Source organism: Mastigocladopsis repens PCC 10914 (genome assembly GCF_000315565.1).
Classification (GTDB): Bacteria; Cyanobacteriota; Cyanobacteriia; order Cyanobacteriales; family Nostocaceae; genus Mastigocladopsis; species Mastigocladopsis repens.
In genome coordinates this window covers 1,959,525-2,006,239 of record NZ_JH992901.1, presented here as the reverse complement: position 1 = coordinate 2,006,239, position 46,715 = coordinate 1,959,525, and the positions used below count along the sequence as shown (strand labels likewise).

Below are 46,715 nucleotides of genomic sequence, written 5' to 3'. Positions count from 1 at the left end.
AAGCAATATGCCTTTTTGTTTGCTAAATCTACTGAAATGAGAAAGCAATTAGGCATTTTGAGAAAGCATTTAAGCATAATGAGAAAGCAATATGCTTAAATGCTTATTGAAATCGACTTGATCTATTTTCCTGATGCAGTGAGCAGTTATGGCGATCGTCTGCGCCAACTCACTCAGAATCAGCGAACTCGTTTATGGTTACAATTCTTTAGAAACAGCTTTAAGCTCCTCCTAAAATGATTTTGGGTCAGCTTGAAAGCAGTTTTTGCATCTGCTCTTTCAAATCCCGAATTTTGTCATCATTTGGGGCGATATCTAATGACCGGTTAAATGACACCAATGCTGCTTGGTAACACTGGAGGGCTTGATCATCATGAGATAAGTCTTTAAGTAAGTTACCCAACTTCCGTAGCGCAACCCCCTTGTTGTTGTGAGCATAGACGTAATTGGGAGCAAGTGTCAGAGCAGTATCGTAGGATGCAATCGCTTGCTCGTACGTAGTCAGTGCTTGTGTGTGCTGCGATAAGCTCGAGTGTAGGTCTGCCAATCTTTGTAGCGCAAGCCCTTTGTTGTTGTGAGCATACACGTAATTGGGAGCAAGTGTCAGAGCAGTATCGTAGGATGCAATGGCTTGCTCGTACCTAGAGAGTGCTTGTGTGTGCTGCGATAAGCTCGAGTGTAGGTCTGCCAATCTTTGTAGCGCATTCCCTTTGTTGTTGTGAGCATCCACGTAATTGAGAGCATATGTCAGAGCAGTATCGTAGGATGCAATCGCTTGCTCGTACCTAGAGAGTGCTTGTGTGTGCTGCGATAAGCTCGACTGTAGGTTTGCCAAACTTTCTAGCGCAAGCCCCTTGTTGTTGTGAGTTACAGTATCATCGGGAGTCAGGCGCAGTTGTAGATCGTAAGCAGCGATCGCTTCCAAATATTCCTGTTCTGCTTCCTGATATAGAGATAATGTGACAAAGTAATCACCTTCAGCATATGAAACTCTTCCTAACTGAAAAATGCTTTGAATTATTAACTCGTTTCTAACTTCTAATAAACTGCGACATTGCTCATAGCGACTCTGCTTTAAAGCTTCCTCAAACTTTTCTACCCACTCATTCACACCCCGTTGCCAATCTAAGCGATTAGCATGATAAATCGCTTCTGCCACTTCTCCAAGCTGGCGGTAGTACGTTTCTAACTCTGTATGTGCCTGCTGATGAATTGTTTTAATTTCTTCCTGATTTGATTCGTAATCTAAGCGTCGAACCAAATCATGGATACGATACCAATTCTGACCCCGTTGCTGCGCCTCCCAAACAAAGGAAAACTCTGTAAGAATATCAAACGCGGGCTTGACAGTGTCAAAGCGTAATTTCTGACCTAAGTATTCATAAATTGAAAAATTGAATGCCCGACAAGCACTCAGGGCGTGAACGGCATAAGCAATTTTTCGATCTACGTAACTCAGCAAGCGGTTAATGAGTTGAGACGCTTTCTCCTCAAAGCTGGTTGTTAAATCAAACGTAGGAAGCACTTGAGATGGTGCAGAAAGCAGTACGACATCGGCACACAAACCCAGTAAAAAGGGATGTACCTGACCTGAAGCATCTAGCGAGTAGTTAATAATACTTTGTTTTTGAGTTGCATCCTCAATTCCTGCTAATTGTAAATACTTATTAGCGTCAGTCGGTGAAAGATGATAAACAGACTGAGCATCAAGGCAATCTTGAGGAATGGGAAATTTATGAGATTTATCCCATTTCGGTAATTCTCTTCCGGCAACGACTGTTACTATGCCAGATGAGAGTTCCAACTCTGTAAGAAAATGCCGTAACCATTCATCTTCAGCAAAATAGCGCTCACCTTGAAGAACACCTCGTTCCTCCACACCCCAAAATGCCTCATGAGTATCAAAAACCAGGACTATTCTTTCTGGTGCATTTGGTTGGGACATTGCCGCATTTAAATCTTGTGCCAGCAGTTGTGGTAATTCAAAAATTAACTCCCTGTCTACATCCATCTCTTGAATTGCTTGGACATCTTCCTGCTTCAGTCCTCGCTGTTGTAAGAACAAGAGAAATTTTTCACCCAAATGTTTAGAAAAAAGACCTAAGACTGCTTTACCAATAGCACCCCACGAGGTGTCACTCAAAGCATTAGCAATTTCAACTAAAAAGTCGATTTCTTCTTGAGGAAACAGTTCTTTGAGCTTTTCTGCTGAAAGCTTATCTGCGTGGTAAGTTAATCACGGGATTGATTACTGATGAAGCGGCTGCCTAAGCAATTCTTGCCAAAATCTGAATTGGCAAAACAGTCTTTATGTGAAAATATTTCTCGGTTAAGTGTTAAGCGTAATACTGCCACAATTGTAATTAGGGGCGCGGTGTTGATAACAATCTTCTCAGTTTTGCAGCATAATTTGTCTAATTTGTTTGAGAACACGCATGATGTCATAAAGTTGATTGCGGTGGGGGAGAAGTAGGGAGAAAATATTAGATAAGTCGTATTGAGGGTTATGTTGAATCAAGAGTTTAATAAATTGGAATTCATCGCCATTTGTGATTAATCCATAGACGGCGCGTTCTGGGTTGGGGTTTCCCATCATGTAGGTGAGGGCTTGGGGTAAGGCGATGGAGAAAGCGATGGTTGATTTGGATTCGACAACTAATACCCAGAGTTGCTGTTGAATAATTAGGGTGTCGATGCGTCCTCGCAGCAATTCGTCTCTGTTTTCTAGGAGAATTTCGACTTCGGGTTCTGCGGTGATGAAGAAGGGTTCGTCGTATAAACTGGCTAGGGTTAATAAGGGGGAGATGACTAAATGATTGATTGTTCCTTCGGCTAAGGAACCGCGTTCTCTATGGCGCAGAAATCGGTTTCTGATTTGGTTTAACGTGGCTATTTCAGAGTCGGTTAGTTCGGGTAAGTCTTGCGTAAACTCTGAGGAGAATTGCTCATTGGTTGTTGGAGTCAGATTAAATCTTTCTCGGAGGTCAAGTAAGCTGGTGATTGTTTTTGATATAGGTTTTGTCTGAACCATAATTGCTCTCAGTTTGTGAGTGTTGGCAATTGGTAGAGACGTTCCGCCGGAAAGTCTCTACAATGTATGGGATTAGTTAGTGATAAACTCAACCTGTTGTTTGCTAAAATCCCAATGGACGTGGTCAACCTGACGATAAATATGCCGCGCATCAATAAATAACACCCTTGTCCTGGCTCTTACAAAATTATAGATGGAACCAAACCAGCATAATGCTTGCTTGAGTAACCTGCGTAATAACCCGGAGGCCTAACGCTGTGCGTGTCGTTCTTCCAGTAAATATTCTTATCAGAAAGCGATCGCCCTTTGGGCGGCTCCCTTTGGGAGCATCGCCCTTTGGGCGGCTCCCTTTGGGAGCATCGCCCTTTGGGCGGCTCCCTTTGGGAGCATCGCCCTTTGGGCGGCTCCCTTTGGGAGCATCGCCTCTGGCGGGCACTCCGTGCCATCGCCCCTCTTGCAGCAAGTTTCAGTTTGAGGCTAGCGATTGCTTAAACATAACTCCAAATCCTCAAGACTGGTTAGGGCTAGCGATCATGCCAACACGGGAGAACTGTAAGCTAAAGCTGACAGACAAGCTACTGCCAGATTATGCTTTAGAAAGCATTGTTGCTGACAAATCTTATGAAAACCTTCACTGCGATCGTTGAGCGAGATTCCGAGACCAAACTCTATGTAGGCTATGTTCCTGGTTTTCCTGGAGCACATTCTCAGGGAGAAACTTTGGATGAGTTACAGGAAAATCTGCGTGAAGTGATTGAGATGCTTTTGGAAGATGAAGAACTTGTATTCGAGACAGAATTTGTAGGTACACAACAGATTGTGGTTCAATAGAGCATGAGTAATGTTCCTATTCTCAAACCGCAAGAAGTTGTACGAATATTGGAAAAACTTGGGTTTGTGGAAGTGCGTCAGAAAGGTTCACACAAACAATTTCGTCACGAAGATGGGCGAGGAACAACAGTCCCTTTTCACAAAGGTCGAGACATATCACCAAGGTTACTACGACAGATTGCAGGTGACATTAGTTTGACGGTTGAAGAAATGCTGGATTGGCGGTGAAGTATAGGAGGTTAGTCATTCATAGCGATCGCATCCCTCCTGTAAGGTGTGTTGCGCTTTGCGACAACGCACCATAATCTCTTGTTCAGCAAAAAGAGTACGATCACAAGTGTATAACTATATTAATTTTAATCTGTGTCTGCAAAAGACATCTTTCACGAAGCAGTTAAGCAAGCTTTACAAAAAGAACAGTGGATAATTACAGATGATCCACTCAAATTTAAATTTGGTAACGTCAACTTTCAGGTTGACTTGGGTGCAGAAAGACTGGTTGCAGCCGAGAGAGCAGGTGAAAAAATTGCAGTCGAGATTAAGAGCTTTCTGAATCCTTCTGCAATTACAGATTTCTACGCTGCTTTAGGTCAATTCCTCAGCTATCGCCTAGCATTGGAAGCGACGGAGTCAGAGCGAGTATTATATTTGGCAGTTCCAGTAGATACTTATCGAACTTTCTTTCAATTTGAGTTTACGCAGACAGCAGTAAAAAAATATCAAGTTTTGTTAGTTGTCTACGACCCAGTGAATGAGGTGATTGTGCAATGGATAAAATAGCTAAATATCGAGAGTACATTCAGACCTTGCTTACTCGTTATGCTAATGACGATGTTTCAGATGATGTGGAGAATCAACTCATCTTTGATACAGAGCGAGATCATTATCAGTGGATGAATGTAGGTTGGCAACAATTTGATCGCGTTTATCGATGTGTGATTCATTTTGACATTAAAAACGGAAAAATATGGCTTCAACAGAACTTAACAGATCAAAATCCTGCTGAGGAGTTAGTTAAGATGGGTGTTCCAAAAGATGACATTGTTTTGGGATTGCAGCCTCCATATAAAAGGCAGTATACGGATTATGGCGTTGCATGAGGGGTTAGCCATATAAGTGGTTATGCAAAATTAACGATGAATAATCGAAAAAGCTGATCACTTTTTTCAGCCAAAACTATTTTACTTAAAAACAACACCGCGATAAATTTCCGCCATTGGCAATTCCATCCCAACTGACTCTAGGGAAATAGCTCCCTCCAAGCCGTTAAATTCACTGAGTAACCAACCTTGGGTTTGCTTGCTATAACGTTCGACAAAAGGTTCATCTTGCTCAACTAATAAATATTCCCTAAAACTAGGAATTGATCGATATATCCGAAATTTATTCTGTCGGTCGTAATCTGCGGTGGAAGGAGATAGTACTTCAACAATTAAAATAGGATTCAATACTTCATCTAAGCGCTCATTATTCAGTTGCGGTTCGCCATCAAAAACCATCACGTCTGGATATACTCCGCGTTGATGTTCAGGAATCCACAGCCGCAAATCGCTGTTGATTGGCTCAAATTGAGTATCGCGCAGCACAGAGGTAAGATAAGTCAAAATGTTCCGACCGATGCGGCTGTGTTTAAGCGTTCCTCCGGGCATGGGTATAATTTCTCCATCTCGATATTCGCTGCGTCCTTCCGCTTTTTCTTCGAGCGCGCGATATTCATCCAAACTGTAGCGGCGCTTGATGGTAGAAATCATAGGTCGTAGCCGATCGCATTGGCTATAGGACAATAAGATTATTTTGTCACAGATTTTAGTTGTGATCAGTCGAGTTTACACCTCAAAAACCAGGAGAATATCAATTTACGTGTGGAATAAATATGTTTCGTGGTGTGGTGGAAGCTCAATAACTTATGTAGAGACGCGCCATGGCGCGTCTCTACAAGCATGAAATTGTCACAAATAAACCTTTGCATTTAATGCAACCATGGAATTGACAAAAGCTAGGCTTAAAACTCTACCTATGCTACAGAGTCAGAAGGATTGAGGGTAGAACGATGATTTAATGACAGCATCACGCGGGAAATACCGGTGAAGAGAATGCTGACACCAACCAATGTTCCAATCACCCAAGGAGCATTGAAGGGCCACTGGAACCAAATCATTGCGCCCAAAAGCAGGGTAGTAACACCATTACCCAACGCCCAAGTCCAGTTTTGTTGTGGACGTAACCGGAATGCCAGAATAAGCTCAAATACACCTTCTGTCAGCAGAAAGCTACCTAACAATAGAGTCAGTGTGATAACTCCTGTAAAAGGATTCACAAATAGCATGACGCCCGTTGCAAAATAGAGAATACTCAGCAGGAGTTTCCAAATAAAGCCTCCCTGCTCGCGAGTTTGAAACGCGTAGCCCGCTTTAGCAGCTCCAGCAGAAATCAGCATCAAAGCAATCCAAGTTTCAGCGAAGATTGTTGTGACTCTAGGCACAGCAACTGCTGCAACACCCAGGACAGTGAGGAGAACGCCAATCCAGAGCGAGTTATTGCTACCCTTGTTGATATCACCTTTGTTGATATCACCAGAAACGTTGGTTGTCATAAAAATCTTTTCCCTGTAGTTAATTGAACTCTACAATTTAGGTTAGAAAATTTCTTAAGAACTTTATAGAACCCTAAGATATAAGCTGTACGAGACTCTACCCCCCTAAAAATAGATGTATTAAAACGTAAGAGGAAGTATTTTATCTCTGCATCCCTACTTCTCACCTAGCCATATTTCCAGGGTGAATTCTCCCCATTCTTCTGATGCCATCTATATAGATAAAACGGCACGATCGCAACATACGGAAAAGTTACTCCTAATTTTTCCATCAAGAAGCGGAGAAATAGAATGTCGTCACCTGGATTCGATACGTCTAATGCCTTATTGGCTTTGTCCAACAATTTAGCTGACACTGTAGAGCAAGTTGGAGGTGCTGTTGTCGCCATAAATGCTGGTACGCGGATTTCCCCTAGCGGTATCCACTGGCGCAACGGGATTATCGTCACTTCTGACGAGTCACTCCAGCGCTATGACGAAATCACAATCACCCTATCAAATAGTAGTACCGTACCAGTCACACTCATAGGGCACGACTCTAGCACCGATATCGCTGTCTTCAAAATCGAAAATGCAGACATACCTGTGGCAAAAATAGGTGACGCCAAAACACTCAAAGTTGGTCATCTGGTTCTGGGATTAGGAAGAAGTCACGAAGGTGACATTCGAGCAGCTATGGGTATTGTAAGTGTTGTCAGTGGTACTTGGCGAAGTATGAGCGGTGGTAATATAGACCAGTTCATCCGTCCAGACATCACGCTTTACCCTGGCTTTGCAGGTGGACCACTCGTAGATGCTGCTGGTTATGTGGTAGGTATGAATACATCGGGGCGGCGCGGTACGGCTATTACTATCCCAGCTTCTACAGTTAATCGGGTGGTTGATCAGCTGTTGGCAAAAGGACACATTGCACGCGGCTATTTGGGTTTAGGGATGCAACCCGTACGCTTACCAAAGAACTTGAAAACAGCACTCAATTTAACTTCTGCTGGTGGAGTCATTGTCGTTAATGTAGAGTCAAATGGACCGGCTGACAATGCTGGCGTGCTGATTGGGGATGTATTGGTCACTTTTGATGGGACTCCTGTAAATGATACGGGTGATGTGTTGGCGCTTTTGAACAGTGGCGATCGCGTTGGCAAAACTGTCAAAGTGCAGGTAATCCGAGGTGGGGCGTTAGTTGAGTTAGCAATAGTAATTGGCGAAAAATCAGCACCACAAGAGTAATACCAATTCAAAATTCACTCATCGGAACATGAATATTGCAACAATGACACGCTTCACTAATGAATTGGCTACACTAGCTGAAAATCTACGCAAAGTGACTGTAAAAGTGCGTAGTAGCTCTTATGGAGGTGGTTCTGGCGTTATTTGGCAACCAGACGGTCTAATTATCACGAATGCTCATGTTGCTACCAACAACCGAGCAACTGTGGAACTGTGGGATGGACGGGTATTTAAAGCTGTTCGTACCAATATAGACCCCACAAAAGATTTAGCATCTCTCAAAATTGACGCAACTGACTTACCGACTGCAACTATCGGCAATTCGGATGCTTTACGTGTGGGAGAATTCGTTTTGGCTGTCGGAAATCCTCTTGGTGATAGCGGTGCTCTAACAAGCGGGATTATTCACGCGAATCATCAACGTACAATTATGGCTGATATTCAGCTGTTTCCTGGCAATTCTGGTGGTCCACTTGCTGACTGTCTAGGGCGAGTCATCGGGATTAACACCATGATTGTCAACGGTTTGGGTGTGGCGATACCAAGCCTTGCTGTAGAAGGTTTTTTGCGGGGAAATCGTCAAAAGCTTGGTGTCACTGTGCAACCTGTGTATGTAGAGACGCGCCATGGCGCGTCTGTAAACAACAGCCACAACACGTCTCTACAAAACAAACGCAGCTTGGGTTTATTAGTGTTATCTGTCAATTCTGGAAGCGCTGCTGAAGCTGCTGGTGTGCTTGTCGGTGATGTCCTCATGGGAGTCTCAGGACAAAATTTTACCAGACTTAATGATTTAAACAACTATCTTGAGCGCATCGACAACAGCGAACCACTACCGTTGCAGATTCTGCGAGGCGGACGGCAATTAGTTTGTCAGGTGGCGGAGGTGGTATGATTCGTGTGTTTGTAGTTGCTGCTTCCCCAGTAGTGCGGGCTGGATTGTCAGCTGTCGTGACAACCAGTTCCAAACTGACAGTCGTAGGCAGTGCATCAGATTTGGATGCATTTACAAGGGAATTTGAGCAATTACAACCCGATGTTGTGCTGCTGGATGTGAGTGACAACTTTCAGGAATTCGTCTGGGAATTGCTTTCCTCACAACAGCAGCAATACCCATTTGCAATTATTGTTCTTGCTGATGTCGATAGTATAGACTTTGAAGCAGCCCTGCGTGCTGGTGTACGCGGCATATTGCCAAATACCAGCACAGAGTCAGAAATTGTCGCGGCTGTTGAGGCGATCGCCGCTGGACTGGTGGTATTCCACTCTGATACTATCGAGTCTCTGCTTCCTCTCAAAGAGTCGAGTGTGCGGGAAAAAGAGACGGCGAATCCTGTGCAAGCACTAACACCACGAGAAATAGAAGTTTTAGATATGCTTAGTTCTGGATTGGGTAATAAGGCGATCGCCAAACGTTTAAATATCTCTGAGCATACTGTTAAGTTTCATGTTTCATCTATTTTTCAAAAGCTGAGTGTCTCAACGCGCACAGAAGCTGTTGCTGTTGGTGTGAGGCTGGGTTTGATCATGTTGTGAGACTACTTTAATCCCAACTTGAGCCAAGAAAACACTTGCCCAACTGTTAACTGTAAGTTTATAAATTCCGGCACTGGTAATTTGCTTATTTTAGGTAAGTAAAAGACTTGCACCCACATCTAAAGAATGCCTGAGACTGAGAAAATGGTAATCGCAACCGCTTTCAGTTATACTCCATCGTGAATCCTACAACTCCAGCAGCAACCCAGTCACGCAAAGCCGACCACATCCGCATCTGCTTAGAAGAAGATGTGCAATTCCATCAAACCACAAATGGACTGGAACGCTACCGTTTTACCCATTGTTGCTTACCCGAACTCAACCTTGATGAGATTGACATTAGTACGACCTTTTTGGGGAAACAGCTTGGCGCACCACTGCTGATTTCTTCTATGACTGGAGGAACGGAACAGGCGGGAATCATTAATTATCGTCTTGCAGAAGTTGCCCAGCATTATAAAATAGCAATGGGTGTTGGTTCGCAACGTGTGGCAGTGGAAAAACCCCAAGTTGCTGATACCTTTGCCGTTCGCAAGTACGCCCCTGATGTTCTGTTGTTTGCCAATTTGGGTGCAGTCCAACTGAACTATAATTACGGTTTGGATGAGTGTTTGCGGATAATTGATATCGTAGAAGCTGATGCCTTAATTTTGCACCTCAACCCGCTACAAGAATGTATTCAACCTAGAGGTGATAAAAATTTCAAGGGATTGCTTGACAAAATAGCTAATTTATGCTTTAAATTAACTGTACCTGTCATTGTCAAAGAAGTAGGCAATGGTATTTCCTCAGCAATGGCAGAGAAACTCATCGCCGCTGGAGTCAAGGCGATTGACGTGGCTGGTGCTGGTGGGACGTCTTGGGCAAAGGTGGAAAGCGAACGGGCAGAAAGTACCCTACAACGCCGTTTGGGAAGGACATTTGCAGACTGGGGTTTGCCAACGGCGGAGTGTATTACTAGTATTCGTGCGATCGCTCCTGATGTGCCTTTAATTGCCTCGGGCGGGCTGCGTCATGGATTGGACATTGCAAAAGCGTTGGCACTAGGAGCAGATATTGCTGGTTTAGCAATGCCTTTTTTACAAGCGGCTGCTCTTTCAGAAGCCGCTGTTTACGATTTAGCTGAAATGTTAATTGCCGAAATCACCACTGTGTTATTTTGCACTGGTAACGCTACACTAGAACAACTAAACTGTTCAAAAAGTTTACAGAGAATATAATGATGAAAAAGGAATCAGAATGCAGAACTCAGAACTCAGAATGACTCCACCCCTCAGAGGATGGACTTTTAGAAGAGTGAAAAGTTTGTAGTATCGGTTTCTCCAGTAAAGGGAGGAGAAATTAAACAGAACACCCAGAACTCAAACCCTTTATCAATCTTTAAAATTCTTATATTTATTCTGATTTCTGGATTCTGAGTTCTGAGTTCTTTTTGATAAGAACCCTCAGTTTTTAGCTCTTTGGGGGACAGGTGTGAGAAATTGAGTGGATTAAAGTGGAAATATCAAGAAGATACAGGGTGAAGTCATTAGTCCTCACTTCCTAAGTCCAAGCACTTAGGACTAATGACTAATGACTAATGACTAATAGCTATTAACAAATATGCCTAATTTTCTCAAACAAACTTTTGCCAGCTTACTCGGAAGCCTACTGGGTCTGTTCATTTTCTGTGGTCTGGGAACAACAGGACTGTTATTGTTGCTATTTGCACTAGGCTCATCCAAAGATGGGGGTCCTGTTGTGAAAGATCAGTCAGTGCTGGTTTTTGACCTGTCCACAAACATCACAGATGGAGAGCCAAGTTCTAGCGAAATGCTTCAGAACGCATTATCAGGTGAAGAAAACAAAAGGATGTCACTCCGCACCGTTTTGAATGCTTTGGAAAAAGCACGGCGTGACAAACGAATTGTCGGTATCTACCTGGATGCAAGTCGCTCTACAGAAGGGAAAACTTCAGGCTTTGCCAGTCTCAAGGAAGTCCGTCAGGCGTTGGAGAAGTTCCGCACTGCTAGGAAAAAGATTGTGGCTTACGGTATGGACTGGGGAGAAAGAGAATATTACTTAAGTTCGGTCGCTGATAGCATTGTCGTTAATCCGTTGGGAGCAGTAGAAATTAACGGTTTTAGCACGCAACCAATGTTTTTAGCAGGAGCATTTCAGAAGTACGGTATTGGCGTTCAGGTTGTACGGGTCGGCAAGTTCAAAGGAGCAGTTGAACCTTATATACTGACAAAGCTAAGTCCAGAAAACCGGGCACAAACTCAGCAATTGTTAAATGATGTTTGGGGAGAGTGGCGTGCTACGGTGGGAGCAAGTCGCAAAATAAAGCCGCAACAGTTGCAGGCGATCGCAGATAGTCAAGCTTTGCTGCTGGCAGATCAAAGCAAAGCCAATCGTTTAGTGGATAAGGTAGCGTATTTCGATCAGGTGGTTACGGACCTTAAAAAATTGACTAACAGCGATAAGGAAGATAAAACATTTCGTCAAATCAGCCTCAGCGATTATGCGGGAGTTCCTGGGAATTCCTTAGGAGTAGAACGCGACTCGGAAAATAAAATTGCGGTAGTTTATGCAGAAGGTGAAATTGTCGATGGTTCAGGAGAAGATGGAGATGTAGGAGGAGAGCGTTTTGCAAAAATCTTCCGGCGACTGCGACAGGATAAAGATGTTAAGGCTGTCGTCTTGCGGATCAACAGCCCAGGTGGTAGTGTGACAGGTTCTGAAGTAATACAACGCGAAGTGCGGCTAACTGAACGAGACAAACCAGTTGTCGTGTCGATGGGTGATATCGCTGCCTCTGGAGGCTATTGGATTGCGACAGACTCCAAACGGATTTTTGCTGAACCAAATACAATTACAGGTTCGATAGGTGTCTTTGGCGTGCTAATTAATGCCCAAAAGCTAGCTAATAACAACGGTATTACTTGGGATTCGGTGAAAACAGCCCGCTATGCTGATAATCAAACGCTTGCTCGTCCCAAATCACCTGAAGAATTAGCAATATACCAGCGCAGTGTTAACCGCATCTACAATCTATTTCTGAATAAAGTGGCACAAGGTCGGAAACTAAGCGAGCAAAAAGTGGCTGAGATTGCTCAAGGACGAGTTTGGTCAGGTACAGCAGCAAAGGGCTTAGGTTTAGTGGATGAAATTGGCGGTTTGGATGCTGCCATTAAATACGCGGCGCAGGCGGCAAATTTGGGAGACAATTGGGAATTGCAAGAATATCCTAGAGCAAGTACCTTTGGAGAAAGCCTATTCGGACGGGTCACTGAAGAAGTTCGGACTGCATTGGGGGTTGATGAAGCGCGACTCAAAGCACCAGATTCGCTGATACCTGAATTCCAAAAACTGCAACAGGAATTAGCAATACTGCAAAAAATGAACGATCCACAAGGTATGTATGCTCGTTTACCCTTTAACTTGCGGATTGAGTGATAACAATAGTTTTTGTAGCGATTGGGCGATCGCCCCCTGCTTAGAGTAAATTACATCACAACTCTTGCCATTGACTTTTACTATATGGGTTAGGGGCGATCGCACTACTCCTGGAGGGAGCATCGCCGTCATTGGGCATTAATTATTAGAACTTGTCGCTTTTGAGCTTAAGCCCCATTAATGTAAATTTAAGGGCACGAGGCTCCTGACAAAATCGACAAGGATGTGTAAAGTAGTTGTTGACTACTTAACCATTCGCAAAACTTTATGCAACTGCCTAAAGATATAAAAACTAAACGCCTTTTGCTCCTTGTTGTTTCCTGTAGTTTGGCTGGTGTTATTGTAGGAGGTACCACAAGTTGGGCAGAGGGGAATTCGTGTTTGCATGCCACTGCAGTGACGAATGAATGTCTGACCCTAGACCAAACGACTAGAACTATAAAGGGAATGAGTACGGGTTTGATAGTTGGGGCTGGGGCGGCTTTTGGTGCAGCATGGCAACATCGGCATGAAGATTGAAAGCGTTTATTATACTTATTAGCTTGTATTTGCCCTTATAGCGGTTCTCAGTTGTATTGAATACAGTTCTTGTGGGGTAGGTATCTTGGCTGCCCTTAATCCAGGACGGGCATCTTGCCCGTCTCACAAGAGAATCTCCAACTTTAATGCATTCAATAAAAAACCGCTATATTTATAAAATTTTATGGAGAAAGCTTCTAATTTATTATTTAAACTTTCGCGCCGTTTGTTTAAAAACTTAGATGAACAAGAGAAATTTGTTGAGGCTTTAATTCATCCTAAACCTTTCCATCCCTGCATTCTGTGGTGTCAAGAAAAGCCGGAATTTTCTCCCTTTTCTGTAGAAACACCAACAGCTTGGCAACCACAATTCATAGACCGTTTATCACTTGGAGAAAAACCTGGTCAAAATCGCCTGCACGAGCAGGGATATTTTTATTGCTTAGATTTTTCTTCTGTGTTTGCAGCTTCTATTTTGTTAACAATTTCTAGCCCTGTCAAGTTAGTTTTTGATATGTGTGCCGCACCAGGAGGGAAGAGTGTCTTTGCTTGGAAAGGCTTGCAGCCTGAATTGCTAATAAGTAATGAAGTCATTGGCAAACGCTTAGGAATGTTAATTTCTAATTTAAAGCGCTGTCATATTAGCCCCTGTGGTGTAGTTAATAAAGATTCTAGTATTTTCGCTGAAAGGATACCTTTATCTAGTGATGTAGTTATAGTGGATGCCCCTTGTACTGGGCAATCTTTACTTGCTAAAGGGGAGAAAGCACCAGGATGTTTTCATCCGACTGTTATTAATAAGAGTGCAAATCGGCAAAAGAGGATCATAGCTAATTCTGCTCAGATTGTTTCACCACAAGGATACCTTGCTTATATGACTTGCACCTATTCTCCTGAGGAAAATGAGGAAGTTTGTGAATGGTTTTTGGAAAGGTTTCCTGAGTTTCAAGCGGTGGAGATTAGTCATTTACAAAATTATCAATCGCATTTAACTTCTGTGCCTTGTTATCGGATGTTTCCTCAGGATAGGTTGGGCGCAGGTGCGTTTACAGTGCTGTTTAAAAATACCGACGAGGGTGAGACAAAGGAGATAGATGTGGAGACTTTATCTGCGGTTTGGATGAACACAAACCGCGAGGACACCAAGAAATAATATCCTGTCTAGTTAATATCCTGTCTAGTTAAATAATCGTATGGAAGTTAGTAGTGAGGACTTTAGTCCTCTCCGCTAAAGCAAGGACTAAAGTCCTTACTACAAAAATGAATCACAGATAAATACAGATAGACACAGATATGTAAGATTTATCTGTGTCTATCTGTCCCCGCACTTTGCACCAGGCTTCAGCTGAGTAGAATTTTTAGCTAGCTACAACTTGAATACTAACTTTTGCTGTTACATCAGAATACAGCTTAATTTCAGCCTCATAAGTGCCTAAGTTGCCAATATCGGGTATGGTAATACCACGCCGATCCACTTCCAGTCCTGTGGTTTGTTGAATGACATCTGCCACGTCTTGGGTAGTGACTGTACCGAAAATAGATTCGGCTTCACCAGCCTGTTTGGCAATTTGGTAGCTTTCAACTTTTTCCAAAGCTGCTTTTTGCTCTTGAGCTTGTTGCTTCAATTCTAACTGCCGCTGGCGTTCTAACTCGCGACGACGTTCGACTTGCTTGAGAATACCAGGAGTGGCACGAGTTGCCAAACTTTGGGGAATTAAGTAGTTACGAGCATAGCCAGGAGCAACTTCTACCAAGTCGCCAGATTTCCCTAGCTTGCTAACATCCTGAGTTAAAACTAACTGTATGCGTTTCGCCATCGTTGTTCGTTGTTCTCTGCTTTCTCTAAAATCTTAATTGCTTGGGCAACAGCCGGCTAGTTCACATGAGTGTAGCTGTATCTCAAGCAGCTCTGCGTATAGCCCGAAACTTACAAATCATAGCGAAATGTAGGGGCAATGGCAACTGTTAAGAGTAAGAAAATCAACGCACTCTTTTGTCCAGACGTGCCATGGCACGTCTGAACATCTAAAACTTATCTTTCATTCCTCGTACCCGTGCAAAGGTTTGCGCTGCGTCGCGACTGTTGGCAGCTAATTGTAATGCTGGCTGATCCCAACGTAAAAAGGGATTTGTGCGCTTTTCCACCCCTAAAAGCGAGGGAACTGTGGCTTCTTGCCGACTCCGGGACGCCTTCACCTCATGATAACGGGTTTGTAAGTCGGCGTTTTGTGCATCTACAGTGAGGGCGAATTGCAAATTTTTTAGAGTGTATTCGTGAGCACACCAGACACGGGTATGGTCAGGTAATGAGCGGAGTTTGCTTAATGAATCTACCATTTGTGTTGGTGTCCCTTCAAATAAACGACCGCAACCACCAGCAAACAGGGTATCGCCGCAGAATAACTCACCCGTTTCACCTGGGTTCTGTGGAGGAAAATAATAGGCAATATGAGCGCGGGTATGTCCAGGAACGAAGATAACCTCAGCTGTTCTATCTGCAAATTGGACGCGATCGCCTTGTTGTAAAAATACCTGCTGTCCTGGTATTCTCCCCTTATCTGCCGATCCACCATACACTGTTAATTGAGGGAATTGCTCAATGAGTTGGCGGTTCCCTCCCACATGATCTTGATGATGGTGCGTGTTAAAAATCGCCACCAACTCAGCCTTTAATTCTTTGAGTTTCTGCAAAACTGGTTCCGCCTCGGCTGGATCGACAACAGCAGCAACATTTTGCTTGGGATCGTGCAGCACAAAGATGTAATTATCTGAAAGTGCTGCTAAACGGATGACCTGCATTTCCTTTGTCTCCCTCATAAGTAGATATCTGATACAATAATGTTCATTTAAAACCGTAATTATACTGAAATTTTATTGCTCATAAGTACTATTGTTATCAATTTATCAGTAAAATTGCTCTGGGACGAACAGCAAATATAAAGTTAGATTTATTTTGTTTGTTTTGATTTTTTTATCTACCTAAAAGTTTCAGTATCAAATTTACTACAACCTGCTAAATTTAATCATTTTTCAATCTTTGAACATATTTGTTGTTCTGATTAAAGGATGAGTAATTAAAGATTGTCTTTGTTGCTATTGTGATTACAAATTTTTTATTTAACTAAAAATGTACAATCAACTCCGTCAAACAGTTAAAGAGCTTGTCAACAACATCCGTTATCCAAAGCGTATCCTGATTGTCCGGCAAAGCGATCACCAGTCAACATACAATGACTACTTTCTTTATTGGGTCAGTCAACATTGTCCTGAAGCGGCAAATCTGTTTGAACTCCATTATCTTCCTTGTCAAATTACCAACTGGGATCGCTATGCTCTATTCTTACCTTGGCTGCAAGACCCTCTGAAAGAACGATTTCCTCATATTTATCAATATGCCAAGGAATTAGAAGTAAAGTGTCTGGAACACAATATTCCCGTTATTAATCCCGTTGATAAACTTTCCAACTCAGTTAAATCAGTTGCAGCACGAATAATTCGCAGTGTAGGTATTCGTACTGCTGAAACGGTGCCAATTACCGAGCCAGAAGATTTCAAAAAAACGCTAGGAGGATTATCAACTCCCTTTTTTATCCGCGAAGACTACGTTCATGGTAGCAAAACCTTTTTCATAAAACATCCTGATGAACTGCAAAACGTACCTTTTGAGAAATTATTGGCTCCCATTGCAGTAGAATTTATTGATACCAAGGGAAAGGATGGTCTGTATCGTAAGTATCGCTACTTTGCGATCGCTGATGAGGGAATTCCAGGTCCATTGATGGTTTCTCAAGCTTGGGAAGTGCGTGACAAGAACCGCGTCGTTAATGAAGCAACCATAGCTGAAGATATTGCTTATTTCAGTGGCGAAGACCCCAATCATCAAAAATTGCAACAGGCACGCAAGGCATTAGGTTTCGATTACATGGCTTTTGATTACAGCTATGACGCACAGGGAAACATGGTCGTTTGGGAACCCAATCCTTTCGCAGTTATCTGGAGTTCAAGACTACCATATCAAATGCCTTCAATTAATCGCATATATACAGCACTGCTGAAGTTTTATCTAGAACGTGCCCAAATCTCAGTGACAACGCCGACTATTGCCAGCAAATAATAGAGTATTTACACTGTTGTGTCAGTCAATAGCTAAGGTTTCTTTGGTGTATCAACGAATTCTCAATCTATAATTAAGCTGTTTCTGGTCTCTTACCAGTAGCAATCATGACTTTCTCCAACGTAAGAGAGTTTGACCCATGACTCCACTTGTCTCTATAGTTGTCACCTGTTTTAATCAAGCGAGCTACCTAGAACGCTCGGTTAAAAGCGTACTTTCGCAAACATTCACTGACCTTGAATGCATTATCGTAGATGATGGCTCTAAGGATAATACTAAAGAGGTAGCTCAGGAGTTGCTTAGTCTCGATTCACGAGTCAGTTTCTTTTATAAAGAAAATGGCGGCGTCTCCTCAGCTCGTAACTTTGGCTTTAGACAGGCAAAAGGCAAGTGGATTCAATTTTTAGATGGAGATGACTGGATTCACGAAGATAAAATTAGATTCCAATTAAGCCATTTAAATGGGTCAGAAGGTGAAAATACTTTATTTTATACAGATTATGAACGGGTCTTTCTAGACAAAGAAGGAAATATTACGAAAAGGGTAGAAAATATTGTTGGTTCTTTGACGACAGAGCAATTGATTCAGCGATTACTCATTCCTGATTTTTTGGTTGATTCCCCTTTTCCCGTCCTTCAGCAATGCTTGTTAATGCATAGAAGTATTTTCCAGAAAAAAATGTTCGATGAACGGCTTAAAGCTCTCCAAGATAGAGATTTTACCTTGGATTTGCTTTTAGCTGGTGTCAATTTTGTCTACGCTCCTATGGTGGGAGCTTACTATACAAAACATCAGTCGAATAGAACTAATAATTGGTCTTATATGAAAAATTATTACATTATGTTCTACGAGACTGTGTGCGGCAAGCACCCAGAGTTAATTCCCTTATCCCAAGTGGGTATTAGTTTTTTGCTGAGAGAAGCAATTCGGGAAAAGGATAAAAAGAATTTTGACAGACTAATGACAATGCTGCATCCTCCTTTTTATCTATTAGATAATAACAAAATTAGGATTAATAACACCTTTATCCTCAAACTCATTTACATCGCCAGGTTAATAATTCCTAGCTTCTTACTCTATGAAAAAGACAGGGGACCACGCTCCAAAAAAGTTTTATCGTTTATTGGTAAATTAACCAACTGGCAAAAACCAGAGAACCAAAGTTATATGAGCGGTCAATAAGAAATTAGACTTATGTACAACAAGCAAGTGAAATAGCAATGACAGCCAAAGTTTCATTAGTTGTTAGCGACCTAGCAGGAGGCGGAAGCGTCCGGGCATTTTTACTTGCTCAAGTACTTAAAAGCCTTAATTACCAGGTAGAAATTGTCGGTTTTCTTTACGGAAAAGAACTATATGCAATTCCTCCTTCTGGAATTCCAGTTGTTTCCGTTCCAGGGACAAACTATCCTGAGTTTTTAATATCAACTCGGAAGCTGTTGCAAAAACTAGATGGAGATATTATTTACGCAGTAAAACCTAAACCTACGAGTTTTGGGGTGTCTCTTTTGGGGAAATTCCGCAGCCGTCGTCCTTTACTTTTAGATATGGATGATTGGGAACTGAGTTGGTATGGGGGAATGAACTGGAAGTATCGTCCCAATCCCAAGCAATTGTATCGCGACGTTTTCAAGAAGAATGGTGCCTTGAGATTTCCTGATCATCCGCTGTATTTAAGCTGGATGGAAAGCGTGGTGGCAAAAGCAGATGCGCTAACGATAGATACTGACTTTCTCAAACAACGCTTTGGCGGTGTCTATGTGCCTAACGGCAAGGATACTGTAATGTTTGATCCTAGTAAATATAACCCTGAGAAAAGTAGAGAGCGTTATGGTCTTTCTAAGTATCGAATTCTTATGTTTCCAGGAGCACCACGACGTCATAAGGGGGTTGAAGATGTCTTAATGGCGTTAGATTTACTCAATCAGCCAGATTTGAGACTTGTGATCGTTGGTGGCAGTCCTTACGATGACTATGATGATAGACTCATTCAGCAATGGGGACGTTGGATTATCAAGTTGCCAAAGTCTCCTGTGGAAGTCATGCCAGAGATTGTAGCAGCTGCACACATTGTAGTTGTTCCCCAGCGAGATACGATCATCGCTCACGCCCAATTTCCCCTGAAGTTAACCGATGGTATGGCAATGGCTAAACCTGTTTTATCAACTAAAGTTGGTGATATTCCAGAAATTTTAGGAGATACTGGTTATCTTGTTGACCCAGGTTGTCCAGAGCAAATTGCCGAGAAAATACAATTGATATTTGAGAATTTAGAGGCAGCAAACGAGCGAGGCAATAGAGCCAGAGAAAGATGTGTAAAACATTATAGTGTAGAGACAATGGCATCTACGCTATCTCAAGTCATTACCGGAATTAAGATTTAGGCATAATTTTCAGTAGCGGCAATAAATTATTGCATATGTTAATTGATAAACAATCTAAGTTAAAACGCTCCATCTTCACCAATCCGGTACTGCTCAGATTTGCCAAACCCTATCCTTGGTGGATTTTGCTGACAATCATTTTGGGTTTTTCTGGAGCTTTATTTAATGGTGTAGGTACAGCCCTGATTGTACCAGTAGTTCTCAAAATTGTCGGACAAGAAGTCAATTTTGATGGTGCGCCAGCCATTCTTCAAGGCATCATGGAACCTTTTGATAATGTTCCAGAAAATTACCGCTTATTAGTCATGGCTGGAGCAATTGTATTCACAATTTTTTTAAAAAATGCCGCTAGTTACGCTAGTACGTTGGTATCAAGTTCTCTCTCGCGTATATTAACCGGGGATATGCGCGAAGCTGGTTTAAAGATATTATTAGATGTTGATTTAGATTATTATACCAAGATGCAAGTTGGTGATTTAATCAACCGTCTTGGTGGAGAAGTAGCCCGTGCTGCTAGCGCTATAAGTAGTTTAATTAAATTAGTTATTATTTCAATTACAATTTTAGTTTTTGTAGGGTTGTTGATGTCAATTTCTTGGCAGTTAACAATTGCTACTACAGTTTTACTATCTTTGGTTACGTTGATAAACCAGTTCGCAATTTCCCGTTCAAGAAATTTTGGCAAGATGTTGTCTGAGATGTCTAAGATGTACTCCATCACTGTTTTAGAAACACTGATGGGGATTCGCTTGGTAAAGGCAACAGGAAATGAACAAAGAGAATATTTAAAGATAAAAAAACTCATTCGCGATCGCGAACAAGCAGATTTTCAATCTCAGGTTTACACAGAACTCATTACCCCTGTTAGTGAGTTAACTGGCATTGTCACGTTAATGTTGATTGTGTTTCTGGGACGCACCTTTTTTGCAGACCAGGTAGCCTCTCTATCTGCTGTTTTACTCACATATTTATTAGTGCTCCTGCGACTGTTGCCATTTATTTCTCAGTTAAATTCTCTTCGCAGTAGCTTTGCCGCTTCCGCTACGAGTGTGGATATTGCGGCTGATTTTTTACGGCGTGATAATAAGCCGATCATGCCAAACGGTAAACTGGGCTACTCAAAACTACACAAGGGTGTACATTTTAACTGGGTTTCCTTTGCGTACCCTGGTCATGATAAGTCGGTCATAAAAGATGTAGATTTATACATACCGCGCGGTACAACACTAGCGTTGGTAGGAAGTTCTGGTGCAGGTAAATCTACACTAGCAGACCTCTTACCCAGATTTTACGACCCCACATCTGGCAGTATTACTATCGACGACGTCGATTTACGCGATTTTGATTTGACATCCCTGCGAAAGGCAATGGGAATTGTTAGTCAAGATACTTTTTTGTTTAATAACTCGGTGCAGTATAACATTGCTTATGGGCAACCTGAAGCTACACACGAAGAAATTATCCTAGCAGCAAAGCGGGCAAATGCTTATGAATTTATTAGCAAATTACCGCAGGGATTTGATACCCTTATTGGCGATCGCGGTGTGATGTTGTCTGGAGGACAAAGACAACGCCTTGCCATAGCGCGTGCTTTGCTACAAGACCCAGAAATTCTCATCTTAGACGAAGCAACCAGCGCCTTAGATACTGTTTCCGAACGCCTAGTCCAAGGAGCACTTGATGAGCTTAGTCGCGATCGCACAACCTTGGTGATTGCTCACCGCCTTTCCACAGTACAAAAAGCCGATCAAATCGCCGTATTGGATCAAGGACGAGTGGTAGAGGTCGGAAATCATGAAGAACTTTTACGAAAAGGCGGTTTCTACTCGCGCCTGTACGCAATGCAATTTGCCCACAAGACAGCAGTAGCCAAAAAACGCAAGCAAAGCTTAATCCGCATTTCTCACGAAATTCGCACGCGGCTTGACTCTATGCTAGGTTTTTTGCGCTTGTTACTGGACAACATGGAAGACAATTCCCAAGAGCGACAGGAATTAATAGAACAATCTTACAAATCAGCCTTGAAAATTCTCAATACTGTAGATATTTTTGACGATATTGTTAACCTACAGACAAACTGGCAATCTTTTTCAGCTACAGAAGAAAAGAACGGGGTCACTCCTCAGCCTGAAGCTTTGAAGGTCATATCTGAGGAGTTTAGAACCGGTCTTAAACCCATGATTGACTCCCTTCGTTCCCTTGCTGATAATTTAGTAGACACGCCTCAAAGACGAAACCAAATCCTTTCAGAAGCTTATCACTATGCGATGAACCTACTTGATAAATTAGAGCATTTTGAGGATAGCGTTAAAGTCTAAAATTATGAAAAAACCTGCATCTAAAACAGATTATATTTTTTTTATTGGAGATGAGTTACCTAAACCAGAAGCTCACTTAGTTCAGTCTACAAATTCGGCCAATGCCGCCGCAAACTTAGGTTATTCAACAATTTTGGTGTATCTCTATAAAGGATTAGCAGCGTTCAACCCAATTGATTTGCTTCTTCCTTTTCGACCCAGAAAAACACCAGAACCTCTGGTGAAATATTATAACCTTCAAGACAAACTAAAAGTTGCTCCTCTACCTATGCCTTGGCCTATTGACTCTTTTCCAAGCAAAATTACAAACTCTAACACAATCGCCTCAAAGTATTATTTGCCTTTTCACATACTACCTAAAACCAAACTTGTCCATAGCCGTGACTGGAACTTTGTAAAAGCTGCTGTTAAAAATGGAGTTCCAGCAATTTACGAACACCATCATCACGAAGACAAGCCATTTGAACCAGAAATAGTTAATAGTCCGCTGTTTCAAGTTGCTGTAACAGTTGCTGATACAGTCCGAGAAACTATGATCCAACATGGAATGCCACCGGAAAAATTGATTAAGCTACACAATGGCTACAATCGCTTGTTTATGATGAGACAGCCGGAGAAAGCAGCAGAATGGCGCAAAAAACTACTGGTAGATGGACGCTCACATCTAGTAGTCTATGCGGGAGCGCTACGACAATTTAAAGGCATTAATGTGCTAATTGATGTTGCAGGTGCAATGCCAAATATTCAATTCGTCTGTGCAGGCGGTGATGAGAAAGAAGTTGCACATTATCGGCAATTAGCCAAAGAAAAACAGGTTAACAACATGACATTTTTGGGCTACATCTTACACGAAGATTTAGCATCTTTGCTGCAAGCCGCCGATATATTGGCTCACCCCCATTGTTCAGGAAATGCAGCAACTTTCACCTCTCCCCTCAAATTGTTTGACTACTTTGCCTCTGGGACTCCGATTGTAGCGACGGAAATACCCTCATTAATCGAGTTTAAGAATACGAAGGCGATCGCCGCTTGGTGTGAGCCAGATAACCCCAGCCAATTTGCAACAGCAGTAGCACAGGTACTAAAAACTCATCCCCGCAAAATCGAAGGTTATTCAGATACAACTGATTTTGTCAAGCAATTTTCTTGGGAAAATCGCGCTGCCAAAATTCTCAGTTACGTAGACGAATCTCTGCGTCCGCAAATCGTTGCATAAAATTTGGGGAGATAGGGTGAGTAATGACTAATGACTAATAACTATTGACTAAAATGAGCATAAAAACTATTGGTATGATCAGCAGCTATCGCGGTCTTGAGAAAAAAGCCGACTGGCTGTGGCAACAAACCCCCGAACAATTTGGTGTCTGGCGCAACATACAAATGCAAGCAACAGCACCAAAGCCAGATTTTCTGCTCATGTATCAATTTGACTTTCCTGCTGCTCCCCAGCAGAAAAGTTGGTGGAAACCTTTTCGCAAACAATCTCAAAAATCAGAATTAAACATCAACTCTCTCTTGCGCGGAGTTCCCAAAGAACAGGTGATTTATCTCCTGCGAGAACCACCATTAGATGAAGTGGTTGAAATAAGTAAACAGAATTATCAACAAGCCAAAAAGTATTGCGGTTACGTATCAGGTCCGGATGATTTTGCTCCCACTCCCAACTACATGCCTGCTATTTGGTATCATAGCAACTCGTTTCGCGAATTAAATGAAATGCGACCGCCCGAAAAGGTAGCCCCTTGCAGTTGGATTACCTCTGGTATTAGCCGTACAGCCAACCATCGCCAGCGGTTACAGTTTTTGCAGGCTTTACAAACAAGTGAAGTTAAGTTTGATTTGTATGGACGCGGCTTACCCGCAGGGGCAAAAACATCGGGAGAACTCGGCAATAAATGGTATGGCATGGCACCATACTATTACAATCTGGCAATTGAAAACTATGCCGAAAATAATTGGTATGTGAGTGAAAAACTTTGGGATGCATTGCTAGCATGGTGCTTGCCAATTTACTATGGAGGACCTGCTGCCGATAAATTATTACCACCAGGTAGTTTTTTGCGATTACCCAGCTTGGATGAAAAAGGCATTGCCTACATTCAAGAAGTCACTGCTACCCCTGACGCTTGGTATGCGGCAAAAGATGCGATCGCCGAAGCGCGGCAAATTATCTTACACGAACTCAATCTCATGAACTGGCTATCTAACTTTGTTGCTAAAACAACCTAAAATATGAACGGTATTTGCACCCTTGCCAATGATGTAGTGTTCGACCAATTGGTCGCTTTGCTTAATAGTATCGAGGTTATATTAGGCTCAGAAACTCCTGTTTGCATATATCCTTTTGATGATCGGCTAGAGCGGATTTCGGCTGAAATTGCGACTCGTCCCAATGTGTTTATTTACGACGATGAAGAATCCATCGAGCGCTGGGATCAATTCATGCTTGCAGCAGCACCCGAGCGTTTGAACCGGAGTAAATTTAGACTTTATGGTGCTCACCGCCGTTTTTGTGCTTTTGATGCTCCCTTTGATAAATTTATCTACTTGGATGCTGACACTCTAGTGATGAACTCACTGGCGGCGGTGTTTGAGAAGTTAGAAAATTATGATTGGGTCGTCTACGATTTCCAATATAAAGATGTTAGTAAAGTTTACAACCCAAACTCTCCAAAGTTAATCAAAGTTTTTGAGCAAAGCCGGCTTGATTCAGAAATATTTTGCTCAGGATTTTATGCCTCAAAACGGGGCATTTTTAACGCAGAGCAAAGAGCGTGGCTGATATCCCAATTGCAAGAAGCTGGTGAGGCAGAAATTTTGTACTCAGGCGCTGGTGAACAACCACTGCTGAACTATATGGTCATGAGGTCTGGTCTTGCCATTTATAACTTTGCTTTGCAACTACGAGATAGTGGAGCAACCGGATGTTCTGTCACCTCAAAGCACTTCGAGGAACGAGACCATATTCTATATGATAAAGGTAATCGACTCACATACCTGCATTATATAGGAGTTCCACCTCATATTACTCAGGCAGTTTGTGCTGGCGAAAACATTGAGTTTCCCTATCGAGATTTATTTCTCTACTATCGTTACCTTCGCGAACCAGAGAAGCGTCCAGTTTTTAAAACTTTGCCAAAAAGTGCTGACGCTCCGCCACCGAGTTTGCTCAAAAGAGCTTTGAGAAAATTAAAATTAATTAGTTAAGGATAACCACCTATGACTCGGGGAATTTATATTGTTGCTAATGACCGCGTTTTGGATAATGCTATTACATTATTAAATAGCATTAGGCTCTACGACAAGGAAGTTCCAATTTTTCTCATACCATTTAATGACGATTATCAAAATGTAGCCAATACCCTCTCTGGTTTACACAACGTTCAGGTTTTTCCCAATGTAGAATTTGTTGATACTTTCACCAAACGCATAGGAGAAATTTTTCCACGGGACTTCTTAGCCCTACCCAACAAAATGCGTAAACTGGTGGTATGGTTTGGTCCTTTAGATGAGTTTATTTATATTGATACGGATATTATTGTTTTTGAGAAAATCGCCGACAATTTAGATAAGCTATCGGAAGTTGATTTCTTCTGTTGTGATTATCATCATAAAAGTGAGGGGCTGCGAAATATCTTTTCGCCCTTTGTGAGAGAACAGCACATTTTTTCTGAAGAACAACTCCAAGACGTGTTCAACAGTGGATTTTGGGCTTCTAGAAAGGGAGTGATAACCGAGCAACAAATGGAGGACTCTTTGCGTGAGTGTTCAATGCACAAGGAGTATTTTGACTTTTCCCAAGGAGTGACAGACCAGCCCATTCTGAACTACTTAGTGCTGAAACATATTGCTAAACGCTGTAATCTCGTCAGACTTCCTGGAGGAGAAACAGGTAGTTGGGCGGGTTCGCGTCATTTTCAGGAGAAGGATTACGTTCTCTATGACCAAGGTAAAAAGCTGAAATATCTCCATTGGGCTGGTACACCCATAAAGCCAGGTGGTTCCTATTGGAAATTGTGGGAACACTATCGCTACCTTCATGAAGAAAGGCTTCCCCTACTGCAAAGACTTTTTCGCCGTTAATTCCCTTTTTTGCTAGCTGCACTTACCTAAAGGAGGTTTTACGATGATAGACGGCATCTACACCCTAGCAAATGATGTGGTCTATGACCAACTCGTTGCCTTGCTTAACAGTATAGAAGTTAATGCAGGTAGAGAAATTCCCGTTTGCGTCATTCCCTATAACGATCGCCTCGACAGGGTGCGTGCGGAAATAGCAGCTAGAAAGAATGTAACACTTTTGGAGGATTCTGCTGTAATTGCTTACTGGGAAAATTTTGCTACCCAAGCGTGGAAAGCTCATCTCAGAGCACAAAGGACTTGGAGAGAATGGGGCTTTCCAGACAACTATCGTCTAGCCATGCACCGCAAGCTTTGTGGTATTCATGGTGTATTTGACAAATTTATTTACTTTGACGCAGATACTCTGCTCATGGGGCCTCTAGACTACATATATCATAAGTTAAATAACTATGATTGGGTAACAAATGATTTTCAGTATAAGTCTGACTTAAAATATATTTTTGACGGAGCCTCCGAGCTTATCCAAAAAGTTTTTTCCGAAGAAAACCTACAGTCCAAATTATTCTGCGCTGGTTGGTTTGCTGCTAAAAAAAATGTTTTTACTGATGCAATGGTAGCAAATTTACTAGACAAATTAAAGTCAGGTGAAGCTGACGTAATGGCATTGGGAGGACCTGACCAATCCTTATTTAACTATATGATTTGCCGTAGTGGAATATCCTACTACAACTTTGCCTATTCTGATACAAAACATGTAACTGGTAATCACTGGTCTTCTCAATTTGATGTAGTAGACAACGTTTTATACGACCACGGGCGTCGGCTGACATACATACATTACATGAGTGTGCCCTCATCAAGCTTTACACGTCTTTGTGCAGGAGAGGATGTCTCTATTCCATATAGAGAAGTGTTCCTACATTACCGTTACCTCAAGTCTCCAGAATCTAGACCTAAAACCTTTACCCGCCCAAGTCAGCTAATGCGTCTGCAAAAGTCTACCAGCAGTTTTTTAAAGCAAAAAATCAGTAATTTTCAGCTTAAGTATCGCAATTTTAAGGATAAAATCAATAATTGATTCTGAATGAAAGAATGATGATATAAAAATAAAATATAAACAGGGTAAGCGTTATCTACCCTGTTTATAACTAGTAGTTCTACTGCAAAGAATCTAAATCTAGAGCTTGTATTCCTTGGCGTTCTATGAAAGCCAGCATACTTCCCAACTGAAACCACATGAGCAAGCAAGTCAGAAGAGTGACTGGTACACCAACTGCATAGGCAAGCAAGGGCGGAAAGCCAAATATCTCAAAACCTGAACAAAGAAACAGACAAACACCGACAGTTATGCCTAGAAATGGGACAGACAAATGTCTAATTGCTATACGAGTGCCAGAAGTTTCTGCACCATCGTTTTTCCATTTTTGCACAATTAATTTGAGCGTTCCGGCTAACGCTGTACCTGAGGCTAATGCTGCAAACAATCCAACAACTAACAAAACATAGGGTGGTTGTTCAGGAAAATAGTACATGAAAACTCCTGATAGGTATTGGGTAAAAAATTATGAATCATAAAAAATTTTTTCATAATTCATAAATTATGATTCATAATTTTTTCAAGGCTTTCGGTAGAATAGCAACGACTCCCTCTCTAGAGAACTCTGTTAAAACTTCAATCGCCACATTTAACAAGCGAGTGGGTTTTAAGTCATCTTTAACCAAAAGCCATAAGCGTTGAACTTCTTCTGTATGAAGGCGATCATCTTCAGTGAGAGCAAGCACCAACTGTCGCTGGAGAAACTTGCCTTCATCAGACAGTAGATATTGCAATCCCAATTGGGCTGTGGGTAATACGTCGAAGTTACCATCCGTGCGGGCGATCGCAATCAAATTTTCTAACCGATGCCACTGGAATTTACCATCTTTGAACAGCACATCAAGCAATCGTCGCCGCAGTTGTGCAGATTCTCCCGTCAGCAAGCGCCTTGCCACATAGGGGTACGCCACTTCAACAATTTTGAAATTCCGGTTGAGGCTCAAAGCAATCCCTTCTTGCGTGACCAAAGAACGAATAATCAAAGCAAACTTCGCAGGAATTCTAAAAGGATATTCATACATCAGTTCTGAGAACTTATCAGTGATGGTTTTGAAGTTAAAATCCCCCACGTTTTTGCCAATGGCATCTCCCAAAACCACCTCTAATGCTGGTACTATCGGGTGAATATCCGTTTCTGGAGTGAGAAAGCCTAGCTTGACAAAATCTTCAGCTAAGTCGTTGTAGTCTTTATTAACGACATTTACGAGTGCATCTACCAGAGTTTCTTTTGTAATTTCATGTAACTGATCCATCATGCCGAAGTCTATGTAAGCCATACGACCGTCGGGCATGGCAAATAAATTACCTGGATGGGGGTCAGCATGGAAGAAACCGTGTTCTAAGAGCTGTTGTAAACCTGCGGTGACACCTATTTGAATGATCGTCTCTGGATCTAAACCTACTTCGCGAATACTCTTTGTTTCGGTGAGTTTGAAGCCGTTAATCCACTCTAGGGTTAAAACGCGGGTATTGGTGTAACGCCAATAGATAAGGGGCACTTTGACCTGAGGGTGATCGCGGAAGTTATTTGCAAATTTCTCCGCGTTGCGGGCTTCGTTGATGTAATCAATTTCCTCAAATAACTTGGTGCCAAACTCGTCCACAATCATTGTGAGGTCGTGACCAAGGTTTAAGGGCAACCAAGGACCTAACCAACCAGCTGCCCAGCGCATGAGATAAAGGTCGAGTGTGAGAACTGGGCGCAAATTAGGGCGTTGTACCTTCACCGCCACTTCTTCACCACTGTGGAGACGACCACGGTAAACTTGTCCCAAGCTAGCAGCAGCAACGGGAGTCGGCGACAACTCGCTAAAAATTTCGTCAATTGAGCGCTCTAGTTGGGTTTCGATAATTTTGTAGGCGAGTACACTATCAAAAGGTGGTAACTGGTCTTGCAGTTTCACCAGTTCGTCTAGGTAATCTTTGCGTATCAGGTCTGGTCGCGTTGACAGGGCTTGGCCAACTTTAATGAAGGTGGGACCGAGGCGAGTCAGCAACTGCCGCAATTGGATAGCTCTTTTGAACTTGTTTTGCTCCTGTTGATTTTGCCATTCATCCCACTTGAGACTAAGAATAAATACCGCAAAAAACCAAATTATTTTGATTGCCCGTGCCCATGCCAACCAGGGACGGTAGCGGTAGTAGCGGGCGATCGCCTTGGAGTCGTAGCGTTGATTATTTTGTTGTGTAAGGGTCTGCCAATTCACTCCCTTATCTTCCTCTTAGTATTGAAAAAGGTTTTGCTTTTTAGAGCCGAACAAGGGCATCCTTCGAGCTAAACAAATGCTCTCTAGGCATTTCCTTTGTTGTCCTGTGTGATTTCGCTAATCTTTACTTAACGTTACTTTTTATCTTTTATTTTATATTAGTACATAAAAGTATAAATACTTCCCTTTCCTTATAGGGGAAAAAAGTTTATATCAGTAACTTTCTTATACTTTTGTATTCTTTTTATCTTCCTTTTGACCACCAAAATTGATAGAAAAAACCTATATATCTAAGATGATTGATGTATATTCCAGTCTTTTGAAGACAAACATTGGTACTTGTATAAGGTATTTTTTCATACTTATGCAATCCCACGATTGAAGTGATGGTATCACGACGCCACACTTTAACAACAGAAAGGATAAAGCAAAAATACCTAACTAGTAAAATTACGGCACTCCCATCGATTCTCTACACAAGCAAGATGTCTGTTCCACAAGGGGGAAGAGATAAACATCCACCAAGCCTGTGAAGTAGATATCACAAACCACTAAATGTACCTTCTTCATACTCTAAATATTCGCTCTATTTTGTTGCTAAATTGTAAAATTATTGTAAATCAGCAATATAGGTCATTTTTTCTCTAAAAGCAGGAAAAAATAACAGTTTTGGATAATGCTTCTAAAGATTCATCCTATTTGACAGGCAGGAAAGTTTATTTTTTTTGTAAAGGTTTAAAAAAAACTACAAACATGGACAAATTCGCACTCCCTTGTGTAAGATAATACAGACTAATTGGTAGGCACATTGTCTATGATCCACGCCAAGAATTAGCAGTATCACAGAAAATAATTGAGGAGTAGCTTTTTCAGCAAACAAACAAGTGCCTGAAGAGTTTCGCAACACCTTCGGCTACGATTTTGAGGGCACAAATGGTTCGTTTTATGAAGACTTTATGAAGCTATTCCAAGCAGTTTACCAAAAGTTTAACGGGAGCGTGAAAGCCCCGGAGGAACAGGCACTCATGAGCGGCAGGGGAGAGGTCAAATTGTTGATAACAATGAACTTAAGAGCGTTGGAGGTGGAGGAACTCCCCGTGTAGCTCTTGCTCCGCCTATTGGAAACTAATGAAGTTACGAATCACATAAGTTCAGCACTCAAAAACCCGGTTTTTGAAGAAACCGGGTTTGTGTTGTAACTCAACACTGCCTTGTCAAACCAAACTCATCATCCACTACATCCGTCAGATCAATCTCTAAATCTGCGACAGCCTCGTTATAAATTATTAATATCCGTAAACAACTGACCTACTCAGGCTTGGTTTCAAAAACAAAGGTTTAAAGATGTTGAATTCATCAGAAACACCTATTATTGCCACAATTGTGCTGGTCGCTTTCGGAATCTTAGGTTGGGGCTTATATCGCGCCAGACCTTATGGCAAACTGGGAATCCTAGCCTGGTTACAGTCGGTAGTATTAATAGCTCCTTGGTTGTTATTTTTTGGCTTGTTTGCAGCAGGGATTTACATCAATATAGTAGGCATATTGTTCTTGTTGGTAGCATCCGCTGGGGTGTACATCTTCTTAGGAAGACAGTTGCGAGCAGCCGGACAAGATGCGATACTTAGGCAACGGGCAACTCAAAGGCTTGAGGCTGATTCCTCACTACAAGCCAGTCCCACAGATAATTCCAACGCTCCGGAAGGATCTGCACAATTGAAAATAGAAGTCTTGCCGATTCCTGAAGAAGACTTGAACATCATTAAAGGGATTTTCGGCATTGATACATTTTTTACCACAGAAACCATTGGCTACCAGGAAGGAGCAATCTTTAAAGGAAATCTGCGGGGAGAGCCAGAAGCGGTTCATAATCGTCTCACTACGAGTTTGCAAGAACGACTAGGTGATAAATACCGTCTTTTTTTAGTGGAAAACACAGATGGTAGACCTGTGGTGATTGTTCTTCCCAGCCGCAATGACCCTCGTCCGATGACCTTAGCGCAGAAAGTCTTTGCTGTTATCCTACTTGTGGGAACCATCGCCACAAGTCTGGAAGCTGGGGGGTTACTCCTGAACTTTGATTTCTTTACCAACCCAGAACGGTTCCCAGAAGTTTTACCCATCAGTGCTGGTGTCTTAGCGGTTTTGGTAGCTCACGAAATTGGTCATTGGTTACTCGCCCGCCGTCATCAAATCCGCCTCAGCTTGCCTTACTTTCTTCCTGCTGTGCAAATTGGTTCATTTGGTGCTATTACTCGTTTTGAATCTTTTTTACCCAACCGCAAGGTACTATTTGATATAGCCTTGGCAGGACCTGCTGCTGGGGGAATTTTATCTTTATTCATGTTGGTGACTGGATTACTACTTTCTCATAAAGGGAGTCTATTTCAATTACCAAATGAGTTTTTCTCTGGTTCAATTCTGGTAGGAACCTTAGCGCGGGTTATCCTCGGTTCTGCATTACACTCACCTGTAGTAAATGTACATCCACTTGTGGTGATTGGTTGGTTAGGTTTGGTCATCACTGCTTTAAATTTAATGCCAGCAGGTCAACTAGATGGTGGTCGTATTGTTCAAGCGATTTACGGACGCAAAACAGCAGGACGAGCAACACTAGCAACCCTAATTGTGCTGGGATTAGTGTCTCTCGGTACTTCTTTAGCTATGTACTGGGCAATTGTGATTCTGTTTTTACAACGAGATTTAGAACGTCCCAGTTTAAATGAAATTACCGAACCCGATGATGCACGGGCTGCTTTGGGTCTTTTGGCTTTGTTCTTGATGGTTGCTACTCTGCTTCCACTCACTTCCGGTTTAGCTGGGCGTTTGGGGATTGGCGGGTGATTTGTAAAGACGTTGCAACGCAACGTCTTTATAAACGTATAAACGTTTCACACTTTTGATTAGCTATGGGGGGTAATACAAGCGTAACGACTGAAACAAGCCTAATTCCCCTGTAGATTATTGAAAATTGTATCAATAAGTGCCATTCAGACACTTTCGTTCAACGCAATTGCGCGCCGCACAATGCCGTTTGGGCAATCGCAAATGCAGAAATTCGGGTTCAGTGCCTGAAATCCTTATTGAGCTTACATTCTGCAAAATACCATAATGATTGAATTAACCTGGGGAATGTGGTTTGTAGCAATTTAAACCCTCTAACTCGTTAAAAAATATCTAATATGACAGTTGAATCTGTGAAAAGTTAGCTGTAAAACTAATTGAAAATTAGCTGCGACAACTGAACGTCACCTGCATCTACTAGCTAAATTTTTTTAGAAACACGCAGGATAGACATTATGGTGCAAGACCAACCTAATGGTAGAAATCGCAGAATATTAACTGAGGGGAACTACCAAATCCCCAAAGGAATAACGGCTAATGGGTTAGAGGGTTACGCTAACAACCTAGAGAATCTTATTAGAGAGTGGCCACTGAAGTATCGGTTACAAAATGGACGATTTATTATCACACGCTTTTTGGGAAAAGGAGGCTTTGGTGTTGCCTGCCTTGCTAGTGATGAAGTACTCGGTCGGGATGTTGTGATCAAAACCCTCAATCGAGATGTACAAAGCGCTCCCACTTTTCATAAATTCAAGGAAGATTTTGTTAACGAGGCGAAACGACTAAGCAAATGCCAGCATCCTCACATTGTGCAAATTTACGATATTTTTTACCAAGGTGAAATGCCCTGCATAGTCATAGAATACATCCAGGGTGAAACTCTCGCTCAACTGCTGGAGCGACGTGGGCGCAGCCTGGAAGAAAATGAAGCGTTGCATTACATCCGTCAAATTAGTGCTGCCCTCAATGTGTTTCATCAAAACAATTTCGTGCATCGGGATGTAAAGCCTGGAAATATCATGATCCGAGACGGTACTCAAGAAGCTGTCTTAATAGATTTTGGCATTGCCCGTGAATTCAGCCGTAACGATATGACCGTATATTTTTCCAAGGTTTATGCACCACTTGAGCAGTATAGAAGCAACGAACCTAACGGTCCATATACGGATATTTATGCGTTGGCAGCAACTTTGTATGTTCTGTTAACTCAGGAAAATCCCCCAACTGCCCAAGAGAGATATTCTCACACTGCCAACGGTGAATCCGACCCATTAGTACGTCCAAAAAACTACAACCCGAATATCACCGATCAAGTGAATGATACCATTATCAAAGGGATGGCGCTAAATTCAAAGGAACGCCCTCAATCGATACAAGAATGGTTGGCTTTAATTAACAATTTTGACCCAGAAATAAAGCCTTTTCAGGAAAAGACTAAACGAGAAATAGAGCATTTTCAACACTATAAAAATATCCATCCTGAAACACTTAACCCCAAACCCGATACTCCATATCCTGTTATTCATCAGCCGCTCACGCAACCATCAAATCAAGCAGCATCCGAGCTAACCCCTCCCCCAGTCCAAGGGGATAACCTGTCTAACACTTTAGAATTATTAGGCAGGACAGCCTTAATGGGGGCGGCTATTTGGTTATTGGCGATCGCCCTTGTCAGAGGAAATTTTAATATTGGCTCTCTAGTCAGCCTGCTATTTTTGGTTGGTGTCATCTCTCTTGCCCTATATCACATACCAGGCTTAACAACCGTTCAGAAATTTTCTTTATTTATTTATGCTGCCATTCCGACACCGATAATTTTTCTAGTTCTAAATTTATGGCTGAAAATATCTCCTCGACGCTTGCCGATATTTACGACAGAGTTACTGTCTCTTGTTGCCGCTTTTTTGGCGTTTTTATTATTAAAATTTATCTGGAAAATAGTGAAGAAGTGAATTCTACTTAAAAATTCATAAAAGCAAAGTAATCTCAATATATTATATATTATGGGTATATAATGCAACATTTTTGCTTTACGAGGAAATATTTGTGATGAATAACACAAATAACACAAGCAGACAGGTTAAAGTCTTCGTTATAGGTTTCACAGGCTTGTGCGTTGCAATAGTTGCTTTATGGATATCAGAGAATATATCAAAAACAGCAGTAAAAAACACAACTCAAGCCCTTTTTTCCTCTTCTCCATCTTCTCCACCAGCTCGCTGTCAACAGTTAGGTGCTCAAACTATCTGCAGCAAGATTGCTGATGTGCCTAATGTGCCAAAAGGAATATTCAATTACGGTGGGTCTACAACCTTTGCACCACTGCGAAAAGGATCTGATATTTTTAAACGCTTCGGAAAACGGGATTTTTTTGCCACTATCAATCAAGCTCATCCTGAATTTCAGTTGCGCTATACTGAGCCGCTAGCCGGAAACCCAGGGTCTGGTAATGGTATCGATATGCTACTTGAAGGTCAGCTAAGTTTTTCTCAGTCTTCTCGAGCTTTAAAAGACGAGGAGTTGGAAAAAGCTCAAAGCCAGAATTTTAAACTAGAACAAATACCTATTGCTATTGATGGCATTGCCTTTTATGTCAATCCTCAGTTGGTAGCTCAAGGCTTGAAAGGTATAACCTTGGCTCAAGCGCGAGGTATCTTCACTGGAAGAATGACGAACTGGAAGCAAGTGGGGGGACCTGATGTGGCAATCGCGCCTTTCAGTCGTAACCTTGAATATGGCGGGACAGTGGATTTCTTTTATGAAAAAGTTTTGGCAAAACAATCATTTGGAACAAATGTGCAGGAAGTGAGAGACACTACCGAGTCTATCCGTAAGGTTGCCAAAACTCCTGGTGGTATCAGTTATGCTACAACATCGGAAGCCATCAATCAAAACTCGATTCGTGTTCTCCCTTTGGCTAAGGAAGTTAATTCACCTTTTGTGTCTCCCTGTGCTGATGACACCTGCACAGCCATTAATAAAACTGCTTTTGTAGATGGCTCTTACCCGATCACTAGACGACTGTTTGTTCTAGTAAAAAGGAATGGTGGACTTGACGAAGAGGCGGGTGTTGCTTACGCCAATATACTCTTGAGCAATGAGGGTCAAAAATTTGTAGAACAAGCTGGTTTTGTGCCTTTGCGAAACCCTTGAAGTTTGGAAAAGCAAAGAAGCGCAAAGGCGCAAACAGTTGTTCCTAGACACGAAACGCGGCTCGGAACTATCCAACTTACGGTTTCCAACCAGCAAGTAGATTTGGATAAGCAACTGGTGTTGGGAAAATTTTCAGCAAACCAGATTGACGTTGTTGTGGTGTTTCACCAGTCACATTCCAGAGAGTTTCGTAGAAAAAGAAGGAGACTCCAGCAAAGTTGCGTTCTCGCACTTTTTGCACTTGTGTTTGTATTTGTTGCATAGGCACAAATTTGCCTTTTAACCCGCTCATAATACCGACACTCACGGGAATATGACTTTGTGCTGCTTTCACTTCTGGGGACTCTAGTTCCTGGATAAAGACATTCATGTCATCGCGATATATCTGCAAAACCAGTTCTTCAATAAGTCCCATCCGTTCCCACTTTTCCCAGTCTGCTAAGAAGGATTCGTAGGAAAATCGTTGGGGATTAGGCGCTACAGAGACAAGGCAATTTCTTTTTGTCGCTTTAATGGCTTTGAATACGCGCTTCATGTAGTCAGTTATTTTGTTAGCTCTCCACCGCACCCATTCTGGGTCTTGAGCATTTGTTGAAGGAGCTTGACCACGATGTTCTTTTTTGTACAATGCAACCGTGTAAGCATCATATCCCAATTCAGCAGGCAAACCAAAATGGTCATCAAATTGAATGCCATCAACGTCATAGTTTCTCACAATTTCGACAATTAAATCTTGTGTAAATTGTTGAACTTCAGGGTGAAAAGGATTCAGCCAAACCCGATTGTGGGTACCTTCTTTCCAGATTTTGTTACCGTCGCGGCGACTAGTTAGCCATTGCGGACGATTTTTGGCTAGTTGTGAGTCAGCAGGTGCCATAAAACCAAACTCGAACCAGGGAATGACTGTTAAGCCTTTTTGATGCCCGACCGTGACGATTTCTTTGAGTATATCTCGCCTTTGCAGCCCAGGGGCTGGGTCAAGCGATCGCCCAATCACTCTTTGTGCTACTTTGCTGGGGTACAGTGTCCAACCCCAATTCCAAACAGTAGGATATACTGTGTTGAAGTTTAGGCTTTTCAGGCTTTGCAAAGCGCCTTGGAGACGATTTCGCTCAAAGAGCACATCGCTATCTATATTAGTTAGCCACGCGCCCCGTAACTCAGATCTCTGCGGACGGTTAGGAGTATTTTGAGCGTATGAGGGAAACGAGAGCAGCACAGCAGCTACCATGCTTAGAGCTACCAAGAGTGCAAAAAACGCCTGTTGTTTGATTGCTGGAGCTTCGTGAGACAGAAGCTTTTTACACCATTTCACCAATTTTTTCACCATCTACTGTTAAAAAAGTTGAATTTTGTATCAGAAAACGATCAACAATGACTAAGATATCTGGGCAGAAGTTGCTCTTGTGCCTTTACATAGCATTCCCCGTTTGGTAAAGCAGTAGCATCATTGTTTATCTTTTTTAAAAATTCCTGGTTTTTGCCGAAAAGTTTATTCTATTTGTTGGTTTATACTACAACTGTTATATTCTGTAATATATATCTTGATGCCAGAAGAGTTGCCGAAATGGAAACACAACGAGTTTTTTTTGTATCGGCTCAATAAACAGGGGTAGTCGAGAAAAATAAAAAAACGAGCGAGGAACACATAGCGTCGTAGAATATGACAGATGACGCAAAAGCAATCGAGTGAAAAGTTAGTAGAGACTTTAGTGCAAACCATCAACCCGAAGGAAATTGCAGAGGAGTCCTTGCGTCAAACAGTAGAGATACTACTGAACCTGATAGAGCAATTACATACAGAAGTAAAAGAGTTACGAGAAGAAAACCAACGCTTAAGAGACGAAAACAACCGCCTCAAGGGAGAACAGGGTCAGCCAGACATCAAAGCCAAAAAACCGAGAGGGTTCTCAAACAACCACTCATCAGAAGAAGAACGAAAGACTCTGAAAAACCACTCCAAGGGCAGCAAAAATGCTCATCTAAAAATAGACCGAGAAGAAATACTGGAGTATCCCTTAGAATGACTGCCAGCAGATGCACAATTCAAAGGTTACGAGGAAGTAATCGTTCAAGACATCACCCTGGCAGCCGATAACGTATTATTCCGTAAACAGAAATACTATTCGCCGTCTGAAGGAAAAACTTATCTGGCAGAACTACCACTAGGTTACTCTGGAGAATTTGGCCCGGGAATAAAAGCCTTGGTGATTAGTTTGTACTATGGAGGCAATATGACCCAAGGCAAACTGTTAGAGTTTTTAGAGGATATTGGCATCTCCATGTCAGCAGGGCATTTGTCCAACCTGTTGATCAAAAACCACCCTTGTTTTGAAAGCGAGAAAAGTGAAATCTATGAAGCTGGGCTAGCTAGCAGTCCCTGGCAGCAGTTTGACCAGACTGGTGCCCGTGTTGCTGGAGTCAACTATACCACCAATGTAGTGTGTAACCCTTTGTATACGGTCTACTTTACAACTCCCAACAAAGACAGATTAACTGTACTGAAGGGATTACAAAACGGACGAGAACTAGAGTTTCTTCTTAACCAACTCACCTTCTCACTCCTGGAGGCTTTCCAACTACCGACTAAATGGAAGAATTCTCTAAAACTCTTGCCTCAAGAAACTGTATTTAGCTGCACAGACTTTAATACACTACTTGATACATATCTACCCAAATTAGGCTCTGTCCAACGTACTCGTGTTTTAGAAGCAGCCGCAATCGCCTTTTATCATCAGCAAAGAGATTGGCCAGTGGTGCAAGCTCTCGTATGTGATGATGCTCCTCAGTTCAAGTTACTCACTGATGATTTGGCTTTATGCTGGGTAGATGAGGGACGACATTATAAGAAGTTAAGTCCACTGGTTGCTTATCATCAACAAGCCCTTGATAAATTCTTGGATGATTTCTGGGATTATTACCGAGAATTACTCACTTACAGAGATTTTCCCAGTGCAGAAGTCGCACGAGAACTAAAGTCTAAATTCTGGAAACTTTTTGATACAAAAAGTGGTTACGAACAGTTGGATGAACGAAAACGATTAACTGTTGCCAAAGCTTCAGAACTGCTTCTAGTTTTAGAGCATCCGGAATTACCCCTGCATAATAATCCTGCTGAATTAGCTGCTAGGACTATGGTGCAGCGACGTAATGTTAGCTATGCAACTCAGACAACTGAGGGAACTCAAGCTTGGGATACTTTTATGTCTCTTGTGGCTACTACTCGCAAGTTAGAAATCAGCTTTTTTGAGTATATGCGTGACCGTATTTCTCAAATTCGAGCAATCCCCTCTCTTGCCCAAGTTATTCGCGAGAAATCTTCTCTCATTCCATTGGGCTGGTCGTGGCAGCTTGAATCACTGCCTACCCCAAATTATTGAGCCGATACTTTTTTTTCCTTAATGAATCGACAGAGATTATTTTTCATCGTTATCTACATTTTCCCAAAGCCTTCTCAATTTGAAGGATGAAACTGCAGATAGACACAGGATGACCACAGATAAAGCTTCATCTGTACGGCAGCGGCTAACTCCTGCCCAGAAGTTGCGCGTGCTACGCTGCGTAACGCACTGCCTCGTCCATCTGTGGTTCTCAATTTCACTCTTAAGTGGACATGGCATTGACAACTGTCAGGAACCAATTAAAAAGGTGGGGAATTTCAAGGGATTTATTTCTGGTTTCTTCTGAGTTCTTCTCAATCCAAATCACCCAATCAGGTGATTCTCCAGGGTGAGGTAGTTTTACCCAGAATAATTTTTAGTATAAAAACTAAGGAACAATTGACAATCATACTAGCGTCTATCTTGACATATCACTCGAAATACAGTTGCTTTAACTATCCCAATTCCTTTTTATTATATGGGATGATAGACCCATTTTTTCTGTTCATAGTTGCTAGTGATTAGTTCTTATTTCTTGACTACATACTAACATCTCTTAACTACTATATAGACGGTAGATTTACCGTATCCATCATAATCAAACTTGCCATATTGCTATGAAAAACACTGTGGGAAAATATTGTACTACTAAACAAGCGCGAATTTTTACAGCCTTAGTGTTATCTGGATTTTTGTCTGTTGGTAGCAGTTTTTATGCGATAAAAAGCGCTACGGCTGCCCCTGGGCAATATTTTACAGAAACAGCAAATCAAGTTGTAAAAGAAAACCTGAAAACTAACTCCTTACCACGTCGAGTTGCTAACGCAATATTTCGAGATTTATCTAACAGAGAGCAAATTGTTGTTAGAAAAGTAGAAATCATTAACTACAGTCAACGGACTTGGCGTAACGGATGCTTGAATTTGCCCCATCCTGACGAACTTTGCACTCAAGCATTCGTTCCAGGTTGGCGCGTTGTCCTCTCAGATGGCGCTCAAACGTGGATTTATCATACTAATAGCAACGGGCGTTCGATACGCTTGGCAAATCCCTATATTCTTACAAGCAATCTGCCACACAACTTTCCAAAATATATAGAGGATACTATCCTGCAAGCTGCGTCCCAACGCTTGAAATTACCAATTTCTCGGCTAAATATTAGCCAAGCTCAACAGCGGACTTGGGGCAATGGCTGTTTGGACCTACCCAAGCCAGGTGAAGGCTGTACCGAAGCTCTGGAAAGGGGTTGGCGGGTGGTTGTCGGAGCAGCTGACCAAAGCTTGGTTTATCACACCAATACAACAGGTTCTAAAATCAGGCTGAATGAAAAGGAGAGTAAATTCAGTGAAGGCAAGTTACCTCAAAAACTCAGAGATGCTGTTTTGCGTCGGGCAAGGGAAGAGTCGGGCTTACCTGAAAGGTCACTGAGTATTGTTGGATCTAAACCAACACAATGGAATTATGGGTGCGAGCGTCAGACTTATCCTTATTCTTGCGACCCCATTGCCGTTTCCGGTTGGCAAGTCACAGTAGGCGCTGGGCTAAACCGCTGGGTGTTTCTCACTGATGACAAAGGTTCCCGAATTCAGCTTTCAGGGCAGTATAGTGAAACGCCTAATGCTAATTTACCCAGAGATATCGCTGAAAGAATTTTGGTGCGAGCTTCTAAGCGTTCAGAAGTGCCAATTTCGCAATTACGGATAGTTGAAGTGGAACGGCGACAATGGTCTGATAGTTGTTTGGGCATAGCAGACCCTCTGGCTTTATGCGCCGCAGTTGTTGTGCCTGGTTGGGAGGTCACTGTGAGTGATGGGGAACAACGCTTGGTTTATCGCGTTGGAGAATCAGGTACTGTTATTTTAGATGAAAAAGCTAGCTCAATTGCTGATAACAACAGACAGATCAAACCAATTCCCATCCCTAGAAGTGAGTTACCACGACCTTTAGATAGCGGCGTTATTTTCCGGCAAATCTCTAGTGGTGGCTTGGCTGGTAGAACCTACGAAACTGTTTTGCTCGACGACGGGAGCCTTATTCGTGTTCGGGTTGGTGATACGAATGATTCTGAGCGTAGCGTTCGCCGCATTTCCCTGCAACAAGTGGAAAGGTTTGAGCAATTGCTAGAAAAGCAGGGTTATGAATTCAACAATATAAGTTATCCAGCACCTAGGGGCGCTGCTGATTACATCACCTACACCCTAACCAACCGCGATGGTACGGTTAAATACAACGATATTTCTCAAAATAGCTTACCCGAGGATTTACGGATAATAGTCAACGCTTGGAAGCAGATTAGCAGTAACTATCAGTAGGATCTAAGAATGTAGGGAGCGCAAAGCGCTCCCTACACATCTATTAATCTACGGATTGTTTATCGGAATAAGTTGTATTCAGTTTGAGGATATAGTATGATATGGTGCGTACTTAATAATACTTGGGATAGATGAGCAATTCTTACGGGCACATTCACCATACTTGGGTACAAACTCTTAATCCTGCAAATCCAGATTTGAGGCTGCAACAGGTACAAGAGAAAGAGCTGAAGTTTTACTATTTTGCTTATGGCTCATGTATGTGTCCTGTTGATTTGAAACGCTCTCTTGGTGAGAAGACTCACCCCTATGTCATTGGTCCTGCAACACTCAAAGGTTATCGGCTAGGATTTTATCGTTATTCACCGACTCGCAATTGTGGTGTTTTGGATGTGGTGAAAGACCCCAAAGGTAGCGTGAAAGGAGTACTATACCTGCTACCTTGGCGATTAAGCGAACATCTAGATAAACGCGAAGATGTCCCACAAGGCGGTTATTGCCATGAATTTGTCGAAGTTCACACTCAAGGACAGGTTTATAAAAATGTTCGTACATACGTCGTGGTGAACAAGCTTTTAGAGGAAGCTGCGCCCAACGACTGGTACTTTAACGTTGTCCTACGTGGTGCTATCACCTGCGGATTGCCAGAGGAGTATTGCTGGAATTTGTTTAACCATATGTACCAATTGCAACAGCAATATCAACAACACAGGATGCATTGGCTAAGTCATTAGTGAAAATTCTATTGGAGACAGAAAACTATGACTCTTGCTTGCTGCGGTCCCGGCTATGCTTCCCCAGAAGCAGCAACGAAAGCAGAACGTGAAAAGGTACTGTATACAATTGCACTCTATACGGGTACGGGTATAGAGGAGCCAGATTATCTTGCAACCGTGGATGTTGATCCCAACTCCCCGACATACTCCCAAGTCATTCACCGCCTACCAATGCCGTATGTTGGCGATGAACTGCATCATTTTGGCTGGAATGCTTGCAGTTCTTGTCACGACGATGCTAGTAAATCTCGGCGTTTTCTGGTGATTCCCGGTCAACGTTCCAGCAGAATTCACATTGTAGATACAGCGGATGTCAAAGCCCCGAAACTTCACAAAGTCATTGAACCTGAAGAAATCAAGGAAAAAACCAATCTAACAGCCCCCCATACCGTACACTGCCTAGCTGATAATCATGTCATGATTTCCATGCTGGGTGACAGCGAGGGGAATGGGCCAGGTGGCTTTTTGTTACTGGATGAGAATTTTGACATTGCTAGACGTTGGGAACGCAAAGCCGAAGGTATGCGCTTTAACTATGACTTTTGGTATCAGCCGCGTCATAACGTTATGGTAAGTAGTGAGTGGGGCGCACCCAAAACCTACTATCCCGGCTTTGACCTCAACGATGTGGCGGCTGGAAATTACGGTTGCCAACTCCATTTTTGGGATTGGTCGAAACACGAAATTATCCAAAGTTTTGATTTAGGTGAAGAAGGACTCATCCCCTTAGAAGTGCGCTTCCACCATAACCCCGACAGCACTCACGGGTTTGTTGGTACTGCACTTAGCAGTAATGTTTGGCATTGGTACAAGTCCAACGGTCATTGGCAAGTAGAGAAAGTGATTGATGTGCCATCAGTCGAGGTGGAAGGCTGGCAGATCCCCGTACCATCCTTAATTACCGATATCCTGATTTCAATGGACGATCGCTACGTCTATTTCTCCAACTGGCTGCACGGAGATATCCGCCAATACGATATCAGCGACCCCTCCCATCCTAAACTCAAAGGTCAAGTTTGGTGCGGTGGCTTGTTGGGCAAGAGTGATCATGTACGAGGCAAAAAGTTAGCTGGTGGACCGCAAATGCTGCAACTGAGTCTCGATGGCAAGCGGCTTTATGTCACTAATTCTCTGTTTAGCACTTGGGACAATCAATTTTACCCTGACTTATCCAAGACTGGCTCATATCTGTTGCAGATTGACTGCGACACTGAAAACGGGGGCATGAAAATTAACGAGAATTTCTTCGTTGACTTTGGCAAAGAACCTGCTGGTCCATCTCGCGCTCATGAGATACGCTATCCTGGTGGCGATTGCACCTCTGATATTTGGATATAAAAGAAAATATGGCAAGTATCTTGTCTGCCCTAAAAGATATGTAGGAAAAGACACAAACTTGCGCTTTAGTTGCTCCGTTACGTCTGTTGTGCCTTAAAATGACTTAGTCAATTTGCTATTGAAAAGTCATATTCGTTATGAGTATGATTTATTAGGAGATTCACTAAGGAGCCAAATTTATGTTTTCTAATCGAGAGGGACAAAGAGTTCCCAATATTACCTTTCGCCTGCGTCAGGACAATCAGTGGGTGAACGTGACAAGTGATGATCTATTCGCAGGTAAAACCGTAATAGTCTTTTCTCTGCCGGGAGCGTTTACTCCCACTTGCTCATCAACTCATGTTCCTGGCTATAACCAGTTGGCAAAAGTTTTTAAAGACAATGGCGTAGACGAAATCATCTGTATCTCTGTTAATGATACCTTTGTGATGAATGAATGGGCGAAAGACCAACAAGCACAAAACATAACTTTTATACCCGATGGTAATGGTGAATTTACAGAAGGCATGGGAATGCTTGTGGATAAAACCGACCTAGGGTTTGGCAAACGCTCTTGGCGCTATTCCATGTTGGTAAAAGATAGCGTGGTTGATAAGATGTTCATTGAGCCTGACGAACCAGGCGACCCCTTTAAGGTATCTGATGCAGAAACAATGCTGAGATACATCAACCCTGAAGCAGTGAAGCCTCAATTAGTTTCTCTGTTTACGAGAGCAGGTTGTCCTTACTGTGCGCGTGCTAAAGAAATGTTAAGCGATCGCAGCATTGATTACGAAGAAATTGTATTGGGCAAAGATGTGACACCTCGCACCTTACAAGCTGTCACAGGTGCATCAACTGTTCCCCAAGTGTTTGTTAATGGCAAACTCGTTGGTGGTTCTGAAGCATTAGAAGCTTATTTGACTGCTGCTGGTTAAATTAGGATAAGAGGATGTTTGAAAAGTTTTAGGCGAATATAATATGCGCTAAGGCGCACGCTACGCGAACGCTACTACACAAACGAAGTCCCTATGGCTGACGCCACGCCTGACGGCGAACGGGTAAGACCTAAGCCCTGCGGGCACGCTACGCACATGAAGGAGCCTGCGCTTTGCGCTTACGCAGTCGCCTCTGTCGGCAGACCCTCCTGCAGCGCTGTCTCACCGCCTGCGCGGACTAACCAAAAATTAAGGGTTTTAAACCCTCGTAGGCGGATTTTGTCTGTATAGCCGCGACTTACAGTCGCCAGGGCTAGTAGGAATGGATACTTTACAAACATCCTCTAAGACATAGACGTGCCAAGTTGCGATCAAAAGTACCCACACTTCCCCTTTTGTGGGTTGCAGTGTACCGTTGAGTAAGCTAATTAAGGTACTTTTCCCTGCACCACTGGAACCCACAAGGGCGACTCGTTCACCTGGATAAATTTGCAAGTTGATGTCAGTGAGAGATTGGAAGGTTCCAAATTGTTTGGTGACGTTTTTAAGTTCAAAAATTGGTGTAGGTGGGTTCATGGTCTTAATGTCAACAAAAAAACAGCCGCCTCCACCAGGGAAGCCGCTGTTGTCACAATTGGGCAGGTTTTCCGACCCACCCAACAAGAATTTTAATAATCGAAGTCGCCGCCGCCCATACCAGCGCCAGCGCCAGCAGGAGCGTTATCCTTAGGCTCAGGCTTGTCAACCACGATGCATTCGGTAGTCAACACCATACCAGCAATGGAAGCAGCGTTCTGCAGAGCAGAACGAGTCACTTTGGCTGGGTCAACAATACCAGCATCAAACATATTGACAAATTCGTTCTGAGCAGCATCGAAACCAGTGTTGAAGTCTTTCTCCTTCACTCGCTCAGCAATGACAGCACCATTTTGACCAGCGTTTTCAGCAATTCTCTTGAGAGGAGCAGCCAAGGCGCGCGATACAATCAACGCACCAGTCAACTCTTCATCTTTGAGGTTGCTGTTTGCCCATTCTTCGAGCGCAGGAGACAGGTGAGCCAGTGTTGTACCACCGCCAGGAACGATACCTTCTTCCACAGCAGCTTTGGTTGCGTTGATGGCGTCTTCTAGGCGCAGCTTCTTATCCTTCATTTCGGTTTCGGTAGCAGCACCCACTTTAACAACGGCGACACCACCAGCTAGTTTAGCCAGACGCTCTTGCAGCTTCTCTTTGTCGTAGGAAGATTCGGTTTCTTCGATTTGACGGCGAATTTGCTCGATACGAGCCTTAACACCAGCTTCGTTACCTTCGGCAACAATGGTGGTGTTGTCTTTGGTGATGGTGATGCGACGAGCTTTACCCAGTGCATCCAGCTTGGTGCTTTCCAGCTTCAAACCAGCATCTTCGGTGATGACTTGACCACCAGTCAGGACGGCGATATCTTCCAGCATCGCTTTGCGGCGATCGCCAAAGCCAGGAGCTTTCACAGCAGCCACGTTGAGCACACCACGCAGGCGGTTCACAACCAGGGTTGCCAAAGCTTCTTTCTCGATATCTTCGGCGATAATCATCAGAGGACGACCAGCACGAGCAACTTGCTCGAGTACTGGTACTAGGTCTTGTACCAGAGCAATTTTCTTATCGGTCAGCAGGATGAAAGGCTCATCGAAAATTGCTTCCATCCGCTCAGGGTCGGTTGCGAAGTAGGGAGAGATGTAGCCTTTGTCAAAGCGCATCCCTTCGGTGATTTCCAATTCGGTGGTCATGGACTTCCCTTCTTCCAAGGAAATCACACCTTCTTTGCCCACCTTATCCATTGCTTCGGCAATCATCTGACCGACTTCTTCGTCGTTACCAGCAGAGATTGCACCAACCTGAGCAATTGCTTTGGAATCTTCTACAGGACGAGCGTGTTCTTTGATTTTCTCTACCAAGAAGTTGGTAGCCTTATCAATACCACGCTTCAGCAAAATGGCATTTGCACCTGCTGCAACGTTCCGCAAGCCTTCTTTTACCACTGCGTGAGCCAAAACGGTCGCAGTTGTGGTGCCATCACCAGCAGCATCGTTGGTCTTGGAAGCCGCTTGACGGATCAAAGCAACGCCAGTATTTTCGACGTGGTCTTCCAATTCAATTTCTTTAGCAATGGTCACACCATCATTGATAATTTGTGGTGCGCCAAACTTTTTCTCTAGCACTACGTTCCGACCTTTAGGACCGAGGGTAACGGCTACAGCCTCAGCCAGAATATCCATGCCTCTTTCTAGGGCACGACGTGCGTTTTCGTTGTAGATAATGCGCTTTGCCATATTAGTCCTTTGTCATTAGTCCTTTGTCATTAGTCCTTTGTCATTAGTCCTTTGTCATTGGTCATTAGTCATTAGTCTTGTACTAATGACTAATGACCAATGACTATGAAACGATTGCTAGAATGTCTTTTTCAGAAAGCAGGACGTATTCGTCGGTTCCGAGTTTGATGTCGGTACCAGCGTACTTAGAGTAGAGAACTTTGTCTCCCACTTTGACATCCAGTGACTGACGAGCACCGTCATCTTTGAGCTTGCCATCGCCGACAGCGACAACTTCGCCTACTTGGGGTTTTTCTTTTGCGTTGTCG

The 46,715-nt window shown here is 42.7% G+C and carries 45 protein-coding genes (1 of these 45 only partly in view); 32 read left to right on the top strand and 13 right to left on the bottom strand.

Annotation, left to right across the window (positions count from 1 at the left end; genetic code table 11):
* Positions 1-247: 247 nt before the first annotated feature.
* Both MAS10914_RS32075 and MAS10914_RS0111005 read right to left on the bottom strand, forming a co-directional pair.
* Positions 248-2,143 (bottom strand): tetratricopeptide repeat protein, encoded by a 1,896-nt coding sequence (locus tag MAS10914_RS32075; protein ID WP_051151120.1) that lies wholly within the window; start codon positions 2,141-2,143, stop codon positions 248-250.
* 249 nt (positions 2,144-2,392) lie between these two features.
* Complete coding sequence (locus tag MAS10914_RS0111005; protein ID WP_017315989.1) at positions 2,393-3,031, bottom strand: hypothetical protein; 639 nt, start codon at positions 3,029-3,031, stop codon at positions 2,393-2,395.
* Between the two features lie 257 nt (positions 3,032-3,288).
* On the opposite strand from MAS10914_RS0111005, the gene MAS10914_RS34095 reads away from it, so the two are divergent.
* From MAS10914_RS34095 to MAS10914_RS0110980, 5 genes are all read left to right on the top strand, one after another.
* The gene (locus tag MAS10914_RS34095; protein WP_156818131.1) at positions 3,289-3,678 is read left to right on the top strand and encodes a hypothetical protein; all 390 of its coding nucleotides are present in this window, start codon (positions 3,289-3,291) and stop codon (positions 3,676-3,678) included.
* Positions 3,653-3,862 carry a type II toxin-antitoxin system HicB family antitoxin gene (locus MAS10914_RS0110995; protein WP_017315987.1) on the top strand — a complete coding sequence of 70 codons (210 nt, stop codon included), beginning with the start codon at positions 3,653-3,655 and terminating at the stop codon, positions 3,860-3,862. Before MAS10914_RS34095 ends, MAS10914_RS0110995 begins: the two co-directional genes overlap by 26 nt.
* 3 nt (positions 3,863-3,865) lie before the next feature.
* Positions 3,866-4,090, top strand: a complete 225-nt coding sequence (locus MAS10914_RS0110990; protein WP_017315986.1) for a type II toxin-antitoxin system HicA family toxin — start codon at positions 3,866-3,868, stop codon at positions 4,088-4,090.
* 135 nt (positions 4,091-4,225) lie between these two features.
* The gene (locus MAS10914_RS0110985; RefSeq protein ID WP_017315985.1) at positions 4,226-4,642 is read left to right on the top strand and encodes a XisH family protein; all 417 of its coding nucleotides are present in this window, start codon (positions 4,226-4,228) and stop codon (positions 4,640-4,642) included.
* Entirely contained in the window at positions 4,630-4,962 is a 333-nt protein-coding gene (locus MAS10914_RS0110980; RefSeq protein ID WP_017315984.1) for a XisI protein, read from the top strand. Before MAS10914_RS0110985 ends, MAS10914_RS0110980 begins: the two co-directional genes overlap by 13 nt.
* Before the next feature lie 81 nt (positions 4,963-5,043).
* On the opposite strand, the gene MAS10914_RS0110975 is transcribed toward MAS10914_RS0110980, so the two are convergent.
* Positions 5,044-5,613, bottom strand: a complete 570-nt coding sequence (locus tag MAS10914_RS0110975; RefSeq protein ID WP_017315983.1) for a Uma2 family endonuclease — start codon at positions 5,611-5,613, stop codon at positions 5,044-5,046.
* A gap of 263 nt (positions 5,614-5,876) precedes the next feature.
* Complete coding sequence (locus MAS10914_RS0110970; RefSeq protein WP_017315982.1) at positions 5,877-6,455, bottom strand: HdeD family acid-resistance protein; 579 nt, start codon at positions 6,453-6,455, stop codon at positions 5,877-5,879.
* Between the two features lie 291 nt (positions 6,456-6,746).
* Between MAS10914_RS0110970 and MAS10914_RS0110965 the strand changes: the two genes are divergently transcribed.
* The 5 genes from MAS10914_RS0110965 to sppA all read left to right on the top strand — a co-directional run bounded on the left by MAS10914_RS0110965 (position 6,747) and on the right by sppA (position 12,656).
* Positions 6,747-7,682, top strand: coding sequence for a S1C family serine protease (locus tag MAS10914_RS0110965; protein ID WP_017315981.1), 936 nt, complete (start codon positions 6,747-6,749; stop codon positions 7,680-7,682).
* A 28-nt stretch (positions 7,683-7,710) separates the two neighbouring features.
* Complete coding sequence (locus tag MAS10914_RS0110960) at positions 7,711-8,577, top strand: S1C family serine protease (RefSeq protein WP_017315980.1); 867 nt, start codon at positions 7,711-7,713, stop codon at positions 8,575-8,577.
* Positions 8,574-9,218, top strand: a complete 645-nt coding sequence (locus MAS10914_RS0110955) for a response regulator transcription factor (RefSeq protein WP_017315979.1) — start codon at positions 8,574-8,576, stop codon at positions 9,216-9,218. Before MAS10914_RS0110960 ends, MAS10914_RS0110955 begins: the two co-directional genes overlap by 4 nt.
* A gap of 179 nt (positions 9,219-9,397) precedes the next feature.
* Positions 9,398-10,438, top strand: coding sequence for a type 2 isopentenyl-diphosphate Delta-isomerase (gene fni / locus MAS10914_RS0110950; RefSeq protein ID WP_017315978.1), 1,041 nt, complete (start codon positions 9,398-9,400; stop codon positions 10,436-10,438).
* Between the two features lie 382 nt (positions 10,439-10,820).
* Complete coding sequence (gene sppA / locus MAS10914_RS0110945) at positions 10,821-12,656, top strand: signal peptide peptidase SppA (RefSeq protein ID WP_017315977.1); 1,836 nt, start codon at positions 10,821-10,823, stop codon at positions 12,654-12,656.
* Here sppA and MAS10914_RS34085 read toward each other — a convergent pair.
* Positions 12,630-12,788, bottom strand: coding sequence for a hypothetical protein (locus MAS10914_RS34085; protein WP_156818130.1), 159 nt, complete (start codon positions 12,786-12,788; stop codon positions 12,630-12,632). The two genes, sppA and MAS10914_RS34085, sit on opposite strands and share 27 nt — an antisense overlap.
* 135 nt (positions 12,789-12,923) lie before the next feature.
* Between MAS10914_RS34085 and MAS10914_RS0110940 the strand changes: the two genes are divergently transcribed.
* Together MAS10914_RS0110940 and MAS10914_RS0110935 are read left to right on the top strand one after the other, a co-directional pair.
* Complete coding sequence (locus tag MAS10914_RS0110940) at positions 12,924-13,175, top strand: hypothetical protein (protein ID WP_017315976.1); 252 nt, start codon at positions 12,924-12,926, stop codon at positions 13,173-13,175.
* 184 nt (positions 13,176-13,359) lie between these two features.
* Positions 13,360-14,328 carry an RsmB/NOP family class I SAM-dependent RNA methyltransferase gene (locus tag MAS10914_RS0110935; protein WP_017315975.1) on the top strand — a complete coding sequence of 323 codons (969 nt, stop codon included), beginning with the start codon at positions 13,360-13,362 and terminating at the stop codon, positions 14,326-14,328.
* Positions 14,329-14,533: 205 nt separating this feature from the next.
* Here MAS10914_RS0110935 and rplI read toward each other — a convergent pair whose 3' ends face one another.
* Positions 14,534-14,992, bottom strand: a complete 459-nt coding sequence (gene rplI / locus MAS10914_RS0110930) for a 50S ribosomal protein L9 (protein ID WP_017315974.1) — start codon at positions 14,990-14,992, stop codon at positions 14,534-14,536.
* A gap of 208 nt (positions 14,993-15,200) precedes the next feature.
* Positions 15,201-15,974 carry a hydroxyacylglutathione hydrolase gene (gene gloB / locus MAS10914_RS0110925; protein ID WP_017315973.1) on the bottom strand — a complete coding sequence of 258 codons (774 nt, stop codon included), beginning with the start codon at positions 15,972-15,974 and terminating at the stop codon, positions 15,201-15,203.
* A 328-nt stretch (positions 15,975-16,302) separates the two neighbouring features.
* Here gloB and MAS10914_RS0110920 point away from each other — a divergent pair, with 328 nt between their 5' ends.
* The 9 genes from MAS10914_RS0110920 to MAS10914_RS0110880 all read left to right on the top strand — a co-directional run bounded on the left by MAS10914_RS0110920 (position 16,303) and on the right by MAS10914_RS0110880 (position 27,153).
* Positions 16,303-17,289: a hypothetical protein gene (locus MAS10914_RS0110920; RefSeq protein WP_017315972.1), complete on the top strand. Its 987-nt coding sequence runs from the start codon at positions 16,303-16,305 to the stop codon at positions 17,287-17,289.
* Between the two features lie 139 nt (positions 17,290-17,428).
* Positions 17,429-18,472: a glycosyltransferase family 2 protein gene (locus MAS10914_RS0110915; RefSeq protein WP_017315971.1), complete on the top strand. Its 1,044-nt coding sequence runs from the start codon at positions 17,429-17,431 to the stop codon at positions 18,470-18,472.
* Between the two features lie 38 nt (positions 18,473-18,510).
* Positions 18,511-19,674 (top strand): glycosyltransferase family 4 protein, encoded by a 1,164-nt coding sequence (locus MAS10914_RS0110910; protein ID WP_017315970.1) that lies wholly within the window; start codon positions 18,511-18,513, stop codon positions 19,672-19,674.
* Between the two features lie 35 nt (positions 19,675-19,709).
* Positions 19,710-21,992: an ATP-binding cassette domain-containing protein gene (locus MAS10914_RS0110905; protein WP_017315969.1), complete on the top strand. Its 2,283-nt coding sequence runs from the start codon at positions 19,710-19,712 to the stop codon at positions 21,990-21,992.
* Positions 21,993-21,996: 4 nt separating this feature from the next.
* Complete coding sequence (locus MAS10914_RS0110900) at positions 21,997-23,208, top strand: glycosyltransferase family 4 protein (RefSeq protein WP_017315968.1); 1,212 nt, start codon at positions 21,997-21,999, stop codon at positions 23,206-23,208.
* A 53-nt stretch (positions 23,209-23,261) separates the two neighbouring features.
* A complete protein-coding gene (locus MAS10914_RS0110895; protein WP_017315967.1) occupies positions 23,262-24,221 on the top strand; it encodes a glycosyltransferase family 10 domain-containing protein in 960 nt (319 codons plus the stop codon).
* Positions 24,222-24,224: 3 nt separating this feature from the next.
* Positions 24,225-25,199, top strand: a complete 975-nt coding sequence (locus MAS10914_RS0110890; RefSeq protein WP_017315966.1) for an Npun_R2821/Npun_R2822 family protein — start codon at positions 24,225-24,227, stop codon at positions 25,197-25,199.
* A 12-nt stretch (positions 25,200-25,211) separates the two neighbouring features.
* Complete coding sequence (locus tag MAS10914_RS0110885) at positions 25,212-26,075, top strand: Npun_R2821/Npun_R2822 family protein (RefSeq protein ID WP_017315965.1); 864 nt, start codon at positions 25,212-25,214, stop codon at positions 26,073-26,075.
* 43 nt (positions 26,076-26,118) lie between these two features.
* Positions 26,119-27,153, top strand: coding sequence for an Npun_R2821/Npun_R2822 family protein (locus tag MAS10914_RS0110880; RefSeq protein WP_017315964.1), 1,035 nt, complete (start codon positions 26,119-26,121; stop codon positions 27,151-27,153).
* A gap of 79 nt (positions 27,154-27,232) precedes the next feature.
* On the opposite strand, the gene MAS10914_RS0110875 is transcribed toward MAS10914_RS0110880, so the two are convergent.
* Both MAS10914_RS0110875 and MAS10914_RS0110870 read right to left on the bottom strand, forming a co-directional pair.
* Positions 27,233-27,607, bottom strand: coding sequence for a hypothetical protein (locus MAS10914_RS0110875; protein WP_017315963.1), 375 nt, complete (start codon positions 27,605-27,607; stop codon positions 27,233-27,235).
* A 73-nt stretch (positions 27,608-27,680) separates the two neighbouring features.
* Positions 27,681-29,378 carry an ABC1 kinase family protein gene (locus tag MAS10914_RS0110870; RefSeq protein ID WP_017315962.1) on the bottom strand — a complete coding sequence of 566 codons (1,698 nt, stop codon included), beginning with the start codon at positions 29,376-29,378 and terminating at the stop codon, positions 27,681-27,683.
* An 884-nt stretch (positions 29,379-30,262) separates the two neighbouring features.
* Here MAS10914_RS0110870 and MAS10914_RS0110865 point away from each other — a divergent pair.
* From MAS10914_RS0110865 to MAS10914_RS0110850, 4 genes are all read left to right on the top strand, one after another.
* Positions 30,263-30,481 carry a hypothetical protein gene (locus MAS10914_RS0110865; protein ID WP_017315961.1) on the top strand — a complete coding sequence of 73 codons (219 nt, stop codon included), beginning with the start codon at positions 30,263-30,265 and terminating at the stop codon, positions 30,479-30,481.
* A gap of 241 nt (positions 30,482-30,722) precedes the next feature.
* Positions 30,723-32,222, top strand: a complete 1,500-nt coding sequence (locus MAS10914_RS0110860; protein ID WP_017315960.1) for a site-2 protease family protein — start codon at positions 30,723-30,725, stop codon at positions 32,220-32,222.
* Between the two features lie 455 nt (positions 32,223-32,677).
* Positions 32,678-34,174, top strand: coding sequence for a serine/threonine protein kinase (locus MAS10914_RS32070; RefSeq protein ID WP_017315959.1), 1,497 nt, complete (start codon positions 32,678-32,680; stop codon positions 34,172-34,174).
* Between the two features lie 97 nt (positions 34,175-34,271).
* Positions 34,272-35,375 (top strand): PstS family phosphate ABC transporter substrate-binding protein, encoded by a 1,104-nt coding sequence (locus MAS10914_RS0110850; RefSeq protein WP_017315958.1) that lies wholly within the window; start codon positions 34,272-34,274, stop codon positions 35,373-35,375.
* A 76-nt stretch (positions 35,376-35,451) separates the two neighbouring features.
* Here MAS10914_RS0110850 and MAS10914_RS0110845 read toward each other — a convergent pair whose 3' ends face one another.
* On the bottom strand, positions 35,452-36,705 hold the full coding sequence (locus tag MAS10914_RS0110845) for a glycoside hydrolase family 10 protein (protein WP_017315957.1): 1,254 nt from the start codon (positions 36,703-36,705) through the stop codon (positions 35,452-35,454).
* A 340-nt stretch (positions 36,706-37,045) separates the two neighbouring features.
* On the opposite strand from MAS10914_RS0110845, the gene MAS10914_RS0110840 reads away from it, so the two are divergent.
* The 7 genes from MAS10914_RS0110840 to MAS10914_RS0110815 all read left to right on the top strand — a co-directional run bounded on the left by MAS10914_RS0110840 (position 37,046) and on the right by MAS10914_RS0110815 (position 44,098).
* Positions 37,046-37,402 carry a hypothetical protein gene (locus MAS10914_RS0110840; RefSeq protein ID WP_017315956.1) on the top strand — a complete coding sequence of 119 codons (357 nt, stop codon included), beginning with the start codon at positions 37,046-37,048 and terminating at the stop codon, positions 37,400-37,402.
* Positions 37,403-37,609: 207 nt separating this feature from the next.
* Positions 37,610-38,755, top strand: a complete 1,146-nt coding sequence (locus MAS10914_RS34080) for a transposase (RefSeq protein WP_017315955.1) — start codon at positions 37,610-37,612, stop codon at positions 38,753-38,755.
* A gap of 109 nt (positions 38,756-38,864) precedes the next feature.
* Positions 38,865-39,062 carry a hypothetical protein gene (locus MAS10914_RS34075; RefSeq protein WP_156818129.1) on the top strand — a complete coding sequence of 66 codons (198 nt, stop codon included), beginning with the start codon at positions 38,865-38,867 and terminating at the stop codon, positions 39,060-39,062.
* A 310-nt stretch (positions 39,063-39,372) separates the two neighbouring features.
* Positions 39,373-41,067 carry a hypothetical protein gene (locus tag MAS10914_RS0110830; protein WP_017315954.1) on the top strand — a complete coding sequence of 565 codons (1,695 nt, stop codon included), beginning with the start codon at positions 39,373-39,375 and terminating at the stop codon, positions 41,065-41,067.
* A 131-nt stretch (positions 41,068-41,198) separates the two neighbouring features.
* Positions 41,199-41,801 carry a gamma-glutamylcyclotransferase gene (locus MAS10914_RS0110825; protein ID WP_017315953.1) on the top strand — a complete coding sequence of 201 codons (603 nt, stop codon included), beginning with the start codon at positions 41,199-41,201 and terminating at the stop codon, positions 41,799-41,801.
* Between the two features lie 27 nt (positions 41,802-41,828).
* Positions 41,829-43,181 (top strand): selenium-binding family protein, encoded by a 1,353-nt coding sequence (locus MAS10914_RS0110820; RefSeq protein WP_017315952.1) that lies wholly within the window; start codon positions 41,829-41,831, stop codon positions 43,179-43,181.
* A 179-nt stretch (positions 43,182-43,360) separates the two neighbouring features.
* Positions 43,361-44,098: a glutathione peroxidase gene (locus MAS10914_RS0110815; RefSeq protein WP_017315951.1), complete on the top strand. Its 738-nt coding sequence runs from the start codon at positions 43,361-43,363 to the stop codon at positions 44,096-44,098.
* 258 nt (positions 44,099-44,356) lie between these two features.
* Here the strand turns inward: MAS10914_RS0110815 and MAS10914_RS36145 are convergent, their stop codons facing one another.
* The 3 genes from MAS10914_RS36145 to groES form a co-directional block, all read right to left on the bottom strand.
* Positions 44,357-44,674: an ATP-binding cassette domain-containing protein gene (locus MAS10914_RS36145; protein ID WP_017315950.1), complete on the bottom strand. Its 318-nt coding sequence runs from the start codon at positions 44,672-44,674 to the stop codon at positions 44,357-44,359.
* A 92-nt stretch (positions 44,675-44,766) separates the two neighbouring features.
* Positions 44,767-46,407, bottom strand: a complete 1,641-nt coding sequence (groL, locus tag MAS10914_RS0110805) for a chaperonin GroEL (RefSeq protein ID WP_017315949.1) — start codon at positions 46,405-46,407, stop codon at positions 44,767-44,769.
* Positions 46,408-46,510: 103 nt separating this feature from the next.
* Positions 46,511-46,715, bottom strand: partial view of a co-chaperone GroES gene (groES, locus tag MAS10914_RS0110800; RefSeq protein WP_017315948.1) — the 3' portion only. The gene runs 107 nt beyond the window's last position; 205 of the gene's 312 nt are visible here — the last part of the coding sequence; its start codon lies off the right edge, out of view — the gene reads right to left on this strand; the stop codon is at positions 46,511-46,513.

Coding starts and splice junctions, on each gene's coding strand:
- MAS10914_RS0110980 (WP_017315984.1), top strand. CDS start 4,630: ATGGATAAAATAGCTAAATATCGAGAGTACATTCAGACCTTGCTTACT.
- MAS10914_RS0110900 (WP_017315968.1), top strand. CDS start 21,997: ATGAAAAAACCTGCATCTAAAACAGATTATATTTTTTTTATTGGAGAT.
- groL (WP_017315949.1), bottom strand. CDS start 46,407: ATGGCAAAGCGCATTATCTACAACGAAAACGCACGTCGTGCCCTAGAA.
- MAS10914_RS0111005 (WP_017315989.1), bottom strand. CDS start 3,031: ATGGTTCAGACAAAACCTATATCAAAAACAATCACCAGCTTACTTGAC.
- MAS10914_RS0110995 (WP_017315987.1), top strand. CDS start 3,653: ATGAAAACCTTCACTGCGATCGTTGAGCGAGATTCCGAGACCAAACTC.
- MAS10914_RS0110960 (WP_017315980.1), top strand. CDS start 7,711: ATGAATATTGCAACAATGACACGCTTCACTAATGAATTGGCTACACTA.
- MAS10914_RS0110915 (WP_017315971.1), top strand. CDS start 17,429: ATGACTCCACTTGTCTCTATAGTTGTCACCTGTTTTAATCAAGCGAGC.
- sppA (WP_017315977.1), top strand. CDS start 10,821: ATGCCTAATTTTCTCAAACAAACTTTTGCCAGCTTACTCGGAAGCCTA.
- MAS10914_RS0110935 (WP_017315975.1), top strand. CDS start 13,360: ATGGAGAAAGCTTCTAATTTATTATTTAAACTTTCGCGCCGTTTGTTT.
- MAS10914_RS0110840 (WP_017315956.1), top strand. CDS start 37,046: ATGACGCAAAAGCAATCGAGTGAAAAGTTAGTAGAGACTTTAGTGCAA.
- MAS10914_RS0110940 (WP_017315976.1), top strand. CDS start 12,924: ATGCAACTGCCTAAAGATATAAAAACTAAACGCCTTTTGCTCCTTGTT.
- MAS10914_RS34085 (WP_156818130.1), bottom strand. CDS start 12,788: ATGACGGCGATGCTCCCTCCAGGAGTAGTGCGATCGCCCCTAACCCAT.
- gloB (WP_017315973.1), bottom strand. CDS start 15,974: ATGCAGGTCATCCGTTTAGCAGCACTTTCAGATAATTACATCTTTGTG.
- MAS10914_RS32070 (WP_017315959.1), top strand. CDS start 32,678: ATGGTGCAAGACCAACCTAATGGTAGAAATCGCAGAATATTAACTGAG.
- MAS10914_RS0110910 (WP_017315970.1), top strand. CDS start 18,511: ATGACAGCCAAAGTTTCATTAGTTGTTAGCGACCTAGCAGGAGGCGGA.
- MAS10914_RS0110970 (WP_017315982.1), bottom strand. CDS start 6,455: ATGACAACCAACGTTTCTGGTGATATCAACAAAGGTGATATCAACAAG.
- MAS10914_RS0110990 (WP_017315986.1), top strand. CDS start 3,866: ATGAGTAATGTTCCTATTCTCAAACCGCAAGAAGTTGTACGAATATTG.
- MAS10914_RS34080 (WP_017315955.1), top strand. CDS start 37,610: ATGACCCAAGGCAAACTGTTAGAGTTTTTAGAGGATATTGGCATCTCC.
- MAS10914_RS0110885 (WP_017315965.1), top strand. CDS start 25,212: ATGACTCGGGGAATTTATATTGTTGCTAATGACCGCGTTTTGGATAAT.
- MAS10914_RS0110825 (WP_017315953.1), top strand. CDS start 41,199: ATGAGCAATTCTTACGGGCACATTCACCATACTTGGGTACAAACTCTT.
- MAS10914_RS0110905 (WP_017315969.1), top strand. CDS start 19,710: ATGTTAATTGATAAACAATCTAAGTTAAAACGCTCCATCTTCACCAAT.
- MAS10914_RS34075 (WP_156818129.1), top strand. CDS start 38,865: ATGACCACAGATAAAGCTTCATCTGTACGGCAGCGGCTAACTCCTGCC.
- MAS10914_RS0110920 (WP_017315972.1), top strand. CDS start 16,303: ATGTACAATCAACTCCGTCAAACAGTTAAAGAGCTTGTCAACAACATC.
- rplI (WP_017315974.1), bottom strand. CDS start 14,992: ATGGCGAAACGCATACAGTTAGTTTTAACTCAGGATGTTAGCAAGCTA.
- MAS10914_RS0110955 (WP_017315979.1), top strand. CDS start 8,574: ATGATTCGTGTGTTTGTAGTTGCTGCTTCCCCAGTAGTGCGGGCTGGA.
- MAS10914_RS0110830 (WP_017315954.1), top strand. CDS start 39,373: ATGAAAAACACTGTGGGAAAATATTGTACTACTAAACAAGCGCGAATT.
- MAS10914_RS0110860 (WP_017315960.1), top strand. CDS start 30,723: ATGTTGAATTCATCAGAAACACCTATTATTGCCACAATTGTGCTGGTC.
- MAS10914_RS0110880 (WP_017315964.1), top strand. CDS start 26,119: ATGATAGACGGCATCTACACCCTAGCAAATGATGTGGTCTATGACCAA.
- MAS10914_RS0110975 (WP_017315983.1), bottom strand. CDS start 5,613: ATGATTTCTACCATCAAGCGCCGCTACAGTTTGGATGAATATCGCGCG.
- MAS10914_RS0110845 (WP_017315957.1), bottom strand. CDS start 36,705: ATGGTGAAAAAATTGGTGAAATGGTGTAAAAAGCTTCTGTCTCACGAA.
- MAS10914_RS0110890 (WP_017315966.1), top strand. CDS start 24,225: ATGAACGGTATTTGCACCCTTGCCAATGATGTAGTGTTCGACCAATTG.
- MAS10914_RS0110820 (WP_017315952.1), top strand. CDS start 41,829: ATGACTCTTGCTTGCTGCGGTCCCGGCTATGCTTCCCCAGAAGCAGCA.
- MAS10914_RS0110850 (WP_017315958.1), top strand. CDS start 34,272: ATGAATAACACAAATAACACAAGCAGACAGGTTAAAGTCTTCGTTATA.
- MAS10914_RS0110965 (WP_017315981.1), top strand. CDS start 6,747: ATGTCGTCACCTGGATTCGATACGTCTAATGCCTTATTGGCTTTGTCC.
- MAS10914_RS0110895 (WP_017315967.1), top strand. CDS start 23,262: ATGAGCATAAAAACTATTGGTATGATCAGCAGCTATCGCGGTCTTGAG.
- MAS10914_RS0110815 (WP_017315951.1), top strand. CDS start 43,361: ATGTTTTCTAATCGAGAGGGACAAAGAGTTCCCAATATTACCTTTCGC.
- MAS10914_RS0110875 (WP_017315963.1), bottom strand. CDS start 27,607: ATGTACTATTTTCCTGAACAACCACCCTATGTTTTGTTAGTTGTTGGA.
- MAS10914_RS36145 (WP_017315950.1), bottom strand. CDS start 44,674: ATGAACCCACCTACACCAATTTTTGAACTTAAAAACGTCACCAAACAA.